Genomic DNA, 56932 nt, shown 5'->3' with positions numbered 1-56932 from the left:
TCATTACCTGACCGCTGTGACTCGAGTCGACAATCAGTTAGTCGAAATCATCGACGTCGAGAAGGTGCTGGCGGAAGTCGCGCCGACCCCCGAGGCGATTTCGGTCGGTGTGGTCGATGTCGAGACCCAGAGCAAGGCGTTGTCGCTGCGGGTATTGACGGTCGATGACTCGTCGGTGGCGCGCAAGCAGGTCACGCGTTGCCTGCAGACGGTCGGTGTCGAAGTGGTGGCGCTGAACGACGGCAAGCAGGCGCTGGATTACCTGCGCAAGCTGGTCGATGAGGGCAAGAAGCCGGAAGAAGAGTTCCTGATGATGATTTCCGACATCGAGATGCCGGAGATGGACGGGTACACCCTGACGGCGGAGATCCGCAGCGACCCGCGCATGCAAAAGCTTCATATCATCCTGCATACTTCGTTGTCGGGGGTATTCAATCAGGCGATGGTCAAGAAAGTCGGTGCCGATGACTTCCTGGCCAAATTCCGTCCTGATGACCTGGCATCCCGGGTAGTCGACCGGATCAAAGCAGCAGATATCAGCTAGGGGCCTTCTGCCCCTGGCGGTCAACACGATTTAAGAGGCGGCATCATTGTCTACGGGTAATTTGGATTTCGAACAGTTCCGGGTCTTCCTGGAAAAAGCCTGTGGCATTTTGCTCGGTGAAAACAAGCAGTACCTGGTCTCGAGCCGTCTCAACAAACTGATGGAGCAGCAAGGCATCAAGTCCCTGGGTGAGCTGGTACAGCGCATCCAGACCCAGCCGCGCAGCGGTTTGCGCGAGCAGGTGGTCGATGCCATGACGACCAACGAAACCCTGTGGTTTCGTGACACCTATCCGTTTGAAGTCTTGAAGAACAAGGTGCTGCCCGAGGCGATCAAAGCCAGTCCCAACCAGCGTCTGCGGATCTGGTCGGCGGCGTGCTCGTCGGGTCAGGAACCGTATTCGCTGTCGATGTCGATCGATGAGTTCGAGCGCAGCAACCTCGGTCAGTTGAAGATGGGTGTGCAGATCGTTGCCACCGACCTGTCCGGCAGCATGCTGAACAACTGCAAGACCGGCGAGTACGACAGTCTGGCGATCGGTCGCGGTTTGTCCGCCGATCGTCTGCAGCGCTACTTCGACCCGAAAGGGCCGGGACGCTGGGCGGTCAAGGCGCCGATCAAGAATCGCGTGGAGTTCCGCTCGTTCAACCTGCTCGACAGCTATGCGAGTCTTGGCAAGTTCGACATCGTGTTTTGCCGCAACGTGCTGATCTACTTCTCCGCCGAGGTGAAGAAAGACATCCTGTTGCGCATTCACAGCACGCTGAAGCCGGGCGGGTATCTGTTCCTCGGCGCTTCCGAAGCGCTGAACGGTTTGCCGGATCATTACCAGATGGTCCAGTGCAGCCCGGGGATCATTTACCAGGCGAAGTGATTGCATCGGCAATACAAAAAACGGGAGTCCTCAGGGGCTCCCGTTTTTTTGTGCCTGAATTATCTCCCTCACACACCACAAATCCCCTGTGGGAGCGGGCTTGCTCGCGAAGGCAGTGTGTCAGAAAAACAGATATCGACTGACTCGACGCTTTCGCGAGCAAGCCCGCTCCCACAGTGGGTCTGTGGTGTGGGTGGAGGGGAGGGCAAGCGGCAGAAAAGCGGCAGCCAGCGGAAGCCGTTTGCCGCTTTTCTGGCATTGCCGCTTTGCCAATGCCCCGCAAGGCCACGGTTTTCGGGGGTTTCTCGCATTGGCACGCGGCTTGCTAAAGCTCAGGTACGAAAAACCGGTCACCCGAAGGTTCCCGACATGAGCATCAGCTTCGATAAAGCGCTCGGCATTCACGAAAAGGCATTGGGCTTCCGCGCCCAGCGCGCCGAAGTGTTGGCCAACAACATCGCCAACGCCGATACCCCGAACTACAAGGCTCGGGATCTGGACTTCTCCAAAGTGCTCGAAGCACAGAGCCAGAAGAACGCCAACGGCACCATCGCCCTGAACATGACCAACAGCCGTCACATCGAGGCTGAAGGCGTGGGCAATGGCGACGAGTCGCTGATGTATCGCACGCCGATGCAGCCTTCGATCGACCAGAACACCGTGGACGCTCAGCTCGAGCAGTCGAATTACGCGGAAAACGCGGTCGGCTTCCAGGCCAGCTTCACTCTGCTCAACAGCAAATTCAAAGGGCTGGTGTCAGCCCTGCGCGGAGAGTAATCCATGTCCCTGTCTAGCGTTTTCAACATTGCCGGCAGCGGCATGAGCGCACAAACCACGCGTCTGAACACCGTGGCTTCGAACATAGCCAACGCCGAAACTGTCTCGTCGAGCATCGACCAGACTTACCGCGCCCGTCACCCGGTGTTCGCCACCATGTTCCAGGGCGGCCAGAACAGCGGCAGCAACTCGCTGTTCCAGAGCCAGGACGCTGCAGGGCAGGGCGTACAGGTGCTTGGCGTGGTCGAAGACCAGAGCAACCTCGAAGCGCGCTACGAGCCGAACCATCCGGCCGCTGACGCCAAGGGTTACGTCTACTACCCGAACGTCAACGTGGTGGAAGAAATGGCTGACATGATTTCCGCGAGCCGGTCGTTCCAGACCAACGCCGAAATGATGAACACCGCCAAAACCATGATGCAGAAGGTGCTGACCCTCGGTCAGTAATAAGGGGCGACTGCCATGAGTGTTTCCGATACCACCAGCAGCTTGAGCATGAATGACATCCTGGCGAACTCGTCGAAGAAGACCAGTTCGACCGCCGATGGCATTGCTTCTGCGACTAACAGTTCCACCGGCGGCCAGGCGCTGGGCAAGGATGCGTTCCTGCAATTGCTGGTCACCCAGCTGAAAAACCAGAACCCGCTCGACCCGCAGGACAACAGCGCGTTCGTTGCGCAGTTGGCGCAGTTCAGCAGCCTGGAAGGCATCACCACGCTTAACAGCACCGTCAGCTCGCTGGCCGGCAACTACAACTCCTCGCAGGCCCTGCAGGCGTCGTCGCTGGTGGGCCGCAACGTGATCGTGCAGACCAACACCGTTCAATTGGACGACCCGAGCAAAGGCATGACCGGTTCGGTCACCGTTCCGTCGTCGATTGCCGGCGGCACCGTCAGCATTACCGACAGCAGCGGCACGGTCGTTCGCACCATCGATCTGGGCAGTCGCGCCGCAGGCAGCGCGAGCTTCACCTGGGACGGCAAGGACAAGGACGGCAACCTGGTGAATACCGGTACCTACACCGTCAAGGCCAACGCCTCGATCAATGGCACCTCGACCGATATGGCGACCTATCTGCCAGCCACGGTCAACAGTGTGACCATCAGCCAGACCGGTGGCGAGCTGATGCTCAACCTGTCCGGCAAGGGCACCGTTGCCCTGTCCAAAGTACAAACCATTGGTATATAGAGCCGACTAACCGGCACAAAGGAGTGGAATATGTCTTTCAATATCGGCCTTAGCGGTCTCTATGCAGCCAACAAACAACTGGACGTGACCGGCAACAACATCGCCAACGTCGCGACCGCCGGTTTCAAATCGTCCCGTGCAGAATTCGAAGACGTCTACTCGGCCACTCGCCTGGGTAGCGGCAGCAAGGTCATCGGCAACGGTGTGCGCCTGGCCAACGTGTCCCAGCAGTTCACCCAGGGTGATATCAACAACACTGGCAACGTGTTGGACATGGGCATCAACGGTTCCGGCTTCTTCACCATGAGCAACAACGGCGCGATCACTTACACCCGTGCCGGTACGTTCAAGGTCGACAATGCCGGCTATATCACCAACACCGACTACACCTCGCGTCTGCAAGGTTACGGTGTGGACGCCAACGGCAAGATCATCAACGGCGTGTTGACCGACCTGAAGATCGACACCTCGAACCTGGCGCCGAAATCGACTTCGTTGGTGACTTCGAGCATCAACCTGAACTCCTCGGCAACAAAAATCGTCGATACGGGCGCCAACGCTGTCGTGTTCGATCCGACCAAGCTTGCGACGTACACCAAGTCGTTCAGTACCCCGATCTATGACACTCAGGGCAACTCGCACGTCATGGATCAGTACTTTGTGAAGACTGATGACAATACCTGGAAGGTTTACACCCTGGTGGATGGGCGCAATCCGGACGCTACCGGTAGCGATCCAAGCGATCCTGCCACTCCTCCGGTTGCTTCGACACTGACCTTCGACAGCTCTGGCAATCTCACTCAGGTCAGCACGCCTAACCCGGCGGACCCGGCCAATCCGATTATCAGCAGCGACTTGAAGCTGACCGGCTGGGTACCGGGCACCGTGACCAACGGCAAATTCACGCCTAACGGCGCGTCTGCCAACACCAATGGCGTGACCATTTCCATGGCCAAGACCACTCAGTTTAACGCTGATACCGCGCGTTCGATCCCGACTCAGGACGGTTACGCCACTGGCCAGATCACCAACCTGACCATCGACGGTACCGGTACCCTGTTCGCCAACTTCAGCAACAACCAGAGCAAGGCCATCGGCCAGGTTGCGCTGGCCAGCTTCACCAACGAACAAGGCCTGCAGGCTGTCGGCGGTACTAGCTGGAAAGAGACGTTCGCCTCGGGTATCCCGGGTTACGATGCGCCGGAAACCGGTACACTCGGTTCGATCGCGTCCAACTCGCTGGAAGAGTCGAACGTTAACCTGACCAACGAACTGGTGGACCTGATCAAGGGCCAGAGCAACTATCAGGCGAACGCCAAGACCATTTCGACTCAGAGCACCATCATGCAGACCATCATTCAGATGACCTGATTGCGGTTTCTGGTTGTGCAAGAGCCCCTCTTTTTGAGGGGCTTTTTTGTGGGCGGCTATTGGGTGGCAGCTGTTTTGATTGGGTGAATATCCGTTGCTTCGGGTGCTGCGGCTGGCGGTTTCGCCCTTGCGGCGAGTCACTTTTTCAGACGCCAAAAAGTAACCAAAAGGCTGGGCCCCAGCGTTCGGCCCTCGCTTAGGCTCGGGTTCCTTCGCTGCGGGATTCATCCGGGGGCATCGCCTCCGGTTTGCTTCGCTGCACCTCCTCTCGATGTGTTCGACTTCGTCGAACGGTCGCTGCGCTCCCATCCCCGGATAAATCCCTCCACTCAGCCTGCCGAAGGGGCCGGTACGGCAAGATCAAGAGCTGCAGCCGAGCTTGCGCTCATCCTGTTGAGTGGTGAAAAGCGGATGCGGTGGACTGTTGATTTGCGTGGGGGCCAGCCTGCCAGATGTACTCATCCTCTGTAGGAGCTGCCGAAGGCTGCGATCTTTTGGTCTTTGGCAGCAGCACTGAAGATCAAAAGATCGTAGCCTCGTTGCTCTCGACAGCTCCTACAGGTAAATGGCGGGCAAAAGAAAACCCCCGACAAACCAGAAGTCTGTCGGGGGTTTCTTTTGCCTGGAGAGATCAGGCGCCTCGCAACGCCTGACTCAGCTCAGCTTATTGGCAAGCTTCGCAATCCGGCTCGTCGATCGCGCAAGCCTTTGGCACTGGAGCCGGACCTGCCGGAGCGGCCAGAACCGAATCGTCGCCGTGGTTGCCGCCGCTGGAAACAGCGTTCAGCTTGCCGGTGTTGATGGTCGACTTCTCGGTGCTGGTCGCGGCCAGGGCACGGAGGTAGTAGGTGGTTTTCAGACCACGGTACCAGGCCATGCGGTAGGTCACGTCGAGCTTCTTGCCCGATGCGCCGGCGATGTACAGGTTCAGCGACTGAGCCTGGTCGATCCACTTCTGACGACGGCTGGCGGCGTCAACGATCCACTTGGTGTCCACTTCGAACGCGGTCGCGTAGAGCTCTTTGAGTTCTTGCGGGATGCGCTCGATCTGCTGAACCGAACCGTCGTAGTACTTCAGGTCGTTGATCATGACCGAGTCCCACAGACCGCGCGCCTTGAGGTCGCGAACCAGGTACGGGTTGATCACGGTGAATTCGCCCGACAGGTTCGATTTCACATACAGGTTCTGGTAGGTCGGTTCGATCGACTGCGATACGCCGGTGATGTTGGCGATGGTTGCGGTCGGTGCGATGGCCATGATGTTGGAGTTACGAATGCCTTTCTGAACACGGGCGCGAACCGGTGCCCAGTCCAGGGTTTCGTTCAGGTCAACGTCGATGTACTTCTGGCCACGTTGCTCGATCAGGATCTGTTGCGAATCCAGTGGCAGGATGCCTTTGGACCACAGCGAACCGTTGAAGGTCTCGTAGGCACCACGCTCGTCTGCCAGGTCGCAGGACGCCTGGATCGCGTAGTAGCTGACCGCTTCCATCGACTTGTCGGCGAACTCGACGGCAGCGTCGGAACCGTAAGGGATGTGCTGCAGATACAGCGCGTCCTGGAAACCCATGATGCCCAGACCGACCGGACGGTGGCGGAAGTTGGAGTTCTTCGCTTGCGGCACCGAGTAGTAGTTGATGTCGATCACGTTGTCGAGCATGCGTACGGCAGTGTTCACGGTGCGTTGCAGCTTGGCGGTGTCCAGCTTGCCGTCGACGATGTGGTTCGGCAGGTTGATCGAGCCCAGGTTGCAAACGGCGATCTCGTCCTTGTTGGTGTTCAAGGTGATCTCGGTGCACAGGTTCGAGCTGTGAACCACGCCGACGTGCTGCTGCGGGCTACGCAGGTTGCACGGGTCTTTGAACGTCAGCCATGGGTGGCCGGTTTCGAACAGCATGGAGAGCATCTTGCGCCACAGGTCTTTGGCCTGGATGGTCTTGAACAGCTTGACCTTGCCCGGGTACTCGGTCAGGGCTTCGTAGTACTCGTAGCGCTCTTCGAAGGCTTTACCGGTCAGGTCATGCAGGTCCGGAACTTCGGATGGCGAGAACAGGGTCCACTTGCCGTCGTCGAAGACACGCTTCATGAACAGGTCAGGGATCCAGTTGGCGGTGTTCATGTCGTGGGTACGACGACGATCATCACCGGTGTTCTTGCGCAGCTCGATGAACTCTTCGATGTCCATGTGCCAGGTTTCCAGGTAGGCACACACAGCGCCTTTGCGCTTGCCACCCTGGTTGACGGCTACAGCGGTGTCGTTCACCACTTTCAGGAACGGCACCACGCCTTGCGACTTGCCGTTGGTGCCCTTGATGTACGAGCCCAGTGCGCGAACCGGGGTCCAGTCGTTGCCCAGGCCGCCAGCGAATTTCGACAGCATGGCGTTGTCGTGGATCGCGTGGTAGATGCCCGACAGGTCGTCCGGAACGGTGGTCAGGTAGCAGCTCGACAGCTGTGGACGCAGGGTGCCGGCGTTGAACAGGGTCGGAGTCGACGCCATGTAGTCGAAGGACGACAACAGGTTGTAGAACTCGATCGCACGGTCTTCTTTCTGCTTCTCTTCGATTGCCAGGCCCATGGCCACGCGCATGAAGAAGATCTGCGGCAGTTCGAAACGCACGCCATCCTTGTGGATGAAGTAACGGTCGTACAGGGTCTGCAGGCCCAGGTAGGTGAATTGCTGATCACGCTCGTGGTTGATCGCCTTGCCCAGTTTTTCCAGGTCGAAGGTGGCCAGCACAGGGTTCAGCAGTTCGAACTCGATACCTTTGGCAACGTAGGCCGGCAGCGCCTTGGCGTACAGCTCGGCCATTTCGTGGTGAGTGGCGCTTTCGGCCACACCGAGGAAGCCCAGGCCTTCGGCACGCAGGGTGTCCATCAGCAGGCGCGCGGTCACGAACGAGTAGTTCGGCTCACGTTCAACCAGGGTACGCGCGGTCATCACCAGTGCGGTGTTGACGTCGTTCAGGGCCACGCCGTCGTACAGGTTCTTCAGGGTTTCGCGCTGGATCAGGTCGCCATCGACTTCAGCCAGGCCTTCGCAGGCTTCGGTGACGATGGTGTTCAGGCGGCCCATGTCCAGCGGCGCGAGGCTGCCGTCGGCGCGGGTAATACGGATCGACGGGTGCGCGTCGACCGCAGCTTCGACCGGAGCGTGAGCAGCGCGTTCTTTCGAACGGCCGTCACGGTAGATCACGTAGTCGCGAGCGACTTTCTGCTCGCCGGCACGCATCAGGGCCAGTTCGACCTGGTCCTGGATTTCTTCGATGTGGATGGTGCCGCCCGACGGCATGCGACGCTTGAAGGTCGCGGTGACTTGTTCGGTCAGACGGGCAACGGTGTCGTGGATTCGCGACGAAGCGGCAGCGGTGCCGCCCTCAACTGCGAGAAACGCTTTGGTGATAGCGACGGTGATCTTGTCATCGGTGTAAGGAACGACAGTGCCATTACGCTTGATCACGCGCAGTTGACCAGGCGCGGTGGCAGCCAGATCCGAATTCGAATCGGCGGCCTGCGGCAAGGTGCCCTGCGGGTTCTCGCGAGTTGTGTCGGTTTGCATGGGGGGTGATCTCCACATTCTCTATGTTTGTTTGGGCACCATCATGGTGCTCACCGTTCTGGTCCGAAGCACTACAACCGACGGGCGTCGGGCATAACAACTTCGGACCAGTAGGAAAAAGGCTAATGACGCCGCATCCTTGCCGAAGTTTTTGGCTGCGAGCCAGGGCTCGAGCCGGATTCCTTCCAGGGTGACAGTCATGACTGCAACACCCGTACCGTTCCGGTCGTTTCCAACCTAAAAAACGGTGCCATCCGCAAGTGCGGTTTGGGCTTTGAAAAACTTGCTTGGTTCAACCGGAAACCGGCAATAAAGCGCTTGAGTTTCAGGTCCGAAATGTGGTTGGGCGTTTGAGCGGAAAACCCTATATGTAGGGTCTCTCCTTGCGCCGTGCTACAAGATAATGCGTTTCGAGGGGGCTTGCAACGTACTAGCTGTGGATAAGCCTGTGCGTAAATTGTGTAAGAAACCAGGAATTCCCGTGTAGGCCGCGAACCTGCTGAGCTAGACCGTTTGTCACTGTTTTTCACTCGGGAAAAACGCTTCAGCGGATTTTTAAGGGCGCGAACCCTATCACAAAAAACCGGGTTGTCCGAACGCATTTGGCGACTTGTGTTCTGGTTGTACGCCGTTTATACAATCGGGCAGTGTTTACCCATTCTTATCCTCCCGAAAGATGACAAAAAGACGGGAGAAATGTGAGAGCGGGCTTGCTCGCGAAAGCGGTGGGTCAGGCAATATCCATGTTGACCGTGCCGCCGTCTTCGCGAGCAAGCCCGCTCCCACAGGGGAATTGAGTCAGGCCGAGCATTCTTCCTTTATTAATAAAAACAGCAAGCAGAGGTCACTGGTGGAGCAAGAAGCCTGGCAGGTATTGATAGTCGAGGACGACCAGCGTCTGGCCGAACTCACCCGCGAATACCTGCAAGCCAATGGATTGCAGGTGGAGATTGAAGGCAACGGCGCGCTGGCGGCGGCGCGGATCATCAAGGAGCAGCCGGACCTGGTGATCCTCGACCTGATGCTGCCCGGTGAAGACGGTCTGAGCATCTGCCGCAAGGTGCGCGACCGTTATGACGGGCCGATCCTGATGCTCACCGCGCGGACCGACGATGCCGACCAGATCCAGGGCCTCGACCTCGGCGCCGACGATTACGTGTGCAAACCGGTGCGTCCACGGCTGTTGCTGGCGCGGATTCAGGCCTTGCTGCGCCGCAGTGACACAGCCGAACCCGTCGCGGAAAAAAGCCGTCGCCTGCAATTCGGCCCGCTGGTGGTGGACAACGCCTTGCGCGAAGCCTGGCTCAGTGACAGCGGCATCGAACTGACCAGCGCCGAATTCGACCTGCTCTGGCTGCTGGTGTCGAATGCCGGGCGAATCCTCTCTCGCGAAGAGATCTTTACTGCGCTGCGGGGCATCGGTTACGACGGCCAGGACCGCTCGATCGATGTGCGTATCTCGCGCATTCGCCCGAAAATCGGCGACGACCCCGACCACCCGCGCCTGATCAAGACTATCCGCAGCAAAGGCTATCTGTTCGTCCCTGAAGCCTGCGTAGACCTGGCGCTGTGAACTCGATTTTTCTGCGCATCTACGGCGGCATGTGCGCGGCGCTGATTCTGGTGGCGGTGCTCGGCGTGCTGGCGTTGCATCTGCTCAATCAGGTGCGCAGCGAGCAGTACCGCGAGCGCCTCGCCCACGGTACGTTCTCGCTGATGGCCGACAACCTGCAACCGATGAACGAAACCGAGCGCCATCGGGCGCTGTTGGTGTGGGAGCGGCTGCTGGGGATTCCGCTGGCGCTGAAGAAGTTTTCCGAGACTGATCTGGACTTGTCACAGCGCACCCGGGTGCAACGCGGTCAAGCGTTGGTGGAGCAGACCGGCCCGCATGCGGCGCGGGTCTATCGACTGGTCAGCGACAAGGAACAGTTGCTGCTCACCGGCGACGTGCAACAGATCAGCGAACAACTGGCCCGTGCGACCATTTATCTGCTGGCCGATGAGCTGGTGCGTTTTCCGGTGGGCGAACAACCCAAGCGGCTGGCGCAGTTAAAGGAAGAGAAGGGCTTCGGTTTTGATCTGCGACTGGTCACGGTCAACGAGGCCGACATGGACGAAGACCAGAGCCGCCGCGTGTCCGAGGGCGACACGGTGATGGCGCTGGGCAAGGGTGGTGACTCGATCCGGGTGTTTGCCGGTATGGTCGGCACGCCGTGGGTGCTGGAAATCGGCCCGCTGTATCAGATGAATCCGTATCCGCCGCAATGGCTGGTGCTGATCGCTGCACTCGGCCTGAGTCTGATCGGCCTGATCGTTTACCTGTTGGTGCGCCAGCTCGAACGGCGTTTGCGCGGCCTCGAAGCCGCGGCCACGCGCATCGCCAAGGGCAGCCTGGAAACCCGCGTGCCGGCCCGGGGCGCTGACTCGGTAGGACGGCTGGCGGCAGCGTTCAACGGCATGGCCGAGCACTTGCAGCAGTTGCTGGCAATCCAGCGCGAGTTGGTGCGCGCGGTGTCCCATGAGTTGCGTACTCCGGTGGCGCGCCTGCGTTTCGGCCTGGAGATGATCGGCTCGGCCACCACCCCGCAGGCGCTGGAAAAGTACCGCGAGGGCATGGATCACGACATCGAGGATCTCGATAAGCTGGTCGACGAAATGCTCACTTACGCGCGGCTGGAGCAAGGCTCGCCGGCACTGACCTTTCAACGCATCGACCTCGATGCGCTGGTCAATCAGGTGATCGAAGAACTGGCGCCGTTGCGTGCCGAGGTCACGGTGCAGCGCGGGTTGTGCCTGTCAGCGGCGGACAACGATGGCGCCTGGGTCGAAGCCGAGCCGCGCTTCCTGCACCGCGCGTTGCAGAATCTGGTGAGCAACGCGATGCGCCATGCGCGCTCGAAAGTCACGGTGAGTTATCAGGTCGGGCAGTTGCGCTGCCGGGTCGATGTCGAGGATGACGGGCCGGGCGTGCCGGAGGTGGCGTGGGAGCGCATCTTCACGCCGTTTCTGCGTCTGGATGACAGCCGTACGCGGGCGTCGGGCGGGCATGGGCTGGGGCTGTCGATTGTGCGGCGGATCATCCATTGGCATGACGGCCGGGCGCTGATCAACAAGAGCAAGAGTCTGGGCGGGGCCTGCTTCAGTCTGAGTTGGCCGCGGAATCAGGAACGCCGCTGAGTTTTGTGGTGGCAGGGATGATGCCTTCGCGAGCAAGCCCGCTCCCACAGGGGAATGCATTTCAAGGGTGGGAGCGGGCTTGCTCGCGAAGGCGGCGGAACAGGCTGAAAAATCCTCAGGCAGGAATGCTGACCAGACTCAACAACTGCCCCTCCTGCACCCCAAACTGCGCCTCCAGCTCGGTGCCATTACGCCATTCAGCAGACAGGTCAGTCAGCAAACGCAACCGAACCTGCCCTTGCTCTGTCCACTCCAGCACCTCGGCGTGCTCGAAATAAAAGCGCTTCTGCACAATCGGGTACAACGCCTTGAACAGGCTTTCTTTCACCGAAAACGTCAGCGTCACCAGCAACGCTAGTTGTTCCCTCGAACCGGCGGCCATGCGCTGCAGTTCCGCAGGCGTCAGGATCTCCCCGGCCAGGCGTTCGGCGCGGTCGGTGTCGAGCAGGTTTTCCAGGTCCATGCCCAAGCCACGCCAATGCTGCTTGTTGGCGACAATCGCCGCCGCACGCCCGGTGCTGTGGGTGATCGAGCCGCAGATGTGCGCCGGCCATACCGGTGCACGGTCTTCGCCAATCGCCGGAATCACGCTTGAGCCTTCCAGTTGCTGCAACGCCGCCCGGGCGCAAATCCGCCCGGCAAGAAACTCTGCCTGGCGCTTGGCAACCGAACGCTGAATGCTCGGCGGCGGCTCGATGGCACTGCGCTGGAAGTCGTCGCCGAGCAATTGTTTCGGGTCGAAACGGGTGCTCAACAGGACGGTCTCGCGCAGCACGCTGGGCAACGGCCAGTGAGCGTCGAGCGCGGTGCAGCAGGTGGGGAGGATCGGGCTGGAATTCATGGCGGGCATTTTGCCGGTTGAAGCCGCGACTGGGTAGAGACTGCACACTTTTGTGGCGAGGGAGCTTGCTCCCGCTGGGGGCAAAGCCCCCCAAAACTGTGGACGAGGTCTGTCAGGTAAACCGCATCGGCAGGTTTTTGCGACGGCTTTGCCGCCGAGCGGGAGCAAGCTCCCTCGCCACAGGGGCAATGTCAGCCAAAGATTTTCTGGAAGAACGCTTTCATGTCCGCCCAGGATTTTTCATCGGCCGCTTTGTTGTAGCCGATATCCGGGCCACCGTGTTCACCGTGGCTCAAACGATCGGCATCGGGATTGGTGAAACCATGCTTGGCGCCGTCGAGGCTGACGAATGTGTAGTCGGCGCCGGCCTTGTCCATCTCGGATTTGAATGCGGTGACGTTGGCCGGGGTGACCATGCTGTCCAGCGCACCATGCTCGACCAGAATCTTCGCCTTCACACTGCCGGGCGTTGCCGGGGTGGTGGTCGCCAGTGCACCGTGGAAACTCACCACGCCCGCCAGCGGCTCGCCCTGACGCGCCGCGTTGAGCACCACGCCGCCGCCGAAGCAGTAACCGATGGCGGCGATTTTATTCACGTCGGTCTGTGGCTGCTTTTTCAGCAGGTTCAGCCCGGCCTCGAAGCGCTTGCTGGAGGCGGCGGCATCCTGGGTCGCGGCCTGCATGAATGCCATTGCATCCTTGGGGTGCTCGGTGTTCTTGCCTTCGCCGTACATATCGATCGCCAGTGCGCTGTAGCCCAGCTCGGCGAGGTCGCGGGCGCGGCGTTTGGCGTAGTCGTTCAGCCCCCACCATTCATGCACCACGACGATCCCCGGGCGCTTGCCCTTGATCGCATCGTCATAGGCGTAGTAGCCGATCAGTTTGGTGCCGTCGGCACTCTGGTAGGGAATCTCCTGGGTCTTGATCGCGGCGTTGGCCAGACTGCTGGCCGCGAGCAAGGCGAGGGCGAGGAACAGGCGCATGGTCGGTCTCCTTATCGAAAGTGGTCAGGACAGCCTAGTCGATTTGATTCAGTGCAGGTTCAACGAGCGTTCAGGGCAGGTACAGGGGCGGCTTGCTAACCTTGCATCCAGTCGAACAGCAATGAGAAAGTCGTCGCCCGTGCCGTCGCCTTCGCGAGCAGACTCGCTCTCACAGGTATGCTGTTGAAGTTGGAGCTTTTGATTTACCCGGGAGAGCGTTATGAAACTGTTGGTCGTCGAAGATGAAGCGCTGTTGCGCCATCACCTGCAAACCCGCCTGACGGAGAGCGGTCATGTGGTCGAGTCCGTGGCCAATGCCGAAGAGGCGCTGTACCAGACCGGGCAGTTCAACTTCGATCTGGCGGTCATCGACCTCGGTCTGCCGGGCATGGGCGGTCTGGATTTGATCCGACAGTTGCGCTCGACCGGCAAGACGTTTCCGGTGCTGATCCTCACTGCGCGCGGCAACTGGCAGGACAAGGTCGAAGGCCTGGCCGCCGGTGCCGACGATTACGTGGTCAAGCCGTTCCAGTTCGAAGAACTCGATGCACGACTCAACGCCTTGCTGCGTCGCTCCAGCGGGTTCACCCAGTCGACCATCGTCGCCGGACCGCTGTTGCTGGACCTCAATCGCAAGCAGGCATCGCTGGATGAAGAGCCACTGGCGCTGACTGCCTACGAATACCGCATCCTCGAATACCTGATGCGCCACCACCAGCAAGTGGTGCCCAAGGATCGCCTGATGGAGCAGCTCTATCCGGACGACGACGAGCGCGATCCGAACGTGATCGAAGTGCTGGTCGGCCGCTTGCGCCGCAAGCTCGAAGGCACGCGCGGGTTCAAGCCGATCGATACCGTGCGCGGTCTCGGCTATCTGTTCAATGAGCCTTGCACTTGATTCGTTCTCTTCGCGTTCGCTTGATGCTCGCCGCCACCACGTTGGCGGTGTTGTTCATGCTCGGCTTGCTCCCCGCCATGCAGGGCGCGTTCAGCCTGGCGTTGCAGGACTCGATCGAGCAGCGGCTGGCTTCGGACGCCACCACGCTGATCTCTGCCGCCCGCATCGAGAACGGCCGCCTGATGATGCCGGCGCAATTGCCCGATGAGCGTTTCAACCTCACCGACAACCGCTTGCTCGGCTACATCTACGATCGCGAAGGCAAACTGGTCTGGCGCTCGAAAGGCACGCAGGAAGAGCAGATCAACTACAAGCCGCGTTACGACGGCATGGGTAACGAGTTCGCGCGGATCCGCGAGAGCGACGGTCAGGAGTTCTTCGTCTACGACGTCGAAGTCAAACTGCTTGGCGGTAAAAGTGCCGCATTCAGTATCGTTGCCCTGCAACCGGTGCGTGAATACGAAAACACCCTCGAAGGCCTGCGCGAAAATCTCTATCTGGGCTTCGGTGCCGCATTGCTGGTGTTGCTGGCGCTGTTGTGGATCGGCCTGACCTGGGGCCTCAAGGCGCTGCGCCAGCTCAGCCAGGAACTCGATGAAATCGAAAGCGGCACCCGCGAAAGCCTCACCGAACAGCACCCGCGCGAACTGCTGCGCCTGACCGGCTCGCTCAACCGTTTGCTGCTCAGCGAACGCCAGCAGCGCAGCCGCTACCGCGACTCTCTCGATGATCTGGCGCACAGCCTGAAAACCCCTCTGGCGGTGTTGCAAGGGGTCAGCGAAGACATGGCGAAACGTCCCGAAGATCGTGATCAAGCCTGGGTGCTGCAAACCCAGATCGAGCGCATGAGTCAGCAGATCAGCTACCAACTGCAACGCGCCAGCCTGCGCAAAAGCGGGCTGGTACGCCACCAGGTGCGGCTGCAGCCGGTGCTCAAAAGCCTGTGCGACACACTGGACAAGGTCTACCGCGACAAACGTGTGCGGGTGGCCTTCGATCTGCCGGAGCACTGCTATGTGCCGATCGAGCAGGGCGCTTTGCTGGAGATGATGGGCAACCTGCTGGAGAATGCCTATCGCCTGTGTCTGGGCGAAGTGCGCATCAGCGTTCGCGAGAGTCTGGCCGGGACCGAGTTGTGCATCGAAGACGACGGCCCGGGCGTACCGCCGAATCAACGGGCGCGGATTCTCGAGCGTGGCGAGCGTCTGGATCGACAGCACCCCGGGCAGGGCATCGGGCTGGCGGTGGTCAAGGACATTATCGAGAGCTACAACGCCAAACTGATGCTCGGGGATTCGCCGATGGGCGGGGCGGCGTTCAGGATTCAGTTTCCTGCGGTTTAGTCGGCACCTTTCGGGCCTCTTCGCGAGCAAGCTCGCTCCCACATTGAATCGGCGGCGCTCGCCATTCCCCTGTGGGAGCGAGCTTGCTCGCGAAGGGGCCTGCCGCCTCGGCGTAAAACTCTGCGGAGGCTTACTGCTCCTGCGCCCGATAAGCCCCCGGTGTCAGCCCCGTCCATTTCTTGAACGCCCGGTGAAACGCCGAGGGCTCGGAAAACCCCAACTGCTCGGCAATCTGTTGCAACGACAGATCCGCCCGTCCCAGATGATAAATGGCGATGTCGCGGCGCAACTGATCCTTCAATTCCTGAAAACTGGTGCCTTCCTCACGCAAATGCCGACGCAGGGTTTGCGGGCTGATGTGCAGGTGCGCGGCCACCGCTTCCAGATCCGGCCAGTGCGCGCTGTCGCGACTGAGCAAGCGGCGCAGGCGGCTGCTGAGACTGTCGCCGTCGTCCGGGCGTGACAGCAGGTCGGCGGGGGAGCGTTCAAGGAAGTGCTTGAGGGTGCGTTCGTCCTGCAACAACGGCATGTGCAGGTAGCGGCTGTGAAACAGCAGGCTGCTTCGGCCTTCGGCAAACACCAGCGGGCAGGGGAACAGCAGGTCGTACTCGGCACCATGCGCCGGTTTCGGATAACTGAAAGTGGCCTGCTCCAGACGAATCCGCTGGCCGATCAGCCAACTGCCGAGGCGATGCCAGATCACCAGCAGGCTCTCGCTGAGAAAGTGATCCGGGTCCCATAGCTGCGAATCATCGAGGCTCAGGCGCACCCATTCGTCTTCGCGGCTCAGGTCCAGGCGCGGGGCCCCCGGGAATAGGCTATAAAACAATAAACCGCGTTGCAGTGCCTTCTCCAGGTTGCGGCAGTGGATCAGGGCGTGGCACATCATCGCGAAGCTGCCGGGTTTGCTCGGTACGTTGCCGAAGCCCAGGTACTCATCATCCAGCGCCAGCCACAGGCTCTGGATCAGTTGGGTGAATTGCTCCGGTGCAATTCGCGCCCGCGGCTCATCCAGCAACTCGGGACTGATGCCCAGTCGCTGCAGCAGTAGCGAATAGTCGAAGCCCGAACGGCGTGCGCCACCGAGGGCGGCACGGGCGAAATGGCTGGCGATGGTGCGTTCGCGCATAAGCGGCAGATCCTTCCTCTGGCGCCGGATGGTAGCCGGGGCATGCGCATGGCAACAAGGCGGATTTCCGCCAAATTGTAGGACGAGAGCCGACGAGTTGGCGGAAATCCGCCACACTTACGTCACCGGGCAGTGACAAAAATTACCCTGCACTCCCTGATATCAAAAGGCTTGTAGCGAATTGCACCAATGTGGCACGGCGTTTGCGATAAGAGCGACAGAAGTGTGCGTCTATCCCGCCGGAGAAGCGCCGCTCGACACAACAAATCCCTCCAGTGCAGGAGGGTTCGCAATTCAGGTTTTGCGCTCAACAGATGGATGTTGCCCGCAGGACGCTTGAGGAAACTTGCAATGACGACTCGTCAGCCACTGTACAAATCCCTGTATTTCCAGGTGATCGTCGCAATCATCATCGGTATTGCACTCGGTCACTACTACCCGCAGTTCGGTGTCGCGGTAAAGCCGCTGGGTGACGGGTTCATCAAACTGATCAAGATGATCATTGCCCCGATCATCTTCTGCACCGTGGTCAGCGGCATCGCCGGCATGCAAAGCATGAAATCGGTCGGCAAGACCGGTGGTTACGCACTCCTGTACTTCGAAATCGTTTCGACCATCGCGCTGCTGGTCGGCCTGATCGTGGTCAACATCGTGCAGCCGGGCAACGGCATGCACATCGACGTCAGCACGCTGGACGCTTCGAAAGTGGCCACCTACGTGGCTCAAGGTGCTGATCAGAGCGTTGTCGGCTTCCTGCTCAACGTGATCCCGACCACCATCGTCGGCGCGTTCGCCACCGGTGACATCCTGCAAGTGCTGATGTTCTCGGTGATCTTCGGTTTCGCCCTGCATCGCCTGGGTGACTACGGCCGTCCGATCCTCGACTTCATCGATCGCTTCGCCCACGTGATGTTCAACATCATCAACATGATCATGAAGCTCGCGCCAATCGGTGCCTTCGGTGCGATGGCATTCACCATCGGTGCCTACGGTGTCGGCTCGCTGGTGCAGCTGGGTCAACTGATGGCCTGCTTCTACATCACTTGCGTGCTGTTCATCCTGATCGTGCTGGGTGCCATCGCCCGCATGCACGGCTTCAGCGTGCTGAAGATGATTCGCTACATCCGTGAGGAGCTGCTGATCGTACTCGGTACCTCGTCTTCGGAATCGGTACTGCCACGCATGCTGATCAAGATGGAGCGTCTGGGGGCGAAGAAATCGGTAGTGGGTCTGGTGATCCCGACCGGTTACTCGTTCAACCTCGACGGTACCGCGATCTACCTGACCATGGCCGCGGTGTTCATTGCTCAGGCCACCGACACGCACATGGACATCACGCACCAGATCACCCTGCTGGTGGTGTTGCTGCTGTCCTCCAAAGGCGCGGCCGGTGTGACCGGTTCGGGCTTCATCGTGCTGGCAGCCACCCTGTCGGCGGTCGGTCACCTGCCGGTGGCCGGTCTGGCGCTGATTCTGGGTATCGACCGTTTCATGTCCGAAGCCCGCGCCCTGACCAACCTGGTCGGCAACGCCGTGGCAACCATCGTCGTCGCCAAGTGGGTCAAAGAGCTGGACACCGACGTACTGCAATCCGAGCTGGCCTCGGGCGGTCGCGGTATCGTTGATACTCGTCCGGAAGATGACCTGGGTGTGGCTGAAGGCGTGGCTCCGAGCAACGTCAAGTAACTGCAATTTGGTACTACCTTGTGGCGAGGGAGCTTGCTCCCGCCGGACTGCGCAGCAGGCCCCTCTTTGAAGAGCGGGGCCGCTTCGCGCCCCAGCGGGAGCAAGCTCCCTCGCCACACAGGCACTGAAGAACCTGCCTCGGCAGGTTTTTTATTGCCGGCGATTTGAGCATTACGGTCACTGCCGCTGATGCATCCGGTGATTGCCGTGCTCGGCAGCGCTGCCTAGGCTGGGTGTATCGCCCAAGGAGATCGCCCATGTCTGCGCCGCTGGCCTCACTGAAAATTCTGGATTTCTCGACCCTGCTGCCGGGGCCGTTCGCCTCGCTGTTGCTGGCGGACATGGGCGCCGAGGTGCTGCGCATTGAGTCACCGACGCGCATGGATCTCCTGCGGGTGCTGCCGCCGCACGATCAGGGCATGTCGGCCAGCCACGCTTACCTGAACCGCAACAAGCGCAGTCTGGCGCTGGACCTCAAGCAGCCTGAAGCGCTAGAGGTGGTCCGGCAGTTGCTGACTGAATACGACATCGTCCTCGAGCAGTTTCGTCCCGGTGTGATGGAGCGTCTGGGCTTGGGTTACGAGGCGCTGAAGGCGATCAACCCGAAGCTGATTTACGTGTCGATCACCGGCTATGGCCAGACCGGCCCGTACAAGGACCGCGCCGGGCATGACATCAACTATCTGGCGCTGGCCGGGCTTGCCAGCTACACCGGCCGCGCCGACAGCGGGCCGTTGCCACTGGGCATGCAGGTGGCGGATGTGGCTGGCGGGTCGCTGCATGGCGTGATCGGCCTGCTGGCGGCGGTTATCGCCCGGCAGCAGACAGGGCAGGGCACGCACCTGGACGTGAGCATGACCGATTGCGCCTTCAGCCTGAACGCCATGGCCGGTGCCGGGTATCTGGCCTGTGGCGAGGAACCGCATTGGGAAGAGCAGATGCTCAATGGCGGCAGCTTCTATGACTACTATCGCTCGCGCGACGGGCGCTGGCTGTCAGTGGGCAGTCTGGAACCTGCGTTCATGCAGCAAATGTGTCAGACGTTGGGCCGGCCGGAGCTGGCGGCGCAGGGCTTGTCGCCGAAACCCGAGCAGCAGCGGTTATTGAAGGACGCGCTGAAAGTTGAATTCGAGAAACACGACTTTGCCGAGCTGTGCGAGTTGTTTGCCGGAGTTGATGCCTGTGTCGAGCCGGTATTGAACCTGAGCGAGGCGGTGCAGCATCCGCAGTTGCAGGCGCGTGAATTGGTGACCCAGGTGCCGCGGGGGGACGGTACGACGCAGGCGCAGATTGCCTGTCCGCTGAAGTTCTCCGAGGCGCTGCCGGCGCCGCGACATGTTGGTGCGGGGGTGGGGCAGCATACGGAGCAGGTGTTGGGGGAGTTGGGGTTTGATGCTGAGCGGATTGCCGAGTTGCGGCGTGCCAAGGTGATTCTTTAGCGTCTGTGCCGCCCTCTTCGCGAGCAAGCCCGCTCCCACATTTTGAAATGCGTTCCCCCTGTGGGAGCGAGCCTGCTCGCGAAGGGGCCAGTCGGGGCAATACAAAAACCGACTATTCCACCCGCATCTCACCACTGAACACCAAGGTGTTGCGACAGCGCCGGCACAAATACCGTCGCCCCTGCCGTACCAGACTATGGCGCTGCGCCGAAAACGGAAAATCACTGTCGGCGCACGGGCATTTGTAGATATAGCGGGTCACGCTGCGGCGTTTGATTGCGTAAGTGTGGCAGCGATCAGGCGGCAGTTCGTAAACCCCGCGCATGATCAGTTGCCACTCCTCGCCATGCGGCTGGATGCGGTCGCCGAACAGCTGATGGGCGATCAGGTGCGCGACTTCGTGGGCCACGGTCTGCTTGAGGAAGTGTTCGGTGTTTTCCCGGTACAGCTGCGGGTTGAAGCGCAGCAGGTTCTCGTGCAGATGCGCGACACCGGCTTTTTGCCCGCGCAGCTTGAGGCTGACGACGGGGCGTTGGAAATGACGTTTGAAAAAGGCTTCAGCGAGTTGGTAACAGTCTTCGACGCGGGTATTGAGTTGCTCGGGCATGCTTGATGGATCTCCAGAGGCGTCGAGTATGCCGCAACGTCCCGGACTTGCGAATCGCTGACCTGCCGAATGGTCATCCGCCAAACGAGAAGGCCGCCTTGCGGCGGCCTGTATTGGCAGATCTTGTTGTTCTCGGGGGTGAAGCATCTCAGTTGGTATACACCGGCCCCACGCCGAGGCCCCAGACAATCACGGTGAACGCCATGATGGCCACCAGTACCACCAGACCCACCGCCAGCACCGAGCTGGAAAACAGGAAGCCTTCGTCCGACGGAATGTTCATGAACGTCGGCAACCCTACATACAGCAGATAAACCGTGTAGCAGATGGCCGCCGTGCCGACGATCATCCCCAGCCACATATGCGGATACAGCGCCGCCAGCCCGCCGACGAACAACGGTGTCGCGGTGTAGGTGGCGAAGGCCACGCAACGGGCCAGGCTCGGATTGGCGTCATAGGTGCGGGCCATCCAGTGCACGAACGCGCCCATCACCGCGACGCCGCCAAGCATCGCCAGGTACGACATCACCGTCATCCAGATTGCGCTTTCGACGGTGAGCATCACCGGCGCGCGGCTGCCGATCACCCAGCCGACCTGAGTAGTGCCGATAAACGCCGAAACGGCCGGAATCGCCGCCAGAATCAGCGTGTGCGTCAGGTACATGTGGCTGATGCTTTCCTCTTGGTCGCCACGGATTTCCTTCCATTCCTGATCGGGGTGGGTAAAAAGTCCCACTACGTGATGGATCATGCCAGTCACTCCTCTTGTTATTGCCATCGCCCCCCAGCGGAGCGCCTACGGGCCAAGGTGGCCGAGCAAATACAGGTCTTCAGATGTGTGCGACCTTATGTCGCAGTATAGAAAGGACTTAACCGCACAGGTGATAGGGGCTTAGAGCAAATCGCGCTGTAAACAGGGGGCCTAATCGCGGCAGGGTCTTGCACGTTTAAGGCCGGATCACCTCTGTGGCGAGGGAGCTTGCTCCCGCTCGGCTGCGTAGCAGTCGCCAATCCTTGCGGTTCGGTGCGTCAGGAAAATAGCGGCTGCAGGTTTTGGGGGCGCTTCGCACCCCAGCGGGAGCAAGCTCCCTCGCCACAGGGGATCGGTTGAAAGCGACAGACCCACGGCCCTTCGCCCCCAGCGGGTTTTTTGCGTAAAATGCCCGCCTTTCGTCACACCTCACGGATTTCGCGTCATGGGCACTCTTACGGTCAACCAGAACAAACTGCAAAAGCGCCTGCGCCGCCTGGCCGGCGAAGCGGTCGCCGATTTCAACATGATCGAAGACGGCGACAAGGTCATGGTCTGCCTGTCCGGGGGCAAGGACAGCTACACCATGCTCGACGTGCTGATGCACCTGCAGAAGGTTGCACCGATCAAGTTCGAGATCGTCGCGGTGAACATGGATCAGAAGCAGCCGGGCTTTCCCGAGCATGTGCTGCCGGCCTATCTGAAAGAGCTGGGCGTCGAGTACCACATCGTCGAGAAGGACACCTACTCGGTGGTCAAGGAGCTGGTGCCGGAAGGCAAGACCACCTGCTCGCTGTGCTCGCGCCTGCGTCGTGGCACGCTGTACACCTTCGCCGACGAAATCGGCGCGACCAAAATGGCCCTCGGTCACCATCGCGATGACATCGTCGAGACGTTCTTCCTCAACATGTTCTTCAACGGCACCCTCAAGGCGATGCCGCCGAAGCTGCGTGCCGACGACGGCCGTAACGTGGTGATCCGTCCGCTGGCCTACTGCAACGAGAAAGACATCCAGGCTTACTCGGACTTCAAGGAATTCCCGATCATCCCGTGCAACCTCTGCGGTTCGCAGGAAAACCTGCAGCGTCAGGTGGTCAAGGAAATGCTTCAGGACTGGGAGCGCAAGACTCCGGGCCGAACTGAAAGCATCTTCCGCAGTCTGCAGAACGTGGTGCCGTCGCAACTGGCCGACCGCAACCTGTTCGACTTCACCAGCCTGAAGATCGACGAAACGGCGGCTTCGCGCTTCGTCAACGTCGTCAACCTGTAAACCCATTCCAGGTGGGAGCGAGCCCTGTGGTGAGGGGATTTATCCCCGATGGGGCGCGAAGCGCCCCCAGAAAAGCTGGGGCTGCTGCGCAGCCCATCGGGGCGGTGCGACGTTTCGCTAAATCCCCTCACCACAGGGCCCGCTCCCACATGGGTTTCTTCGTTTCATTCAATAGGAGAGGGCATGCGCGATTACAAGTGGCTGCACGAATACTGTCTGAACCGCTTCGGTTCGGCGGCTGAACTGGAAGCCCATCTGCCCGTTCCCAAGACTCCCGCGCAATTGCGCAAGATCAGCGACGATCGTTACCTCTCGACCATGGCCCTGCGGGTATTCCGTGCCGGGCTCAAGCACAGCCTGGTGGACGCCAAGTGGCCGGCTTTCGAAGAAGTGTTTTTCAAGTTCGATCCGGAAAAAGTCGTGCTGATGAGCGCCGAGCACCTCGAACGCCTGATGCAGGACGCGCGAATCATCCGCCACCTGGGCAAGCTCAAGAGCGTGCCGCGCAATGCGCAGTTCATTCTCGATGTGGAGAAGGAGAAGGGCAGTTTCGGCGCACTGATCGCCGACTGGCCGGTGACCGATATCGTCGGTCTGTGGACCTACCTGAAAAAGCACGGCCATCAGTTGGGCGGGCTGTCGGCGCCACGCTTCTTGCGCATGGTTGGCAAGGACACCTTTGTGCCGAGCTATGACGTGGTCGCGGCACTGAATGCGCAGAAGATCGTCGACAAGGTGCCGACCAGTCTGCGCGATCTGGCGATTGTGCAGAACGCGTTCAACCAGTGGCATGAACAGAGTGGCGGGCGGCCGATGAGCCAGATTTCGATGATGCTGGCTTACACCGTCAATCATTAATAACGCGTCGCCCCATTCGCGAGCAAGCCCGCTCCCACAGGATCCTTGTTGAAACACAATATTGTGATCGACACAAAAACTGTGGGAGCGGGCTTGCTCGCGAAGGCGTCAGCTCAGGCGACGGAAATCTCGCCCTCGCCAGCCAGCTTGCGATTCAACTGATACCGCCACCGCACATACAGCAGCGCCGAGCAGAACAGCGCCAGGCTCGCGGCCATCTCCAGCACCCCGAACAGCTGCCGGTTCGGGTCATACGCTGCCAATGCGCCCTTGATGAAATACAGATTCACCACAAAACACATCCACGAGTGCGCACGCGCGTTGCCCATCAGCATCCCCGGCGCGAGGATCAGCCACGGGATCAGCTCGACCAGCAGAATCACCCATGGTCGGGCGCCATGCAGGTCGGCGAATACCAGGTAGTAAGCGGCGAGCAGCCCGGCGAGGCCGAAGAAGCACAGCAGGCTGAGGGCCCGCATCGCCTTGACGCGGGGTTCGAGCCACTCCACCGAGGGCAGGATTTTCGCCTTCTTCGCCACCCTCAGCCCTCCAGTTTTTGCGCGGTTTTCGCCAGGCGTGCGCCGAGTGCACGACACAGCGCCATCTCGTGCTGATCCAGACCTTTCTTGCCATCGGCCCCAGCGTGATGACTGGCGCCATATGGCGTGCCGCCGCCCTGGGTTTCCAGCAGCGCCGACTCGCTGTACGGCAGGCCGGTGATCAGCATGCCGTGGTGCAACAGCGGCAGCATCATCGACAGCAGGGTGGTTTCCTGGCCGCCGTGCAGGCTGGCGGTGGAGGTGAACACGCCGGCCGGTTTACCGACCAGTGCACCGGTCAGCCACAAGTTGCTGGTGCCGTCGAGGAAGTACTTGAGCGGTGCGGCCATGTTGCCGAAACGCGTCGGACTGCCGAGTGCGAGGCCAGCGCAGTTCTTCAGATCGTCGAGGGTGGCGTAGAGCGCACCTTCTTCCGGGATCTGTGGGGCGACCGCCTCACATTCGGTGGAAATCGCCGGCACGGTACGCAGGCGCGCTTCGAGGCCGGCCTGCTCGACACCGCGGGCGATCTGCCGGGCCATCTCGTTGGTCGAACCGTTGCGGCTGTAATACAGAACCAGAATGTATGGCGCGCTCACGGCAACAGCTCCAGGATCTGCTCCGGAGGACGGCCGATCACGGCCTTGTCGCCGACTTCGAGAATCGGCCGCTCCATCAGTTTCGGGTGTTCGGCGATGGCGGCGATGAGTTGCGCTTCGCTGAGGCTCGTGTCCGCCAGCTGAAGCATTTTGTATTCATCTTCTCCCGTGCGCAGCAGTTGCCGTGCGCTGATGCCGAGCTTGCCGAGCAAGGCCTTGATCTGCGCGGCGTCCAGCGGCGTTTCCAGGTAACGCACCACGTTCGGGGTCAGGCCACGGGCCTCGAGAAGTTCCAGTGCGCCGCGGGATTTCGAGCAGCGCGGATTGTGATAAAGCGTCAGATCGGTCATGGCGGGTCGCTTCTGGCGTAAAGTGGCGGCTATTCTAACTGTGCAGCGCGCAATCCAGAACCTTCAGAGGCGATGGGTCGCAGGCGCATCCAATTTTTGACCAGGGAACACGACATGACACGGCGATTGGCAGCGGCATTGACGATAATCGGGGCGTTGATGCTGGGGGGCTGCGGCAACGATTACGGCATTGACCAGAATGGTCAGAAGGTGGCGTCCGAGCGTCTGGATAAACAATGGGTAGTTATCAATTACTGGGCCGAATGGTGTGGCCCGTGCCGCACGGAAATTCCTGAACTCAATCATTTGGCTGACGAACTCAAGAGCAAGAATATTGGGGTGTTCGGGGTCAACTTCGACAACGTGCAGGGTGAAGACCTGAAGAGCGCCAGCGAGAAGCTGGGCATCAAGTTCACCGTACTGGCGCAGGATCCGGCGGACCTGTTCGACCTGCCGCGCAGTGAGGCCTTGCCGGTGACCTACATCATCGACAACAAGGGCAAGGTGCGTGAGCAGTTGATGGGCGAGCAGACGGCGGCGGGGGTGATGGCCAAGCTGCAGGCGTTGCAGGCGACAAAGTGAGCTGCCTCTAAAGAGCAACCCTCACCCCAGCCCTCTCCCAGAAGGAGAGGGAGCTGACCGAGGTGTCTGGCGCTTCCATCGACCTGGAAGATCGTGTCGATTATGGATTCAGCGAAGATCCTTCAAGTCGGCGCACACTTTCAGAACCCCCCAATCAGTTCCCTCTCCCTTTGGGAGAGGGTTAGGGTGAGGGTTTGGCGTTCTTGAGGGTTAACCCTCTTCCAGCCACCAGCGCAGCGGCTTGCCTTCCGCCGGCCAGAAGCGCATCTGCTCGATCGGCGAGATGTCCCAGCGTTCGACGCCTTGCAGCGCCTGCAGGAAGCGTTGTTCCTGCTCCATCAGCGCCGGGGCGCAGAGTTTGCGGGTCTTGCCGATCGGGCCGAAGCTCAGCTTGTCACCCTCGAGGGTGTACGGTGCGAACCAGTGGTTGCAGCCGCCGTTGCCATACGCGCGGCCATCGTCACCGAGGGTCACGGTCAGGTGGCTGTAATCCATCAATGGCCGCTCGCCGATCCACTCCAGAATGTAGCTGCGGTTCTGTTGCAACTGCACTGGCTCTGCGGCGCAGCCCACCAGACCGGCACCGACCAACAGGGGCAGGGCAAGGCGTTTCATCACGCAGGCTCCTGGCATTTCGGGCACAGGTGTTTGTCGCCGACGGCTTTCCAGCCCAGCTCGGCGATGCGCGCCGTGGCGGCCGGTTTCTCGGCAGTCTTGCCCAGCTTGGCATCCACCGCGAACTCGAAGCTCAGCTCTTTGGCGCAGCTGTCGCAGTTGACCTGCCAGGTGTGGATCGCCAGTTCGCCGAATACCGGGCCCGTGGTCATCGCGGTCCATTGGCCCGGCGGATTGATCAGGTGGCGCACGGAGTCGACGGTCAGGCGCATGGACAAGGCCTTGCTGCCTTTGAGGGTGACCAACAGAACGTCACCGTTACGGATCGAGCCACCGTTGCCGGTGACCTGATAGCGGCCCGGTACGAGGGCGCGGCATTCGGTGAGGGTGTGTTGCGGGTTCATCAGGGTGTAGCGGAAATCGTGTTCGACCATGGGTCCTCCAAATCTGCGCGACATGCTAGCACGGGCTGGATTGCAGGATGGCGTACGTGTGTGACCTTCGATCCGGTTCAAATTGCTCGGCGCTCATGGCAAACTGCCGCCCTTCAATCTGAGGGAACGGAACATGGCGCTGATCGAATGTTATGAATGCAAGCGGAGCATCAGCTCTGAAGTCAAGGCGTGCATTCATTGTGGTGCTCCGATGGCGCAGCAACACGGGCACAATCCGCAGCAGCCGACGGTCGCCGCTGCCGCGACGACGATTTCATTTGGCAGTCTGCCGCGCAACAAGTCGGTGCCTGAAGCCTTCGTCCCGCCGCCAGCCCCGGAGCCCGCGCCGAAAGTGACACCGGCAGCAGTCGGTCGCCGTCGTCGGCAGCCCGAGCCGATCCCTCAACTTCAGCCCAACGCCGACGGTTCGCGTCCGGTGGAAGGCTGGTTGAAGATCATGGTGTTTCTGTTGCCGATGGTCTTTGTCTGGTTCCTGCTGCGTAACGGTCATTCGATGAAGCAGCGTTTTTTCGGTTTTGGCTGGCTGGCCCTGCTGATCCTGGCCTCGTCGCTGTCGCCGAAATAAGCCGGTAATCCTCAGCCTTCGACCTGGTTTTGCGGCGCGCCTGCAGCCCAGGTCGCGATGTTGTGCAGGGTGGTCGCGGCAATCGCGCCCAGCGCCTCGTGGGTCAGAAACGCCTGATGCGCGGTGATGATCACATTCGGGAAGGTCAGCAGCCGCGCCAGCACATCATCCTGCAACGGCAAGTCGCTGCGATCCTCGAAAAACAGCTGCGCCTCTTCCTCATACACATCCAGGCCCAGATAGCCCAACTGGCCGTCCTTCAAGGCGTCGATCAGCGCGGGTGTGTCCACCAGACCGCCGCGTCCGGTGTTGATCAGCATCGCCCCCGGTTGCAGATGTGCCAGTGACTCACGGTTGATCAAGTGTTTGCTCTGCGCGTTGAGCGGGCAGTGCAGGCTGATGATCCGCGACTGCGCGAGCAATTCCGGCAGGCTCAGATAACGTGCGCCCAAGGCCACAACCTCGGGGTTTGGATACGGGTCGTACGCCAGCAATTCACAACCGAAGCCGTGCATGATTTTCGCGAAGGTCGCGCCGATCTGCCCGGTGCCGACGATGCCGACGGTCTTGCCCACCAGATCGAAACCGGTCAGGCCGTGCAGCGTGAAATCGCCTTCGCGGGTGCGGTTGTAGGCACGGTGCAGGCGCCGGTTGAGCGCCAGAATCAACGCCACCGCATGTTCGGCCACCGCATGCGGCGAGTAGGCTGGAACCCGCACCACGGACAGCCCGAGGCGTTTCGCCGCGACCAGATCGACATGGTTGTAGCCCGCCGAGCGCAGCGCGATCAGCCGCGTGCCGCCGGCCGCCAGCCGCTCCAGCACCGGCGCGCTGAGATCGTCATTGATGAAGGCGCAGACCACCTCGTGCTGTTCGGCCAGGGCGGCGGTGTCAAGACTGAGCCGGGCCGGCTGAAAGTGCAGTTCTATTCCGGCCGGGCAATCGACGGCGAGGAAACTGCCGCGGTCATAGGTCTGGCTGCTGAAGACGATCGTGCGCATCAATTCCTCCTGGAACGGGGTGGCGAGTCAGCGTTGACGGCCACCACTTTAACGGCGATTGCCGCTGCCGGCATTGCCGTGGATCAGGCGCTGATCCTGGCTTGGGTGGCGAGGCGATTGATCGCCCGCTCCAGTTCTTCCAACGCCACCACGGCTTTGGGATCGCCCTGTTTGAGCAGGGTTTCACTGCGCTGACAGGCCGCGCGCAATTGCGGCACGCCACAATATCGGGTCGCGCCGTGCAGGCGATGCACGCGCTCAATCAATGCGTTCTGATCACGGGCTTCGCTGGCGGCACGAATCGCTTCGCGGTCGGCTTCCAGCGAGGCGAGCAGCATTGCCAGCATGTCGGCGGCAAGGTCCGCCTTGCCGGCGGCCAGGCGCAGGCCTTCCTCATGGTCGAGCACCGGCAGCTCATTACTGCCTGCTGCGCTGTCGCTGGCGCGCTCCGGGCCTTGATTACGCAAGGCCAGACCGGTCCATTTCAGCACCACTTGCGCCAGTTGCCGCTCGCTGATCGGTTTGGTCAGGTAGTCATCCATGCCGCTTTGCAGCAGGGCGCGTTTTTCGTTGGCCATGGCGTGGGCGGTGAGGGCGACGATCGGCAACGGCGTGCAATGCCGTTCGCTTTCCCACTGGCGGATGGTCTCGGTGGTCTGGCGTCCGTCCATGCCCGGCATCTGCACGTCCATCAGCACCAGATCGAAGGATTCGCTCTGCACCGCTTTGACCGCCGCATAGCCGCTTTCCACGGCCAGAACCTTGGCGCCCATGTCTTCGAGCAGGGTCTGCACCAGCAACAGGTTGGCCGGGTTGTCGTCGACGCACAGGACTTTCGGTGCACGGCTCGACAGCGGTTCGCCCGGCTCGTTGCGCGGCTGGCGCGGGTTGGCCAGATCGGCCAGCGCCCGGCGCAGTTTGCGCGTGCAGGCCGGTTTGGCCTGCAACTGGCTATGCGGGTTCGGTACCGAGAGATGGAACAGCGTCTGTTCGGTGGTCGGGCACAGCACCAGCACCTTGCAACCAAGATGCTCCAGATCCCAGATGTGCTGGTTCAGGCGCTCCGGGAGCATGTCGTTGCTGGTGATGCCGAGCACCGCAAGATCGATGGCCTGATCGGTCTGGTGTGCGCCGGTGACGCCGTTGGTCAGGCTCTCCAGCGTATTGAACGGCGTGACGTCGAGGCCACAGTCTTCCAGTTGATGCTGCAAGGCCTGGCGCGCCAGTTCGTGATTTTCCAGTACGGCCACACGGCGTCCGAGCAGCGGCGGGGCCGGCAGGTCTTCGCTGTCGTCGCGGGCTTTGGGCAGGCTCAGGCTGATCCAGAATTCCGAACCTTCGCCTGGGGTGCTGTCGACGCCGATTTCGCCGCCCATCTGTTCGATCAGGCGCTTGGAAATCACCAGACCCAGCCCGGTACCGCCAGGCTGACGCGACAACGAGTTGTCGGCCTGACTGAACGCCTGGAACAACGCGCGCACATCCTGACTCGACAGACCGATGCCGGTGTCCTGAATGCTGATGCGCAGCTGCACGCTGTCTTCGTGTTCTTCTTCGAGCATGGCGCGGGCGACGATGGTGCCTTCGCGGGTGAACTTGATCGCATTGCTGACCAGGTTGGTGAGGATCTGCTTCAGGCGCAGCGGGTCACCGACCAGCGACAGCGGTGTGTCGCGATAGACCAGACTCACCAGCTCCAATTGCTTGGCGTGGGCTGCCGGCGCCAGGATGGTCAGGGTGTCCTGCAACAGGTCGCGCAGGTTGAATGGAATATGGTCGAGCACCAGTTTGCCGGCCTCGATCTTCGAGAAATCGAGGATCTCGTTGATGATCCCGAGCAGGCTGTCGGCGGACTTTTCGATGGTGCCCAGATAGTCGAGCTGGCGCGGGGTCAGCTCGCTTTTCTGCAACAGATGCGTGAAACCGAGAATGCCGTTGAGCGGCGTGCGGATCTCGTGGCTCATGTTGGCAAGGAACTCGGATTTGATCCGGCTCGCCTCCAGCGCCTCTTTGCGTGCCAGATCCAGTTCGATGTTCTGGATCTCGATGGTTTCCAGATTCTGCCGCACGTCTTCGGTGGCCTGATCGACGCTGTGCTGCAGTTCTTCGCGAGCGTTCTGCAGCGTGCCGGCCATGCGGTTGATGCCCGAGGCGAGCTCGTCCAGTTCCTGACTGCCGAGCGGTGGCAGGCGGGTTTCCAGATGACCGTCCTTGAGCTGGGCGACCGCGTGTTTGATCTGGCTCAGCGGGCGGTTGATGGTGCGGCCCATGCGCAACGCGAGCAGGGCCGCGCCGGCAAGGCCAGCGGCAATCAACAGCAGGCTGGCAAACAGGCTGCGATAACCGCGCAGCAGCATGCCGTTGTGCGACAGCTCCAGTTCGACCCAGCCGAGCAGGCGATCGGACTCTTGCGGAATCACGTCGCCGGCAAGATTGCGATGCTTGCCGAACACCGGCATCAGGTAACGGGTGGCGTCATTGCCGCTGCGCCGTTGCAGTTGCGCACTGTCGCCGCTGGGCGCCTGATTGAGCATGGTCGGACCGGCGTGCGCCAGCGGTGTGCGGTCGGGGGCGAGGAAGGTGACGGCGCGTACGTCGGGTTGTTCGAGAGACTGGGTGGCGATGCGTTCCAGCAGATCGGTGTTGCCGTGGCCCATGGCGGGCGCCACCAGCGGCGCCAGTTGCTCGGCGATCATTTCACCGCGCTGCATCAGTTGGGTCTGCAGGTCGGACTGTTGCATCCAGGTGAAATAACCACCGAGAACCAATGCCATCAGGCTGGTCGGCAACAGGGTCAGCAACAATACGCGACCTTTGATTCCCAGTTTCTTGAGCACACCCATCTCCTGCATCCCGCTGAACTGTTGACTCTTACGTGCATCCGGCACGCGACATTGGCGCAGTGTAGCGATTTGCAGGCAGGCAATCTCCGGAAAAATGATGTCGTCATCGGTCGACGGCGCATGGCGCGTTTGTCCGCCAGGTCAACCTTGGGTTGCCCGATGGCGGGCAATCTTGAATAATCGGCCAACTGAGAATTATTTGCAGATACTCATGACGCTTGCCTCCAACGATTTCCCACGCATTCTTGCCATCGAGGACGACCCGGTTCTGGGCGCCTATGTTCACGAACATCTGGGGCGCAGCGGCTTTAAGGTGACCTGGTGCCAGAACGGTCAGGAAGGGCTGAACATCGCGCGTCGCCAGCCGTTCGATGTGGTGCTGATGGACATACTGTTGCCGGGGCTCGATGGCCTGAATGTGCTGACCCAATTGCGTCAGAGCCATTCGACGCCGGTGCTGCTGATGTCTGCCCTGGGTGCCGAGGCCGATCGCATCAGTGGCTTTCGCCTGGGGGCCGATGATTATCTGCCAAAGCCGTTCAGCATGGCCGAGCTGCACGTGCGCATCGAGGCGATTCTGCGGCGGGTGGCCCTTGATCGGCGCCCGGCGGCAGTTACTCCGTCGGTGGCCAGTGGCACGCTGCGCTTTGACGATGAACAGTGCGAGGTTTTCTATAACGCGCAAGCCGCCGGCCTGACCCGCAGCGAATACCGCCTGCTGGAAACCCTCAATCGCAACGACGAAGAAGTGCTGAGCAAGGCCTTCCTTTATCAGCACGTTCTGCAACGCGGTTACGCGGCCCACGACCGCAGCCTCGACATGCACATCAGCCAGATCCGCCGCAAACTCAAGGCCATCGGTTACCTCGAGCGTGAAGTGCGCACGGTGTGGGGCAAGGGCTACGTGCTGAGTGCGCCTGATGAAAATCTCTGACCTGCCGGGCCGGCATTCGCTGTTCTGGAAACTGGCGTGCCTGCTGGTGGCGTTCTGTCTGCTGATGATCTGGCTGAGCTGGTCCTGGGGCCGCTACATGGAGGAGCGCAACCAGTTTCTCTCCGACGAGGCGCGCGGCACGCTGAGCCGTTATGCCGCTGAAGTCGAACGGGCGTGGCAGCGCGGTGAGCGAGACGGGATCGATAACTGGTTGCAGAGCATGGAGCTGCGCGAGGCGGGTTGGGTCGGAGTGATAGACCGCAATCTGCAGTCGTTGAGCAGCGATCCGCTGAGTGAACAAGAAATCCAGCACCTGACCTTTTTGCGCGGGCTCGACTGGCCGATCCACAAGCAAGGCCGGCCGTGGCTGCGGGTGCCGTTTCCCCAGGATCCATCTGCCGGCAGTCTGGTGATCGAGTTGCCCGAGCGTTTTCTGCCGGGTAAATACCGGGTGTTCTGGAGGGTGATCACCAACGGGGTGATTCCGGGGCTGTTCACCTTGCTGCTGTGCGTCGGCCTGTATCGCTTGCTGGTGGTGCCGCTGAACAACCTGCGCGAACAGGCCAATGCCTGGCGCGCCGATCAATTGAATGTGCGCCTGTCGAGCGGCATTACCGAGCGCCCGGACGAACTCGGCGAGTTGGCGCGGGCCTTCGACTCGATGTCCGAGCGCCTGCAGTCCACCGTTGCCTTGCAACAGCAGCTGCTGCGCGATCTGTCCCATGAGCTGCGTACGCCGCTGAGTCGATTGCGGGTGGCCAGTGAAAGCGAACAGGATCTGCGGCAACTGCGCGAGCGCATCGGCCGTGAAGTCGATGGCATGCAACGGCTGGTCGAGGACACCCTGCAACTGGCCTGGCTCGACACCGAGCGTGCACCGCTGCCGGACGAGGCGATCCAGATTCAGGCGCTGTGGGAAATGCTCACCGACAACGCCTGTTATGAAAGCGGCTGGCCGAGCCTGCAATTGCAGTGCGCGGTGCCGTCGTCGTGCTGGGTGCGCGGTAATCTCAATAGTTTGGCGCAGGCGCTGGAGAACATTCTGCGCAACGCCATTCGTCATTCGCCTGAGGGCGGCATCGTGTGCCTCGATGGACGGCGTGACGGCGATTACTGGCATCTGTGGCTGGAAGATCAAGGCGGCGGTGTGGCTGAAGCGGATCTGGAACGGATCTTCTCGCCGTTCACCCGCCTCGACGGCTCGCGCCCGGGGGATGGCGGGTTTGGGCTGGGGTTGAGCATTGCGAGGAATGCGGTGCAAAGGCAGGGTGGGATGTTGTGGGCGGAGAATGGTGGGGCAGGGTTGCGCTTGAATTTTCGGCTGATTGCCGATGGAGGCGGCGTGACGGCTGACGCCTTCGCGAGCAAGCCCGCTCCCACAGTGGATGTGTGTCGTCCGCAAACTGTATAACCAACACCGTCACCCTCCTGTGGGAGCGGGCTTGCTCGCGAAGGGGCCCTTCGATTCACCGCTGAACTCAAAAGTCGCACCACCGGTGCGACATTCATCTGCTTATTCCCAGAAACCATAAGCACCATACTTTGCGTGATATGGCCTGCGAACGTTTGCCGGTATGATAGGCGCCCCCGCACGTCTGGATTGCGAATACGCCATGACCCTGCAGTACCCAACCATCGCCGATTGCGTCGGCAACACTCCGCTGGTGCGTTTGCAGCGCCTGCCCGGTGCCACCAGCAACACCCTGTTGCTCAAGCTCGAAGGGAACAACCCGGCGGGTTCGGTCAAGGACCGTCCGGCGCTGTCGATGATCACCCGTGCCGAACTGCGCGGGCAGATTCACGCCGGCGACACGCTGATCGAAGCGACCTCGGGCAACACCGGGATTGCGCTGGCCATGGCCGCCGCGATCAAGGGTTACAAGATGATCCTGATCATGCCGGACAACTCCAGCGCCGAGCGCAAGGCGGCGATGACCGCTTACGGTGCCGAGCTGATTCTGGTCAGTCAGGAAGAGGGCATGGAAGGCGCTCGTGATCTCGCCCAGCGGATGGAAGCCGAAGGCCGTGGCAAGGTGCTCGATCAGTTCGCCAACGGCGATAATCCCGAGGCGCACTACACCACCACTGGCCCGGAAATCTGGCGTCAGACCCAGGGCACCATCACCCATTTCGTCAGTTCGATGGGCACCACCGGCACCATCATGGGCGTGTCGCGCTACTTGAAAGAGCAGAGCGACAGCGTGCAGATCATTGGCCTGCAACCGATGGAAGGCTCGGCCATTCCGGGCATCCGCCGCTGGCCGCAGGAATACCTGCCGAAGATCTATCAGGCCGACCGCGTCGACCGCATTGTCGACATGGCGCAAAGCGAAGCCGAGGACGTCACCCGGCGTCTGGCCCGCGAGGAAGGCATCTTTTGTGGCGTGTCCTCGGGCGGTGCGGTGGCAGCGATGCTGCGCCTGTCCAAGGAAGTTGAAAACGCGGTGATCGTCGCGATCATCTGCGACCGTGGCGACCGTTATCTGTCGACCGGCATTTTCGACGCGCCCAACTGATGGCCAAGCACGAGAGAGGCCTGCGCTTCCAGCCCACCGGCGGCAGCAAGGCCGCGCAAATCCCGACCGGCAAAAAACAGCGCTTGAATATCGAGCGCCTGGCCAATGACGGTCGCGGCATCGCGTTTTTCGAAGGCCGCACCTGGTTCGTCCTCGGCGCCCTCGCCGGTGAAGAAGTCGAGGCGCGGGTGCTCGGCACCCACGGCAAAGTGGTCGAAGCGCGCACCGAACGGGTGTTCAAGGCCAGTGAGTTGCGTCGCCCGGCAGCGTGTCAGCATGCCGGTCGCTGCGGCGGTTGCAGTGTTCAACACTTGCCCCACGCCGAACAGCTTGCCCTGAAACAGCGCATGCTCGCCGAGCAGCTGTCGAAGGTCGCCGGGGTCGAGCCTGAAGAATGGGCGGCGCCGTTGACCGGCCCGGAGTTCGGCTATCGCCGCCGCGCGCGGATCGCCGTACGTTGGGACATGAAGGCGAAGAAGCTCGAAGTGGGTTTCCGCGCCGCCGGCAGCCAGGACATCGTCGCCATCAACGAATGCCCGGTGCTGGTACAGCCCTTGCAACCGATCATGACCCGTTTGCCGGAGATGCTCCGTCGTTTGAGCAAACCGCAGGCGTTGGGGCATGTCGAGTTGTTCAGCGGTTCATCGCTGGCGGTGTTGCTGCGACACATGGCGCCACTGTCCGAAGCCGACCTGACGATCCTCAAGGATTTCTGCCAGTTCCATGCAGCGCAACTGTGGTTGCATGGCGAAGGCGAGCCACAACCGGTGGATGCCACGCAGTCGCTGGGCTATCGCCTGGAGCAGTGGGATCTGGATCTGGCCTGGCGGCCGGGGGATTTCATCCAGGTCAACGCCGGGGTCAATGAGGCGATGGTCGCGCAGGCGCTGGACTGGCTGAAGCCGACCGGTGACGAGCGCGTGCTCGACCTGTTCTGCGGTCTGGGCAACTTCGCCTTGCCACTGGCCAAAAGCGTGCGTGAAGTGGTGGCGGTGGAGGGCGTGCAGACCATGGTCGACCGTGCCGCTGCGAACGCCGCTAGTAACAATTTGCATAACACAAAGTTTTTTCAAGCCGATTTATCCCAGCCTTTGACCGATGCTCAGTGGATCGGAAACGGCTTTTCTGCGGTACTCTTGGACCCACCGCGTGACGGTGCTTTCGAGGTGGTGCGCAAGCTCGCGACCCTGGGTGCCAAACGGTTGGTGTATGTGTCGTGCAACCCTGCAACTCTGGCGCGCGATACGGTCGAATTGATCAAGCAGGGCTACCGGTTAAAACGTGCCGGGATTCTCGATATGTTTCCTCAGACGGCGCATGTCGAGGCCATGGCGTTATTTGAAGCGAGCCAGGATGGCTCGTCTGAATCCGTCTGACCTGTCCGGGCGGCGCTCGCTTTAGCCCCGCGAGCGCATCCGGGCATTGGGGGTCAGCGATTTGACGCATTGAATCTGCGTCGTAGGGAAGGTAAAGCAGCATGGTACAGGTGAGAGCACACCAGCCGATCAACACTGACGGCAGTATCAATCTCGAGGCTTGGCTCGATCACGCGGTCAGTGTCGACATGGCGCTGGATCGCGAAGCCTTGAAGGAAGCCTGCGAGTTCGCTCGCGAGGCCGAACAGCAGTCCAACGCCGCGAAGAATCTGTGGGCCGAGGGCAGCGGCAGTTTCAGTACGGGACTTGAGATCGCCGAGATCCTCGCCGACCTCAAGCTCGACCAGGACTCGCTGGTCGCGGCGGTGCTGTATCGCGGCGTCCGCGAAGGCCAGATCGAACTCGCGGCGGTCAGCCAGCGCTTCGGTCCCGTGGTGGCCAAACTGATCGACGGTGTGCAGCGCATGGCGGCAATCAGTGCCAGCCTCAGCCCGCGCCAGTCGATGGTGATGGGCACTCAGGGCCAGGTGGAAAACCTGCGCAAGATGCTGGTGGCAATGGTCGACGACGTTCGCGTCGCGCTGATCAAACTGGCCGAACGTACCTGCGCCATTCGTGCGGTGAAAACCGCCGACGACGAAAAGCGTAACCGCGTCGCCCGGGAAGTTTTCGACATCTATGCGCCGCTCGCGCATCGGCTCGGCATCGGTCATATCAAGTGGGAGCTGGAGGACCTGTCCTTCCGTTACCTGGAACCCGATCAATACAAACAGATCGCCAAGCTGCTCCACGAGCGGCGGCTGGACCGTGAGCGGTTCATCAGCGATGTGATGACCCAGCTCAAGGACGAATTGCAGGCCACCGGCGTCGACGCCGACATCAGCGGCCGGGCCAAACACATCTATTCGATCTGGCGCAAAATGCAGCGCAAGGGTCTGGAATTCAGCCAGATCTACGACGTGCGCGCCGTGCGCGTGCTGGTGCCGGAAATGCGCGACTGCTACACCGCGCTCGGCATCGTCCACACCCTGTGGCGGCATATCCCGAAAGAGTTCGACGACTACATCGCCAACCCGAAAGAGAACGGCTACCGCTCGCTGCACACGGCGGTAATCGGTCCGGAAGGCAAGGTTCTCGAAGTGCAGATCCGTACGCACTCGATGCACGAAGAGGCCGAGCTCGGCGTCTGCGCACACTGGCGCTACAAGGGCACTGACGTCAAGTCCGGTTCCAACCACTACGAAGAGAAAATCTCCTGGCTGCGGCAGGTGCTCGAGTGGCACGAAGAGCTGGGCGATATCGGTGGCCTGGCCGAACAGCTGCGGGTCGATATCGAACCGGATCGGGTGTACATCTTCACCCCCGACGGCCACGCCATCGATTTGCCGAAAGGCGCGACGCCGCTGGACTTCGCCTACCGCGTGCACACCGAAATCGGTCACAACTGCCGTGGCGCGAAGATCAACGGCCGTATCGTGCCGCTCAACTACAGCCTGCAGACCGGTGAGCAGGTCGAGATCATCACCAGCAAGCACGGTACGCCGAGCCGCGACTGGCTGAACCCGAACCTGGGCTACGTCACCACCTCGCGGGCGCGGGCGAAGATCGTTCACTGGTTCAAGTTGCAGGCGCGTGACCAGAACGTTGCGGCCGGTAAAACCCTGATCGAGCGCGAACTCAATCGCCTCGGTCTGCCGGCGGTGGATTTCGACAAGCTGGCCGAAAAGGCCAACATGAAAACCGCCGAAGACATGTTCGCCGCCCTCGGTGCCGGCGACCTGCGTCTGGCGCAACTGGTCAACCTGGCGCAGCAACTGGTCGAGCCGGAACGCGGCAACGAACAGCTGGAGCTAATCCCGCGCAAGGCCACCGGCTACAAGCCGGGCAAGCGCGGCGATATCCAGATCCAGGGCGTCGGCAACCTGATGACGCAAATGGCTGGCTGCTGCCAGCCGCTGCCGGGCGACGCGATCGTCGGCTACATCACCCAGGGCCGCGGCGTGAGCATTCACCGCCAGGACTGTGCCTCGGTGCTGCAACTGGCCGGGCGCGAGCCGGAGCGGATCATCCAGGTCAGTTGGGGCCCGGTGCCGGTGCTCACCTATCCGGTGGACATCGTCATCCGCGCCTACGACCGTTCCGGTCTGCTGCGGGACGTCTCGCAGGTGCTGCTCAACGAGCGGATCAACGTGCTGGCGGTCAACACCCGCTCGAACAAGGAAGACAACACCGCGCTGATGTCGCTGACCATCGAGATTCCCGGGCTGGATGCGCTGGGGCGCTTGCTGGGGCGGATTTCGCAGTTGCCGAACATCATCGAGACGCGGCGTAACCGTACTCCGTGAAGATGGCTTCGTTCGAATGTGGGAGCGGGCTTGCTCGCGAAGAGGGCGTGTCAGTCGATATTTACGCTGAATGACACACCGCATTCGCGAGCAAGCCCGCTCCCACATTGGTTTTGTGTAGAGGCATGACAGATGTATTCACTTGAAGACCTGCTCCACCTGATGAATCGCCTGCGCGACCCGCAGTACGGTTGCCCGTGGGACATCAAGCAAACCTACGCGACCATCGTCCCGCATACCCTCGAAGAAGCCTATGAAGTGGCTGACGCCATTGAACGCGGCGACTTCGATCACTTGCAGGGCGAGCTGGGTGATCTTCTGTTCCAGGTGGTCTATTACAGCCAGTTGGCCAAGGAAGAAGGGCGCTTCGAATTTGCCGGAGTGATCGACAGCATCACTCGCAAGCTGATCCGCCGTCATCCGCACGTGTTTCCCACCGGCGATCTGTACGCGCCGCTGGATGTGCCACGGCTGAATGAAGAACAGGTCAAGCAGCGCTGGGAGGAGATCAAGGCCGAAGAACGCGCGGAGAAATCCGCCGTGCCCGAGCAGCTGTCACTGCTCGATGACGTGCCTGCCGCGTTGCCGGCACTGTCGCGTTCGGCCAAGTTGCAAAAGCGTGCCGGGCAGGTCGGCTTCGACTGGCCGGATGCACTGCCGGTGCTGGACAAGGTGCGCGAAGAGCTCGACGAAGTGCTCGAAGCCATGTCCGAAAACGATCCCAAAGCGGTGGCTGACGAGATCGGCGACCTGCTGTTTTCCGTGGTCAATCTGGCCCGGCATCTCAAGGTCGATCCGGAAACCGCGCTGCGCGGTGCCAACGCCAAGTTCGAACGACGTTTCCGATTTATCGAACAGGCATTGCGCGACACCCGTCGTCCCATGGAAGATTGCACCCTCGAAGAGTTGGACGCCCTGTGGGGTGAAGCCAAACGCCAGGAAAAGAATGTGCCCAGCTGCGGCTGAGCCGTTGCCCAAGTGAGTAAGCATTAATGAGCCTTTCCCTTCGCGACCAGTTGCTCAAAGCAGGCCTGGTCAACCAAAAGCAGGCCAAGCAGGTCAGCAAAGACAAGCAGAAGCAACAGCGCCTGGCCCACAAGGGGCAGGCCGAGCTGGATGATTCGCAGCAGCGCGCCGCTCAGGAAGCCATGGCCGAGAAGGTCAAGCGCGACCAGGAGCTGAACCGTCAGCAGCAGGAGAAGGCCGAGGCCAAGGCCCGTGCCGCGCAGGTCAAGCAGTTGATCGAAGTGACGCGTCTGCCGAAGCTCAACACCGAGGACTACTACAACTTCGTTGACGACAAGAAGGTCAAGCGCATCTGCGTCAACACGCTGATGCGCAACAAGCTCAGCAACGGTTCGCTGGCGATCGTGCACCATGCCGGTGGCTACGAAGTGATCCCCCGTGAAGCGGCCCTGAAGATCCAGGAACGTGATCCGCAGCGCATTGTGCAGCTCAACGTGCAGACCGAAGAGGTCGCAGCCGAGGATGATCCGTACGCGGCCTACCAGATCCCTGATGATCTGATGTGGTAAATCGATAAAGCTGTAACAAAACAAACTGTGGCGAGGGAGCTTGCTCCCGCTGGACTGCGTAGCAGGCCCCTGCTCTTGAGTTGAAGAACAGGGCCGCTTCGCGCCCCAGCGGGAGCAAGCTCCCTCGCCACAGGTTCAATATTCGCCTAAGCGGATTTCAGATCCCGTTGCTGTTCTTGCAGTTCGAGTTCGGCCTTGTAGTTGTGGGCGTCAATCTCGTTGTGGAACATGCCGACCAGCAAGTCTTGTTGATGCACATCCCAGATCCGTACACCGGCGGCTACGCCTTCATGGGACATGTGTGAATCGTCGCGTTCAGTTACTTTTACAGTCATCTGCTAGCTCCAAATCTCAAGTTATCTGCAGCAAGGCGTGTGCAGGGCTCTTTTATATGATTTGTTAGCTTGCTAAGTAAACGCTTGATTTGTGCAAGGTGTTGTTGCGGTTTTTGCAACAGTGCTGCAGCCCGCGTAATCCGCGACATTCGGTCGCAGGGCGGGAAGTTGCATGACAGAAGTTTCATTTTCAGGCGCACTGACATCCTCTGTGGGAGCGGGCTTGCTCGCGAAGGCGGTATGTCAGACAGACTGATGTCGACTGACACGACGCTTTCGCGAGCAAGCCCGCTCCCACAGGGTTTTGCGCTGTGGCTGCTGGTTTCAAACCGGCCAAAAAAAACGCCCCGAACCAGTCGGGGCGTTTTCATGTGGAGCTCAGCAGCGGGGAATTACTTGCCTTCCCAGCGCTTCAGCACCAGCGTGGCGTTGGTGCCGCCGAAGCCGAAGCTGTTGCTCATCACGGTGTTGATGGTGGCGTTCTCGCGGGTCTTGGTCAGCACCGGCAGATCGGCCACTTCAGGGTCCAGCTCGTCGATGTTGGCGGAACCGGCGATGAAGTTGCCTTCCATCATCAGCATGCAGTAGATCGCTTCGTGAACGCCGGCGGCGCCCAGGGAGTGACCGGACAGGCTCTTGGTCGAGCTGATCGCTGGCGCCTTGTCGCCGAACACTTCACGCACACCTTTCATTTCCGCGACGTCGCCGACCGGAGTCGAGGTGCCGTGGGTGTTCAGGTAGTCGATCGGGGTGTCGACGGTGGACATTGCCATCTGCATGCAGCGGATCGCGCCTTCACCACTTGGGGCAACCATGTCGTAGCCGTCGGACGTTGCGCCGTAGCCAACGATTTCGGCGTAGATCTTGGCGCCACGGGCCAGCGCGTGTTCCAGCTCTTCAACCACAACCATGCCGCCACCGCCAGCGATGACGAAACCGTCACGGTCGGCGTCGTAGGCGCGGGAAGCTTGTTCCGGGGTGTCGTTGCGCTTGCTGGACAGGGCGCCCATCGCGTCGAACAGGAACGACTGGCTCCAGTGCTCTTCTTCACCGCCACCGGCGAAGACGATGTCCTGCTTGCCCATCTGGATCTGTTCCATGGCGGTACCGATGCAGTGAGCACTGGTGGCGCAGGCAGAGGCGATGGAGTAGTTCAGGCCCTTGATCTTGAACGGTGTGGCCAGGCACGCGGAAACGGTGCTGCTCATGGTCCGCGTTACACGGTATGGGCCGACGCGCTTCACGCCTTTCTCGCGCAGGATGTCCAGCGCTTCCATCTGGTTCAGGGTCGACGCGCCGCCGGAGCCGGCGATCAGGCCGGTACGCGGGTTGGACACTTGCTCTTCGGTCAGGCCGGAGTCAGCAATGGCGTCTTTCATGGCCAGGTAGGCGTAAGCCGCTGCGTGGCCGACGAAACGATAGATCTTGCGATCGATCAGTTCTTCAAGGTTGAGGTCGATGGAGCCGGAAACCTGGCTACGCAGACCCATTTCAGCATATTCCGGGTTGAACCGGATGCCAGGGCGGCTTGCACGCAGGTTAGCGGAGACGGTCTCTTTGTCATTGCCCAGGCACGAAACAATGCCCAGACCAGTGATAACGACGCGGCGCATGCGAATAACCCTTAGAAGTTGTCAGTGGAGGTGAAAACGCCGACGCGAAGGCCTTCGGCGGTGTAGATTTCGCGACCGTCGACAGTCACCGAACCATCGGCGATGGCCAGGTTCAGCTTGCCCTTGAGGACGCGTTTGATATGGATGTTGTAGGTGACTTTCTTGGCGGTCGGCAGGACCTGGCCGAAGAATTTCACTTCGCCCGAACCCAGCGCACGACCACGGCCCGGCAGGCCTTGCCAGCCGAGGAAGAAGCCGACCAGTTGCCACATGGCGTCCAGACCCAGGCAGCCCGGCATCACCGGATCGCCCTCGAAGTGGCACGCGAAGAACCACAGGTCAGGGTTGATATCCAGCTCGGCGACCAATTCACCTTTGCCGTACTTGCCGCCTTCTTCGCTGATCAGGGTGATGCGATCCACCATCAGCATGTTCGGGGCGGGCAGTTGCGCGTTACCTGGGCCGAACAGCTCACCGCGACTGCAGCGCAGCAGGTCTTCCCGAGTAAAGGCGTTTTGTTTGGTCATGCGAGCTCCTCAATAATCCCATGCGGCAGGTGGGGCAAATCTTCCCGGCCGATCGACGCGTTCATGCCTCGTACCGGCAGCCTACTCATAGACTATTGCGTTGTGGTGAAAGTCACAGCACCAAGGACATGAATGTACACTTGTGCACTGAAATTTTTATTCAAGCCTCTTTTGAGGCTCGTTCGGGTGCCTAAGACTGCCGCACTTTCGCTTTTCACGCCAGTCGCAGATGGTCGAAAAACCGTCACTACTGCACCCAGCGCTGCAGAATCTGTTGTAGGTCATTGCGTTTGAACGGCTTCGCCAGGTAATCGTTCATGCCCGCCGAAAGGCAGGTTTCGCGGTCGCCCTGCAACGCATTGGCGGTCAGCGCGATGATCGGCACCTCGCGGCGTCCGGGCAGTTGGCGGATCTGCCGGGTCGCCTCGTAGCCGTCGATGATCGGCAGCCGGCAATCCATCAGAATCACTTCGAAATCATTGCCTTCAGCACTGCGCACCGCTTGCGCGCCATCGGTGGCGACGCTGACGGTAAAGCCCAGGCTGCGCAGCATCGCTTCGATGACGGTCTGGTTGACCGGATTGTCCTCCACCAGCAACACATTGCGCCCCTCGCCATGCCCGTTACCATTGGCCGCGCGCGGCGCCGCCAGTGTGGGCAGCGTCTGCTTATATAGCGCCAGCGGGATTTCCAGGGTGAACACCGAACCCAGGCCTTCTTCGCTCTGCGCCCGCAACGTGCCGCCCATGCGTTCGGCCAGGGTGCGGGCGATCGGCAAACCGAGACCGGTGCCGCCATAGCGCCGGGAAATCGAACTGTCGGCCTGCTGGAAGGCGTTGAACATCAATTCCAGACTCTCAGACGAAATGCCGATGCCGCTGTCGCGCACCGAACAGGTGAACCACAGCAACTCGTGATCCAGCGACTGCCACTGTGCCTCGATGCTGACCCGGCCACGCTCGGTGAACTTCAAGGCGTTGCCCACCAGATTGACCAGAATCTGCCGGATCCGCGTCGGGTCGCCCTGCACCTGCAAGTCGCGCATGTCCTCGGGAATCTGCAGGTTCAGGGCGAGGCCACGTTGCACCGCGCTGTGCTGGAACGACTGGGCGCAAGCACCGATCAGGTCGGCGAGGTTGAACGGAATGTGCTCAAGCTCCAGCTCCGAGCGTTCGATCCGCGAGAAGTCGAGAATGTCGTTGATGACTTTCAGCAGGTGTTCGGTGGACTCGGAAGCGAGCGCCGCGTACTCGATCTGCTCCTCGGTCATGTCGGTGGTTTCCAGCAACTGCAACATGCCCAGCACGCCGTTCATCGGTGTGCGCAGTTCATGGCTCATCATCGCCAGAAAATCGGATTTGGCGTTGTTGGCCTTTTCCGCTTCTTCACGGGTCTGGATCAGTTGCGCCATCGCCTGATGCTGTTCGCGGCTGGCCTGCTCCAGTGCCTGGGCGAGGTTGTTGATGTGCTGCGACAGGGCGCCCAACTCGGTGTCATCGACGATCGGCAGCGGGGTCTTGTAATCGCCTTGCTGAATCGCCTTGACCGCGTTGCCGATATCGCGGATCGGCGCCGACAGACTGCCGGCCAGACGCCGCGCCAGAACAAAGGTGAAGAGCAGGGCGAACAACGCCAGAATCCCGGCCTTGAGCAGAATTTCCTGTTGGCGCTGACTGAAGGCATCGTTGGACAGACCGACGATCACCCGGCCCAGGTAATCCTCGCTGGTCACGTTGTTGCTGGCTTTGGCGTCGTGGAAAAAATCGCTGTTGAGGGCGATCCGTTGCAGGCGCACCGGGGCCTGGAACACCTCGACCTGATGCGGTCGGTTGTGCGCGTCGGCGGCTTGTTCAACGTAGGCCAGAATCCGGTTGGCGCTGTCCTGCACTTCCAGAAAGCGTACGTTCGGTGTTGCGAGAGTTGCCTTGAGCAGGCTTTCCAGCACTTCGTTGTTGCCGGAAATCACCCCGTACTCGGTGGCGGGCGCCAGTTGATTGGCGATCAGTTGCCCGGTGTGATTGAGCTCCTGACGCAAATCCTGAATCCGCACGAAGGTAAAGAAACTGATCAGCAGCAGCGTGAGCAGCAGGGCCGGGCCGAGGCTGATCAATTGCGTGCGGGTGTTGATGTCCCAGCGGCGACGCAGATTCATGGGTGGCTTTCTCCTTCAGCCAACTGGCGGGCAACAGACGCTTCATCGATTGGCTCGATACCGAGGGAACGAGCGACCTGCACATTACTTGAGACTTTGAAACGATCGGGGTAGAGCGAGCGCGGCCACGTCGCCGGGGGGCGATCGAGCAACCGGTCAAGGATCGCCAGCCAGTCGGGCTGATCGCTGTAAGTGCTGGCGAGGCTGCCGGCACGCACGAACGCCGCGTTCGGCCCGATCAGCGCCACTTGCCGGGAGTAGCTGCTGAGCAGCAGGTTTTTCGCGGTTTTCGGGTTGTACAGATCGGGATCGTCGAGGCCCAGCAACACGTCACTGTTTCTCAACACGCTTTGCAACGGGCGACTGTCCTGGGTGTTGTCCCAACGCTGGCTGACGATTTGCAGATTCAGCGGCGCCGCAGCCTGATGCAGTTCCTTGAGCAGGAATTCGCTGTGCTGGTCGAACAGCACGCCGACCCGCCGCACCTGCGGCAGAATCCGCCGAATCAGTTGCAATTGCCGCCCCAGCGGTGGATCGCTCCAGAGCAGACTCAAGTGCGGCGGTTGTGCGCTACCCAGGCGTTGCCGCGCTTGCAGACGACTGATGCGCAACACCAGCGTCGCCGGCCCCTGAGACTCTTTCAGACGCCAGTCGAGGCTGGGCGGGTCGAGCAGAATCATCCGCAGATTGGCCGGCAACTTGCCCGGTGCCGGCAGGCTGGCCAGTGGCTGGAAACGTACGTTGTCGGTGGGGCGCAGCTCGCTCAACGCCTGGACGAAGGCCTGCACACCGGGACTTTCTTCGGCGCCGGTCAACAGAATGTCGGCGGCCTGCACCGCCATGCCGTGCAGCCACGCGGTCAAAAACAGACACGCACCGGCCAGCCAGTGACCCAGGGTTGGTGTCTTGTTTGCCGTGCCGAAGCGCACCCTAGAACTCCAGCTCGGCGCTGAAGTACAGCACCCGGCGTTCGTCGTAATTGTTGTCGACGAAAGTGGTCGGTTCGTTGTCGAGCCGTTGTTGCAGCACGCCGGCCAGTTGCAGTTGCGCCTTGCCCAGCGGGAGGCGTTTGGCGATGCGCGTGTCGACCCGTTCGAAGCGGTAGCCATTGAGCGCGTTGTCGCCGTAATAGAAGAGGGCGCTGTTCCAGCCGTGGCCCCAATCGCGCAGCCAGCCGGCAGAACCGCTGTTGCGCGAGGTGAATTGCTGATCCAGCGGATTGCTCGCTTCGGCGTCGACGAAGGCGTAGGTGAAGCGCAGGCGGTCGATCATGCTCAGGCGCCAGTCGAGCTGGGTTTCGGTGCCGCGAAAGCGTGAGCTGTTGGCGTTGCTGGCGATGTATTGGTTGTTGCGCAGTGGCTCGCTGATCATCCCGGTGATTTCGTCGTAGAACAGCTTCACGTCCACGGCCAGCCCCAGCTCGGCGAAATAGCCGTTGTAGCCCAGTTCGCGCGAGCGCATGTGTTCCTGATCGAGATCGCCCGGGCCACGGGTCTTGACGAAGTAGCGCGCCGAGGACTGACCGTAGGCCGAGGGCCGCAGGTTGCTCACCTGATAGCTCCAGTTGACGTTGTTCTCGAACATGTCTGGCGAACGGATCGCCTCCGAGTACACCGCGCGCAGACCATGGCGCGGGTTGATCAGATAGTTGACCGCAAATCTGGGCGTCAGCGAACTGCCGATCAGTTGGGTGTTTTCGAACATGGCGCCGCCCTGCAACAGCCAGTGTTCACTAGCGCGCCATTCCAGTTGGCCGAACGCGCGCCAGGTGGTGTCGTCCAGTGTGCCGTTGAAGTAGGTTTCGGAATCGGCCCGGTCGTAACGATAGTTCATGCCGCTGACCAGTCGCAGGCTGTCGGACAGGCTGAGGGTGTCCTGCAATTCCAGATCGTAGCGCGACTCGCGGGCGCTTTGATCGATGTCGCCACACAGGGTCTGGCTGGCACCGTTGCGCCATTGGTCGAGCACCTGATTGGCCAGGGCCATTTCCTGTGGCGTTCCGGTTTCCGGGCCGGGGCCAGTGAAACGGGTGATGTTGCGCGCCAGGCGTTCGGTGTAGTTCGGGTTGAGTTGCCACAGCTGCGTCAGCTGCGGGCTGAACGACACTTCGGCATCACAGGCGCGCCACACCTGCTGGCGATCCCAGTGCTGGGCCGAACCTTGTATATAAAGGCTGTGTTCGGGATTGATGTCGAGATTCCAGCGCACCGAGCCGGCGTAATCCTTGGCGACCACGTCGGAATTGTTCCCGGCAGCGGTAATCCCCGAGAACACCGGGCGGTAGGTGTAGGGCCGCTGATTGCTGCCGTCCTTCGCGTTGACCTGCCAGTCAAGGCTCTGGTTGTCGCTCAGGGTCTGGCTGACGGCGAGGCTGAAGCGGTTCAAGCGGCGGCTGTCACGGTAATCGGCGCCGGTACGGTCGCTGTCGAAGCCATCGTCTTCCTGGCCGGACAGCGACAAACGCAGGTCGCCGCCATTCCACCCCGTGCCCTGGCTGGCATAGAAGTCGTTGATGCCGCGCTGGCCTCGGGTGACCTTCAGGCGCGTGCCGTGGCTGTCCGCCGGGTTGCGGGTGATGATGTTGACCACCGCCATCAGCGCATTGGCGCCGTAGCTGACGGTGTTCGGCCCACGGAAAACCTCGATGCGTTCGATGTCTTCCATGGCCACCGGAATGTCGCTCCAGTCCACCGTGGCCAGGCCTGCGCGGTACACCGAGCGGCCATCGATCAGCACCTGCATGCGTCGCGCTTCGCTGGCGTTGGTCCCGTGATAGTTGACCGCCGCCTGATTGCCGCTGATGTTGCCGACCATCATCCCCGGCACCAGCCGCAGCAACTCGCTGATGTCCCGCGCGCCACTGGCACTGATCAGCTCACTGTCGATGACGGTCATGCTCCCCGGCACTTCCGCCGGCGTCTGTTTCAGGCGCGTGGCCGTCAGCACCTGCGGCAGCGTTTCGCTGTCGACAAACAGGTCGTCCGCCTGCAACACCGGGCTGAACAGCAGCGCCAGCAGCAGCGACGAACGCGAGGGGGCAGAGGCAAAAGACACAACACAGCCTTGATCACAAAGAATTGGCGCGCATGTTAACCGAGGACAGTGACTTTTCCAGTCACGATGCGGGCATTTTCCTCGGTTTTATTGGTCTTCTTCCTACAAGTGCCGGTAATTGACGCAGGGGCTGGCCGCGCTTCGGTCGCCCCGTATAATGCCGGCATCGCCACTGGTATGGATTAACGGATTGCATATGACTGAACAGCGCCCGATTGCGGTCCTGGGAGGCGGAAGTTTTGGTACCGCCGTGGCTAATCTCTTGGCCGAAAACGGCCATCAAGTCCGGCAGTGGATGCGTGACCCCGAGCAGGCCGAGGCCATCCGGGTCAACCGCGAGAATCCGCGTTACCTCAAGGGCATCAAGATTCTTCCGGGGGTGACGGCCGTCACTGATCTGCAGGAAACCCTCGACGCCTGCGAGCTGTGCTTCGTCGCACTGCCCTCGAGCGCATTGCGCACGGTGCTGGCCGCCCACGCCGAGCGCCTGAGCGGCAAGATGCTGGTCAGCCTGACCAAGGGCATCGAAGCCCACACCTTCAAACTGATGAGCCAGATCCTCGAAGAAATCGCCCCGCAGGCGCGCATTGGCGTGCTGTCCGGGCCGAACCTGGCGCGGGAGATCGCCGAGCATGCGCTGACCGCCACCGTGGTCGCCAGCGAGGACGAAGATTTGTGCAAACAGGTGCAGGCGGCGCTGCACGGTCGCACCTTCCGCGTTTACGCCAGTGCTGACCGATTCGGCGTCGAGCTGGGCGGCGCACTGAAAAACGTCTACGCAATCATCGCCGGCATGGCGGTGGCGCTGGAGATGGGCGAGAACACCAAGAGCATGCTGATCACCCGCGCACTGGCCGAGATGACCCGGTTCGCGGTGAACCAGGGCGCCAACCCGATGACCTTCCTCGGTCTGGCCGGGGTAGGGGATTTGATCGTGACCTGCTCGTCGCCGAAGAGCCGCAACTACCAGGTCGGGTTTGCCCTCGGTCAGGGCTTGAGCCTCGATGAGGCGGTGTCGCGCCTGGGCGAAGTGGCCGAAGGCGTGAACACCCTGAAGGTGCTCAAGGCCAAGTCCCAAGAGGTGGGCGTGTATATGCCGCTGGTCGCCGGTCTGCATGCGATCCTGTTTGAGGGACGCACGCTGGAGCAGGTGATCGGTCTACTGATGCGGGCCGAGCCGAAAACCGACGTCGACTTTATTTCCACCAGCGGTTTCAACTGATTCAACAGGAAGCGAGCCATGAACGATCCGAAAACCGAAGCCAAGTACGAATCCATCCTCCTGCGGGTGCTGTGGATGATCGTCTATGTGCTGGTCTGGCAAGTGGCGCAGTTCATCCTCGGGGCCGTGGTGCTGGTGCAGCTGATCTATCGTTTGATTTATGGCGCGCCGAGCGCCGGCCTGATGAATTTCGGCGACAGCCTGAGTCAGTTTTTGGCGCAGATCGGCCGTTTCGGCAGCTTTCACAGCGACCAGAAACCCTGGCCGTTCGCCGACTGGCCAACCCCGCGTACTCCTGAAGGCGAAGCACCGCACGCCGTGCCGCCAGCGCCGCACCCGGCCCGTGATGAGGAACCCAAGCTATGAAACTCTGGGTGTTGCGTCACGGTGAAGCGGTGCCTTATGGCTCGTGCCCTGACTCCGAACGGGAACTGACCGAGCACGGTCGTCAAGAAGCCTTGAAGAGTGCGGCCCGGCTGATTGGTCAGCCGCTCACGGCGATCTACGCCAGTCCTTACCTGCGTGCGCAACAGACCGCACAGATTGTCCGCGAAGCCCTGGGTTTCGAGCCGGAGATTCGCACGGTCGGCTGGCTGACGCCGGAGAACGATCCGGACAAGGTGGCCGATCAACTGGTGTCGGTGAGTGATGTGCTGCTGGTCAGTCACAACCCGTTGGTGGGCAATCTGCTGAGCTATCTGCAGCATGGCGCCGGGTATCCGCCGGAGAAGGTCGGCACTGCTGGTCTGGCTGAGCTGGAAAGCCCTGAACTGCTGATCGGCTCGATGACCCTCAACAGCCTCAAGCACCCCTGACGCTGATTCCTTGTGGGAGCGGGCTTGCTCGCGAATGCGCTGTGTCAGTCACTGTAAATGTCACTGATAGACCGCATTCGCGAGCAAGCCCGCTCCCACAGGGCCCTCATTTTCTGCTGAAATTATTTGTTGGAATTTTCCAACCAAGCACTTGCTTGGTTGACTACGCTTGCTCCAGACCAAAAAAACAGGAGCGAGTCGCATGTCTGCCGCATTCCGTTTGCCGCTGGACGTGTTTTACGAGCGTGAGGCCCGGCACCCGCGCCAGCGTTTTCTGGTGCAGCCCATCGGTGGCGGGCAGGTCGAGACCCTGACCTGGGCCGACGTCGGTCATCAGGCCCGTTGCGCCGCGCACTGGCTGCGCGCGCGGGAATTGCCGCAAGGCAGCCACATTGCGCTGATCTCGAAAAACTGCGCGCACTGGATCATCGCCGATCTGGCGATCTGGATGGCCGGGCACGTCTCGGTGCCGCTGTATCCCAACCTCACGGCAGACTCGGTGAATCAGGTCCTGACGCATTCGGAAAGTGTGCTGGCGTTCATCGGCAAACTTGATGACTGGCCGGGCATGTCGGCCGGTGTACCGGCTGATTTGCCAACCATCAGTCTGCCGCTGCATCCGCCCGGCGAGTTCGCTTTCAGTTGGGATGACCTGCAAAAAAGCTCGCCGATCCAGGATGATCCGTGTCCTGCGGCGGAGCAACTGGCAACCATCATCTACACCTCCGGCACCACCGGGTTGCCCAAAGGTGTGATGCACAGTTTTGCCAATCTGGGGTTCGCCACGACTCGCGGCACCCAACTGTTCGGGCTTAACGAGCAAGACCGGCTGCTGTCGTACCTGCCGCTGTGCCATGTCGCCGAACGAATGTTCGTTGAGCTGGCCTCGATCTACACCGGGCAAACGGTGTTCTTTGCCGAAAGTCTCGACACCTTTATCACCGACCTCAAGCGTGCACGACCTACCGCGATGTTCGGCGTGCCGCGCATCTGGACCAAATTCCAGATGGGCGTGTACGGCAAGATCCCCGCCAAGCGCCTGGATTTCCTGCTCGGCCTGCCATTCATTGGCAAGAGGGTCGGGCACAAGGTGCTGGCCGGCCTGGGCCTTGATGCCTTGCGCGTTGCCCTGTCCGGCGCGGCACCGGTGCCGCAGACCCTGCTCGACTGGTATCAGAAACTCGGCCTCGATGTGCTGGAGGTCTACGGCATGACCGAGAGTTGTGGCTACTCGCACATCTGCCTTCCGGGCCAGTACAAACAGGGTTGGATCGGCAAGCCGTGCCCGGAGGTCGAGGTGCGGATCGACGAGTCCGGTGAAGTGCAGGTGCGCAGTCAGGCAAACATGCTCGGCTATTTCAAGGAGCCGCAGAAAACTGCCGAGACCCTGACCGAGGACGGCTTCCTGCGTACCGGCGACAAGGGCGAGCAGGATGCCGAGGGGCGCTTGCGCCTGACCGGCCGGCTCAAGGAAATCTTCAAGACCAGCAAAGGCAAATATGTGGCCCCGGCGCCGATTGAAAACCGGCTGGCGGTGCATTCGCGGATCGAACAGGTCTGCGTGGTTGGCGATGGTCTGAGTGCGCCGCTGGGCTTGTGTGTACTGTCGGTGGTCAATCAGGAGGAAGCGCGGGGCAGTCTGCATTCGAGTCTGGAAAAGCTGCTGGAAGAGGTCAACGCCGGGCTCGACAAGCACGAGCGTCTGCGGCGGCTGGTGGTGGTCAAAGACAGCTGGGCGGTGGAGAACGGCTTTCTTACACCGACGTTGAAGATCAAGCGCAATGTCATCGAAGACACCTATGGTGCACGGTTCGAAGAATGGAGCGCGCGCAGCGAGGCGGTGCTGTGGCAGGATTGACCGACGATCAAAACAACAAAGGAAGCCTGCGATGACCTTGTGGCGCACCACTCCGAACATCGAGCAGTTGAACGCAATCCAGAAAAACACCATCGGCGAAGTGCTGGATATCCGTTTCGAGTCCTTCGACGAAGAATCGCTGACGGCGAGCATGGTCATCGACCACCGCACCCACCAACCCTACGGTCTGCTGCATGGCGGTGCCTCGGTGGTGCTGGCGGAAACCGTCGGTTCGATGGCCAGCTACCTGTGCATCGATGCCAGCAAGTTCTACTGCGTGGGGCTGGAGATCAACGCCAACCATTTGCGCGGTTTGCGCAGCGGGCGGGTGAGCGCAGTGGCCAAACCGATTCACATCGGCCGCACCACACATGTCTGGGACATCCGCCTGACCAGCGATGAAGGCAAGGCCAGTTGTGTGTCGCGTTTGACCATGGCGGTGGTGCCATTGGGTGAGCAACCGCCGGCACGCTGAGGTCAGATGCGCCATCGCCATGACCGGACTGTCATCATTCCTGGCAGTTACGGTCATTGCTGCGGGGCGCGGTCTTGCGGACAATCAGCGGCATGTTTTCCGCTCATGGATTTACCGGCATGTCGCAACCGATCTTTTTCGCCCACGCCAACGGGTTTCCCTCGGGCACCTATGGCAAGTTGTTCGCGGCGCTGGCGCCCGAGTATCGGGTCGCGCATCTGGAACAGCATGCCCATGACCCGCGTTTCCCGGCGGACGACAACTGGTACAACCTGGTCGACGAACTGATCCACCATTTACAGCAGCAAGATCAACCGGTGTGGGGCGTCGGCCATTCGTTTGGTGGCGTGTTGCACCTGCACGCGGCGTTGCGCTGCCCTGAGTTGTATCGCGGTGTGGTCATGCTCGACTCGCCGGTACTGACCCGCACCGATCAGTGGGTGATCCGCGCTGCCAAGCGTTTCGGCTTCATCGACAGACTGACCCCGGCCGGACGTACGTTGGGCCGGCGCGAAGAATTCGCCGACCTCGACAGTGCGCGCAGCTATTTTGCCGGCAAGACGCTGTTTCGCGGTTTCGACCCGGAATGTTTCGATGCCTACCTGCAACACGGGCTGCATGCGGTCGGCGACAAGCTGCGTCTGCGCTTCGACCCCGCCACCGAAATCAGTATCTATCGCGGCGTGCCGCACACCAGTCCGGGCCGCACGCGCCAATTGCAGGTGCCGCTGGCCGTGGTGCGTGGCCACAAGAGCCGCGTGGTCATGCGTCATCACACCCGATTCGTCGGGCGCCTGCCGCAGGGTGAAGCGCTGAGCATGCCCGGCGGGCACATGTTCCCGCTCGAGCGTCCGCAAGACACGGCGCGCCTGCTCAAAGAGCTGTTTACGCGCTGGGAGCGCCGCCAACAGAAGGATTGCGCATGAACCCGACCTTCGAAGAAGTGCGCCTGAGCCTGCCGCATATCGAACTGGCGGCGCACTTGTTCGGTCCCGAGGACGGTCTGCCGGTGATTGCCCTGCATGGCTGGCTCGACAACGCCAACAGCTTCGCGCGCCTGGCCCCCAAGCTCAAAGGCCTGCGCATCATCGCGCTGGACATGGCCGGGCACGGGCATTCCGGGCATCGACCGAATGGCGCCGGTTATGCGCTGTGGGATTACGCGCACGACGTGTTGCAGGTCGCCGAGCAACTGGGCTGGAAACGCTTCGGCCTGCTTGGGCATTCGATGGGCGCGATCGTTTCGCTGGTGCTGGCCGGTTCGTTGCCGGAGCGCATCACTCACCTGGCGTTGATCGACGGGGTGATTCCTCCTACGGACAAAGGCGAAAATGCCGCCGAACGCATGGGCATGGCCCTGCAAGCGCAGCTGGATCTGCGCGAGAAGCGCAAGCCGGTCTACAACACCCTCGATCGTGCCATCGAAGCGCGGATGAAGGGGCTGGTGGCGGTCAGCCGCGAAGCCGCCGAACTGTTGGCACAGCGCGGCCTGATGCCGGTGCCCGGCGGTTATACCTGGCGCACCGACAATCGCCTGACCCTGCCATCACCGCTGCGCCTGACTCAGGAGCAGGCAATGGCCTTCGTCCAGCGCATCACCTGCCCGGCGCAACTGGTGGTCGCCGCCGACGGCATGCTGGCCAAACATCCGGAGTTGCTGGAGCGTCTACCCTTTAGCCAGGAACAGCTGGCGGGCGGGCACCATTTGCACCTGAACGATGAGTCCGGTGCCGACCTTGTCGCAGACTGTTTCAATCGCTTCTTCGCCATTCCTTGACTTGCACCGGGCAACTGTCGAGGCTGGGCGGGTTGAAATGGGAGACAACCACGATGGATTTCTATACCGCTGCGAACCCGACCCGCCAAGCCATGCCGATCCGATGAGCCTGACTATGCGGTCACTCAGTCTGTTGGCGCTGTGCTGCTTCAGTTCCGTTTCGTTCGCCGCCGACGTGCCCGGCAGCCAGGATCTGCAGATCGTGCCGCGTCTGGCCGATGCGCAGATCGTCGACTATCGCCCTCCCGTGGAGCTTGAACGGATCTATCCGCTGGGCTCGATCCGCAAGATCAGCGGCCAGTTGCGTTTTGACGGCCAGGTCACGGCGCGTGGCCAGACCACCTCGGTCACCTATGAGTTACCCCCGGAGCATTCCGCCACCGAAGCCTTCACCGCCGCTCGCGAAGCCCTGCAAAAGCAGGACGCCGAGTTGTTGTTCTGGTGTCAGGCCCGCGACTGCGGCGAAAGCAGCCTGTGGGCCAATGAAGTGTTCGGCAATTCCAAGCTGTACGGCGCCGATGAGCAACAGGCCTATCTGCTGTTGCGTCTGGCCGCGCCGAAGGACAACACCCTGGTGGCGCTCTACAGCATCACCCGCGGCAATCGCAAAGCCTACCTGCATGTCGAACAGTTTGAAGCGGGCGCACCGTTGGGCGAGTTGCTGCCGACGTCGGCCACGTTGCTGCGACAGCTCAAAAGCACCGGCGAACTGGACTTTCCCAAACTGGTTGGCGATCCGGATGACACCTGGCTACGGCTGATTTCCCGTGGCTTGAACCTCGACACCACCCAGCGCGTGACGATTGCCGGACCCAAGGCCGAGGTCTGGCGGCAGGCGCTGATCGGCCAGGGTGTGCGCGCGGCGCGGATGGAGGCGGGGAGCGCCGACGGCTCTGGCCTGCGCATCGATCTGTTGCGATAAGCTGCACCGGGCGTGCGCGCGTGGCGTGTTCGCCTACTCTTTGACGAACTGAATTCTTCGAGACTTTACATGCTCAATAACGATCGGCTGTTGGTGCAAATCCTCCTGCTGGTGCTGTTCGGTGCCAGCCTGTGGGTGATGGCGCCGTTCTGGTCGGCGCTGTTCTGGGGTGCGGTGCTGGCCTTTGCCAGTTGGCCGCTGATGCGCCTGTTGACCCGTTGGCTCAATGGCCGCGAATCGCTGGCCGCAGCCATTCTGACTCTGGGCTGGATGTTGCTGGTGGCGGCGCCGCTGGTGTGGCTGGGGTTCAACCTGGCCGATCACGTACGCGACGCCACGGTCTTCATCAAGGACGTGCAGGTCGACGGTCTGCCTGAGGCGCCGGTCTGGCTCGGGACTATCCCGTTGGTGGGCGAACGTCTGGTGGGCCTCTGGAACAGCATTGATGAGCAGGGCGCGGCGCTGATGGTATCGATCAAGCCCTACCTGGGGCAGGTGGGTAACTGGTTGCTGGCGCGCAGTGCACAGATCGGTGGCGGCATCCTTGAGCTGACCCTGAGCATTGTCTTCGTGTTCTTTTTCTATCGCGACGGGCCGCGATTGGCGGCGTTCGTTCACAGCCTGCTGCAGCGGCTGATCGGTGAGCGGGCGGGGTATTACATCGAGTTGGTGGCCGGTACGGTGCAGCGGGTGGTCAACGGGGTGATCGGTACGGCGGCGGCGCAGGCGATTCTGGCGTTGATCGGGTTTCTGATTGCCGGGGTTCCGGGGGCTCTGGTGCTGGGGATCGTGACCTTTCTGTTGAGTCTGATTCCGATGGGGCCACCCTTGGTGTGGATTCCGGCCACAGCCTGGCTGGCGTGGAAGGGTGAGTATGGGATGGCGGTGTTTCTCGGGATCTGGGGGACGTTCATCATCAGTGGCGTGGATAACGTGTTGAAGCCTTATCTGATCAGCCGCGGTGGGAATCTGCCGTTGGTGATTGTGTTGCTTGGGGTGTTTGGCGGGTTGATTGCTTTTGGGTTTATCGGGTTGTTTATTGGGCCTACGTTGTTGGCGGTGGCTTATAGTTTGTTGACGGATTGGAGTAAGAGTCAGGCTCGGGTTTAGGCGCCTTGGCTTTTTTGGGGTTGTGGGCATATCCGTTGGTTTGGGTGTGGCGGCTGGCGGTTTCGCCCTTACGGCCATCCCTTTCAAGGTCTTTTCGTTTTGGCGGCCTTGATTACCCTGTCCGTTGAAACATGAGCATGCACCGCTGTGCCTTGGACCCACGTTTTGGGCTTGGGCACCTTGGGGCCTCGGGGGCTTTTCGCAACTTGTTTTGGCTGGATGTTTCTGGCTAGTTCCAACAAGCGCTGAGCCAGTTTTTCCGCAGGGATAACGGGAAGGTACTCCGAGGGCAGCGCAATCTGCATTCCCTCATAACCACTCCTGACCTGGACCGCCAAGTGGTAGGTCGAGGCTTCCCAGCCTTCAGGCTGGGTGTCGCGATGGGCTTGTTCGACACTTCGTTTGAGTACGGCCAGGACGTTGTATGCCAATACCGCAGTAGCGAACCCGAGCAAGGCAGCCTTTGGGCTGCCAAGGGTTTCGATTTCACTTTCCAGGATCGCTTCCAGTCGCTGGAACATGCCCTCAATACTCCAGCGGCGGCGATAGAGTTCTGCGATCTGCTGTGCACTGATGCTCTCAGGTAGATTGCTCCAGAACATCAAGCTGCTGTCACCCGAGTCTGTTGGCGAATGAAGCGTCAGTTCCACGCGCCGCCATTGGTAACCGCCTCTGACGTGGATGATCTGCTCGCGCACAGTGCCTGTTTCCACAGCTACGGGCTCTTGCCACTCACCCTCTTGAATCAGGCGTGGGTGCTTGGCTTGCTGACGAATGACAAAGGATGTCTGGACCTGCTCACAAGCTTCCATAACCGGGAGCGTGCAGTAGAGTCGATCAGCCAGCCACACCTGGCCCGGCTCGGCATCAGCCAATAGAGGCAGCACACAAATACGCTCGCTTGCGTAGGCATCCTCACATGCCTGAAGGTCGATGACCTGATCGAGATCGGGGTCGTAGACAACCACCGAAAAGCCAGGACGAGCGGCACCCCGCTCGTGGCGTAGAGCGCCCAGACGTTTCTCAGTGGATGCCAAGTGGTTGCCGTCCACCACCCGAACCTGCCAGCCCGGCAGCATCGTGGTGCAACCCAGCTCTTTGATGGTTGGGGTCAGGCGTTGTGCACAGCCTGTGACCAGCGCGCGCAACAGAGCAGGTTCGGTACGACTGATCTTGTCGTAGAGGGCTGCCAAGCTGACAGGAAGATCTTCCAGTTGCCGAGCGGCGGCGTGCAGGGATGGCTTCAAACCCAATGAAACAAGGGACATCAGCTTGATGATGGTCGAGAACAGTAGTTCACGAGAATACTGCCGTTGCCGATGTTCTTCGAAGACCTGATCGACCCACTCAGGAGCAATAGCCTGCTCCAGCGCCAACTTGGCCATGACGCTGGCAGGTGCTTTTTTTTCGAATCGAGCTAGAACATCGGTCCACATCTTCGGGGGATCCCTGACTGAAATTTCAGGGGATTTTACCTAAGACCTTGAAAGGGATGGCCCTTACGGCGAGTCACTTTTTA

Annotated in this window: 52 protein-coding genes (1 of these 52 running past the window's edge); 32 read left to right on the top strand and 20 right to left on the bottom strand. The window is 61.0% G+C overall.

The genetic code is table 11. From position 1 onward, the window contains the following. The 6 genes from V9L13_RS13295 to flgE form a co-directional block, all read left to right on the top strand. Positions 1 to 544, top strand: partial view of a chemotaxis protein CheV gene (locus tag V9L13_RS13295; RefSeq protein ID WP_003227223.1) — the 3' portion only. It extends 389 nt beyond the left edge of the window; 544 of the gene's 933 nt are visible here — the last part of the coding sequence; its start codon lies beyond the left edge, outside the window; its stop codon occupies positions 542 to 544. Positions 545 to 590: 46 nt separating this feature from the next. Continuing rightward, a complete protein-coding gene (gene cheR, locus V9L13_RS13290) occupies positions 591 to 1418 on the top strand; it encodes a protein-glutamate O-methyltransferase CheR (RefSeq protein WP_003227220.1) in 828 nt (275 codons plus the stop codon). 369 nt (positions 1419 to 1787) lie between these two features. Then, positions 1788 to 2195, top strand: coding sequence for a flagellar basal body rod protein FlgB (flgB, locus tag V9L13_RS13285; protein WP_003227219.1), 408 nt, complete (start codon positions 1788 to 1790; stop codon positions 2193 to 2195). A 3-nt stretch (positions 2196 to 2198) separates the two neighbouring features. Further along, a complete protein-coding gene (gene flgC / locus V9L13_RS13280) occupies positions 2199 to 2642 on the top strand; it encodes a flagellar basal body rod protein FlgC (RefSeq protein WP_003227217.1) in 444 nt (147 codons plus the stop codon). 15 nt (positions 2643 to 2657) lie between these two features. Then, on the top strand, positions 2658 to 3383 hold the full coding sequence (flgD, locus tag V9L13_RS13275; RefSeq protein ID WP_103521696.1) for a flagellar hook assembly protein FlgD: 726 nt from the start codon (positions 2658 to 2660) through the stop codon (positions 3381 to 3383). 30 nt (positions 3384 to 3413) lie between these two features. Then, positions 3414 to 4754, top strand: a complete 1341-nt coding sequence (gene flgE / locus V9L13_RS13270) for a flagellar hook protein FlgE (protein WP_338802730.1) — start codon at positions 3414 to 3416, stop codon at positions 4752 to 4754. 664 nt (positions 4755 to 5418) lie between these two features. Here the strand turns inward: flgE and V9L13_RS13265 are convergent. Continuing rightward, complete coding sequence (locus V9L13_RS13265; protein WP_003227212.1) at positions 5419 to 8313, bottom strand: ribonucleoside-diphosphate reductase subunit alpha; 2895 nt, start codon at positions 8311 to 8313, stop codon at positions 5419 to 5421. Positions 8314 to 9163: 850 nt separating this feature from the next. Between V9L13_RS13265 and V9L13_RS13260 the strand changes: the two genes are divergently transcribed. Beyond that, positions 9164 to 9886, top strand: coding sequence for a response regulator (locus V9L13_RS13260; protein ID WP_103485449.1), 723 nt, complete (start codon positions 9164 to 9166; stop codon positions 9884 to 9886). Then, entirely contained in the window at positions 9883 to 11493 is a 1611-nt protein-coding gene (locus V9L13_RS13255; protein WP_338802729.1) for an ATP-binding protein, read from the top strand. Before V9L13_RS13260 ends, V9L13_RS13255 begins: the two co-directional genes overlap by 4 nt. A gap of 115 nt (positions 11494 to 11608) precedes the next feature. Here the strand turns inward: V9L13_RS13255 and V9L13_RS13250 are convergent, their stop codons facing one another. Further along, positions 11609 to 12334, bottom strand: coding sequence for a 4'-phosphopantetheinyl transferase (locus tag V9L13_RS13250; protein ID WP_338802728.1), 726 nt, complete (start codon positions 12332 to 12334; stop codon positions 11609 to 11611). Positions 12335 to 12525: 191 nt separating this feature from the next. Then, positions 12526 to 13317, bottom strand: coding sequence for a dienelactone hydrolase family protein (locus V9L13_RS13245; protein WP_338802727.1), 792 nt, complete (start codon positions 13315 to 13317; stop codon positions 12526 to 12528). A gap of 220 nt (positions 13318 to 13537) precedes the next feature. Here V9L13_RS13245 and V9L13_RS13240 point away from each other — a divergent pair, with 220 nt between their 5' ends. Both V9L13_RS13240 and V9L13_RS13235 read left to right on the top strand, forming a co-directional pair. Beyond that, positions 13538 to 14215, top strand: a complete 678-nt coding sequence (locus V9L13_RS13240; RefSeq protein ID WP_103485452.1) for a response regulator transcription factor — start codon at positions 13538 to 13540, stop codon at positions 14213 to 14215. Then, positions 14212 to 15558, top strand: a complete 1347-nt coding sequence (locus V9L13_RS13235) for an ATP-binding protein (RefSeq protein ID WP_045122590.1) — start codon at positions 14212 to 14214, stop codon at positions 15556 to 15558. The genes V9L13_RS13240 and V9L13_RS13235 overlap by 4 nt, the downstream gene beginning before the upstream one ends. 130 nt (positions 15559 to 15688) lie before the next feature. On the opposite strand, the gene V9L13_RS13230 is transcribed toward V9L13_RS13235, so the two are convergent. Then, on the bottom strand, positions 15689 to 16687 hold the full coding sequence (locus V9L13_RS13230; protein ID WP_338802726.1) for an AraC family transcriptional regulator: 999 nt from the start codon (positions 16685 to 16687) through the stop codon (positions 15689 to 15691). 351 nt (positions 16688 to 17038) lie between these two features. Between V9L13_RS13230 and V9L13_RS13225 the strand changes: the two genes are divergently transcribed. Both V9L13_RS13225 and V9L13_RS13220 read left to right on the top strand, forming a co-directional pair. Then, a complete protein-coding gene (locus tag V9L13_RS13225) occupies positions 17039 to 18373 on the top strand; it encodes a dicarboxylate/amino acid:cation symporter (RefSeq protein ID WP_003227196.1) in 1335 nt (444 codons plus the stop codon). A gap of 257 nt (positions 18374 to 18630) precedes the next feature. Next, positions 18631 to 19812 (top strand): CaiB/BaiF CoA-transferase family protein, encoded by a 1182-nt coding sequence (locus V9L13_RS13220; protein WP_338802725.1) that lies wholly within the window; start codon positions 18631 to 18633, stop codon positions 19810 to 19812. Positions 19813 to 19924: 112 nt separating this feature from the next. Here the strand turns inward: V9L13_RS13220 and V9L13_RS13215 are convergent, their stop codons facing one another. Beyond that, the gene (locus V9L13_RS13215; RefSeq protein WP_003227192.1) at positions 19925 to 20419 is read right to left on the bottom strand and encodes a SprT family zinc-dependent metalloprotease; all 495 of its coding nucleotides are present in this window, start codon (positions 20417 to 20419) and stop codon (positions 19925 to 19927) included. 148 nt (positions 20420 to 20567) lie between these two features. Continuing rightward, the gene (locus tag V9L13_RS13210; RefSeq protein ID WP_003227189.1) at positions 20568 to 21170 is read right to left on the bottom strand and encodes a Yip1 family protein; all 603 of its coding nucleotides are present in this window, start codon (positions 21168 to 21170) and stop codon (positions 20568 to 20570) included. A 445-nt stretch (positions 21171 to 21615) separates the two neighbouring features. Here V9L13_RS13210 and ttcA point away from each other — a divergent pair, with 445 nt between their 5' ends. Beyond that, entirely contained in the window at positions 21616 to 22440 is an 825-nt protein-coding gene (gene ttcA / locus V9L13_RS13205; RefSeq protein WP_003227187.1) for a tRNA 2-thiocytidine(32) synthetase TtcA, read from the top strand. A 183-nt stretch (positions 22441 to 22623) separates the two neighbouring features. Continuing rightward, positions 22624 to 23298, top strand: coding sequence for a DNA-3-methyladenine glycosylase I (locus V9L13_RS13200; protein ID WP_003227185.1), 675 nt, complete (start codon positions 22624 to 22626; stop codon positions 23296 to 23298). Positions 23299 to 23411: 113 nt separating this feature from the next. On the opposite strand, the gene V9L13_RS13195 is transcribed toward V9L13_RS13200, so the two are convergent. From V9L13_RS13195 to arsC, 3 genes are read right to left on the bottom strand one after another with little or no spacing between them, the layout of a single operon-like run. Then, positions 23412 to 23837 carry a DUF2069 domain-containing protein gene (locus tag V9L13_RS13195; RefSeq protein WP_338802724.1) on the bottom strand — a complete coding sequence of 142 codons (426 nt, stop codon included), beginning with the start codon at positions 23835 to 23837 and terminating at the stop codon, positions 23412 to 23414. Between the two features lie 2 nt (positions 23838 to 23839). Then, positions 23840 to 24436, bottom strand: a complete 597-nt coding sequence (gene wrbA, locus V9L13_RS13190) for an NAD(P)H:quinone oxidoreductase (protein WP_003227181.1) — start codon at positions 24434 to 24436, stop codon at positions 23840 to 23842. Further along, positions 24433 to 24786: an arsenate reductase (glutaredoxin) gene (arsC, locus tag V9L13_RS13185; protein WP_201136851.1), complete on the bottom strand. Its 354-nt coding sequence runs from the start codon at positions 24784 to 24786 to the stop codon at positions 24433 to 24435. Before arsC ends, wrbA begins: the two co-directional genes overlap by 4 nt. A 114-nt stretch (positions 24787 to 24900) precedes the next feature. Here arsC and V9L13_RS13180 point away from each other — a divergent pair, with 114 nt between their 5' ends. Then, complete coding sequence (locus V9L13_RS13180; protein WP_338802723.1) at positions 24901 to 25368, top strand: TlpA disulfide reductase family protein; 468 nt, start codon at positions 24901 to 24903, stop codon at positions 25366 to 25368. A gap of 210 nt (positions 25369 to 25578) precedes the next feature. Here V9L13_RS13180 and V9L13_RS13175 read toward each other — a convergent pair whose 3' ends face one another. After that, entirely contained in the window at positions 25579 to 25983 is a 405-nt protein-coding gene (locus tag V9L13_RS13175) for an META domain-containing protein (RefSeq protein WP_003227175.1), read from the bottom strand. Beyond that, positions 25983 to 26417 carry a hypothetical protein gene (locus tag V9L13_RS13170; RefSeq protein WP_338802722.1) on the bottom strand — a complete coding sequence of 145 codons (435 nt, stop codon included), beginning with the start codon at positions 26415 to 26417 and terminating at the stop codon, positions 25983 to 25985. Before V9L13_RS13170 ends, V9L13_RS13175 begins: the two co-directional genes overlap by 1 nt. A gap of 133 nt (positions 26418 to 26550) precedes the next feature. Between V9L13_RS13170 and V9L13_RS13165 the strand changes: the two genes are divergently transcribed. Next, entirely contained in the window at positions 26551 to 27003 is a 453-nt protein-coding gene (locus V9L13_RS13165) for a hypothetical protein (protein ID WP_338802721.1), read from the top strand. A gap of 11 nt (positions 27004 to 27014) precedes the next feature. On the opposite strand, the gene V9L13_RS13160 is transcribed toward V9L13_RS13165, so the two are convergent. Then, positions 27015 to 28004 (bottom strand): 2-hydroxyacid dehydrogenase, encoded by a 990-nt coding sequence (locus V9L13_RS13160; protein WP_338802720.1) that lies wholly within the window; start codon positions 28002 to 28004, stop codon positions 27015 to 27017. A gap of 83 nt (positions 28005 to 28087) precedes the next feature. After that, positions 28088 to 30841, bottom strand: coding sequence for a response regulator (locus tag V9L13_RS13155; protein WP_338802719.1), 2754 nt, complete (start codon positions 30839 to 30841; stop codon positions 28088 to 28090). 217 nt (positions 30842 to 31058) lie between these two features. Between V9L13_RS13155 and V9L13_RS13150 the strand changes: the two genes are divergently transcribed. The 7 genes from V9L13_RS13150 to V9L13_RS13120 all read left to right on the top strand — a co-directional run bounded on the left by V9L13_RS13150 (position 31059) and on the right by V9L13_RS13120 (position 39553). Continuing rightward, a complete protein-coding gene (locus V9L13_RS13150; protein WP_103521841.1) occupies positions 31059 to 31781 on the top strand; it encodes a response regulator transcription factor in 723 nt (240 codons plus the stop codon). Continuing rightward, entirely contained in the window at positions 31768 to 33192 is a 1425-nt protein-coding gene (locus V9L13_RS13145) for a sensor histidine kinase (RefSeq protein ID WP_338802718.1), read from the top strand. The genes V9L13_RS13150 and V9L13_RS13145 overlap by 14 nt, the downstream gene beginning before the upstream one ends. Before the next feature lie 202 nt (positions 33193 to 33394). Beyond that, positions 33395 to 34297, top strand: coding sequence for a cysteine synthase CysM (cysM, locus tag V9L13_RS13140; RefSeq protein ID WP_027612303.1), 903 nt, complete (start codon positions 33395 to 33397; stop codon positions 34295 to 34297). Continuing rightward, complete coding sequence (gene rlmD / locus V9L13_RS13135) at positions 34297 to 35673, top strand: 23S rRNA (uracil(1939)-C(5))-methyltransferase RlmD (RefSeq protein WP_338802717.1); 1377 nt, start codon at positions 34297 to 34299, stop codon at positions 35671 to 35673. The genes cysM and rlmD overlap by 1 nt, the downstream gene beginning before the upstream one ends. A 101-nt stretch (positions 35674 to 35774) precedes the next feature. After that, positions 35775 to 38018 (top strand): GTP diphosphokinase, encoded by a 2244-nt coding sequence (gene relA / locus V9L13_RS13130; RefSeq protein ID WP_338802716.1) that lies wholly within the window; start codon positions 35775 to 35777, stop codon positions 38016 to 38018. Between the two features lie 132 nt (positions 38019 to 38150). Then, positions 38151 to 38984, top strand: a complete 834-nt coding sequence (mazG, locus tag V9L13_RS13125; RefSeq protein ID WP_338802715.1) for a nucleoside triphosphate pyrophosphohydrolase — start codon at positions 38151 to 38153, stop codon at positions 38982 to 38984. A gap of 26 nt (positions 38985 to 39010) precedes the next feature. Then, positions 39011 to 39553, top strand: a complete 543-nt coding sequence (locus tag V9L13_RS13120; protein ID WP_003227155.1) for a DUF2058 domain-containing protein — start codon at positions 39011 to 39013, stop codon at positions 39551 to 39553. Positions 39554 to 39699: 146 nt separating this feature from the next. On the opposite strand, the gene V9L13_RS13115 is transcribed toward V9L13_RS13120, so the two are convergent. The 6 genes from V9L13_RS13115 to V9L13_RS13090 form a co-directional block, all read right to left on the bottom strand. Then, entirely contained in the window at positions 39700 to 39888 is a 189-nt protein-coding gene (locus V9L13_RS13115; protein ID WP_003227153.1) for a hypothetical protein, read from the bottom strand. Positions 39889 to 40280: 392 nt separating this feature from the next. Beyond that, positions 40281 to 41501: a beta-ketoacyl-ACP synthase I gene (gene fabB / locus V9L13_RS13110; protein WP_003227152.1), complete on the bottom strand. Its 1221-nt coding sequence runs from the start codon at positions 41499 to 41501 to the stop codon at positions 40281 to 40283. 11 nt (positions 41502 to 41512) lie between these two features. Further along, the gene (gene fabA, locus V9L13_RS13105) at positions 41513 to 42028 is read right to left on the bottom strand and encodes a 3-hydroxyacyl-[acyl-carrier-protein] dehydratase FabA (RefSeq protein ID WP_003227150.1); all 516 of its coding nucleotides are present in this window, start codon (positions 42026 to 42028) and stop codon (positions 41513 to 41515) included. Positions 42029 to 42275: 247 nt separating this feature from the next. After that, a complete protein-coding gene (locus V9L13_RS13100; protein ID WP_003227145.1) occupies positions 42276 to 44180 on the bottom strand; it encodes a response regulator in 1905 nt (634 codons plus the stop codon). After that, positions 44177 to 45109, bottom strand: a complete 933-nt coding sequence (locus tag V9L13_RS13095) for an ABC transporter substrate-binding protein (RefSeq protein ID WP_338802713.1) — start codon at positions 45107 to 45109, stop codon at positions 44177 to 44179. Before V9L13_RS13095 ends, V9L13_RS13100 begins: the two co-directional genes overlap by 4 nt. A gap of 1 nt (position 45110) precedes the next feature. Beyond that, positions 45111 to 47234, bottom strand: coding sequence for a TonB-dependent receptor (locus tag V9L13_RS13090; RefSeq protein WP_338802712.1), 2124 nt, complete (start codon positions 47232 to 47234; stop codon positions 45111 to 45113). 196 nt (positions 47235 to 47430) lie between these two features. Here V9L13_RS13090 and V9L13_RS13085 point away from each other — a divergent pair, with 196 nt between their 5' ends. The 9 genes from V9L13_RS13085 (at position 47431) to V9L13_RS13045 (ending at position 55413) form a co-directional block, all read left to right on the top strand. Then, positions 47431 to 48456, top strand: a complete 1026-nt coding sequence (locus V9L13_RS13085) for an NAD(P)H-dependent glycerol-3-phosphate dehydrogenase (protein WP_103485468.1) — start codon at positions 47431 to 47433, stop codon at positions 48454 to 48456. 18 nt (positions 48457 to 48474) lie between these two features. Further along, complete coding sequence (locus V9L13_RS13080; protein ID WP_003227139.1) at positions 48475 to 48822, top strand: DUF4389 domain-containing protein; 348 nt, start codon at positions 48475 to 48477, stop codon at positions 48820 to 48822. Continuing rightward, positions 48819 to 49271: a phosphohistidine phosphatase SixA gene (gene sixA / locus V9L13_RS13075; protein WP_003227137.1), complete on the top strand. Its 453-nt coding sequence runs from the start codon at positions 48819 to 48821 to the stop codon at positions 49269 to 49271. The genes V9L13_RS13080 and sixA overlap by 4 nt, the downstream gene beginning before the upstream one ends. Positions 49272 to 49473: 202 nt before the next feature. Then, entirely contained in the window at positions 49474 to 51129 is a 1656-nt protein-coding gene (locus V9L13_RS13070; protein ID WP_338802710.1) for an AMP-binding protein, read from the top strand. Between the two features lie 31 nt (positions 51130 to 51160). Continuing rightward, complete coding sequence (locus V9L13_RS13065) at positions 51161 to 51604, top strand: hotdog fold thioesterase (protein WP_123588789.1); 444 nt, start codon at positions 51161 to 51163, stop codon at positions 51602 to 51604. Between the two features lie 119 nt (positions 51605 to 51723). Beyond that, positions 51724 to 52530 carry an alpha/beta hydrolase gene (locus tag V9L13_RS13060; RefSeq protein WP_226499633.1) on the top strand — a complete coding sequence of 269 codons (807 nt, stop codon included), beginning with the start codon at positions 51724 to 51726 and terminating at the stop codon, positions 52528 to 52530. Further along, complete coding sequence (locus tag V9L13_RS13055; RefSeq protein WP_134787091.1) at positions 52527 to 53381, top strand: alpha/beta hydrolase; 855 nt, start codon at positions 52527 to 52529, stop codon at positions 53379 to 53381. Before V9L13_RS13060 ends, V9L13_RS13055 begins: the two co-directional genes overlap by 4 nt. Before the next feature lie 115 nt (positions 53382 to 53496). Further along, positions 53497 to 54303 (top strand): DUF4892 domain-containing protein, encoded by an 807-nt coding sequence (locus V9L13_RS13050; RefSeq protein WP_338802709.1) that lies wholly within the window; start codon positions 53497 to 53499, stop codon positions 54301 to 54303. Between the two features lie 69 nt (positions 54304 to 54372). Further along, positions 54373 to 55413: an AI-2E family transporter gene (locus V9L13_RS13045; protein ID WP_103485473.1), complete on the top strand. Its 1041-nt coding sequence runs from the start codon at positions 54373 to 54375 to the stop codon at positions 55411 to 55413. An 83-nt stretch (positions 55414 to 55496) separates the two neighbouring features. On the opposite strand, the gene V9L13_RS13040 is transcribed toward V9L13_RS13045, so the two are convergent. Then, the gene (locus tag V9L13_RS13040; protein ID WP_080593282.1) at positions 55497 to 56798 is read right to left on the bottom strand and encodes an IS4 family transposase; all 1302 of its coding nucleotides are present in this window, start codon (positions 56796 to 56798) and stop codon (positions 55497 to 55499) included. Between the last annotated feature and the right edge of the window lie 134 nt (positions 56799 to 56932).

Source organism: Pseudomonas sp. RSB 5.4 (assembly GCF_037126175.1).
Taxonomy (GTDB): domain Bacteria; phylum Pseudomonadota; class Gammaproteobacteria; order Pseudomonadales; family Pseudomonadaceae; genus Aquipseudomonas; species Aquipseudomonas fluorescens_H.
This window is presented reverse-complemented; position numbering and strand designations above follow the sequence as displayed.

Bases quoted from the DNA above. Each gene is read 5' to 3' on its own strand.
- flgB (WP_003227219.1), top strand. From the start codon at position 1,788: ATGAGCATCAGCTTCGATAAAGCGCTCGGCATTCACGAAAAGGCATTG.
- flgC (WP_003227217.1), top strand. From the start codon at position 2,199: ATGTCCCTGTCTAGCGTTTTCAACATTGCCGGCAGCGGCATGAGCGCA.
- flgD (WP_103521696.1), top strand. From the start codon at position 2,658: ATGAGTGTTTCCGATACCACCAGCAGCTTGAGCATGAATGACATCCTG.
- flgE (WP_338802730.1), top strand. From the start codon at position 3,414: ATGTCTTTCAATATCGGCCTTAGCGGTCTCTATGCAGCCAACAAACAA.
- V9L13_RS13265 (WP_003227212.1), bottom strand. From the start codon at position 8,313: ATGCAAACCGACACAACTCGCGAGAACCCGCAGGGCACCTTGCCGCAG.
- V9L13_RS13250 (WP_338802728.1), bottom strand. From the start codon at position 12,334: ATGAATTCCAGCCCGATCCTCCCCACCTGCTGCACCGCGCTCGACGCT.
- V9L13_RS13245 (WP_338802727.1), bottom strand. From the start codon at position 13,317: ATGCGCCTGTTCCTCGCCCTCGCCTTGCTCGCGGCCAGCAGTCTGGCC.
- V9L13_RS13240 (WP_103485452.1), top strand. From the start codon at position 13,538: ATGAAACTGTTGGTCGTCGAAGATGAAGCGCTGTTGCGCCATCACCTG.
- V9L13_RS13230 (WP_338802726.1), bottom strand. From the start codon at position 16,687: ATGCGCGAACGCACCATCGCCAGCCATTTCGCCCGTGCCGCCCTCGGT.
- V9L13_RS13225 (WP_003227196.1), top strand. From the start codon at position 17,039: ATGACGACTCGTCAGCCACTGTACAAATCCCTGTATTTCCAGGTGATC.
- V9L13_RS13220 (WP_338802725.1), top strand. From the start codon at position 18,631: ATGTCTGCGCCGCTGGCCTCACTGAAAATTCTGGATTTCTCGACCCTG.
- V9L13_RS13215 (WP_003227192.1), bottom strand. From the start codon at position 20,419: ATGCCCGAGCAACTCAATACCCGCGTCGAAGACTGTTACCAACTCGCT.
- V9L13_RS13210 (WP_003227189.1), bottom strand. From the start codon at position 21,170: ATGATCCATCACGTAGTGGGACTTTTTACCCACCCCGATCAGGAATGG.
- ttcA (WP_003227187.1), top strand. From the start codon at position 21,616: ATGGGCACTCTTACGGTCAACCAGAACAAACTGCAAAAGCGCCTGCGC.
- V9L13_RS13200 (WP_003227185.1), top strand. From the start codon at position 22,624: ATGCGCGATTACAAGTGGCTGCACGAATACTGTCTGAACCGCTTCGGT.
- arsC (WP_201136851.1), bottom strand. From the start codon at position 24,786: ATGACCGATCTGACGCTTTATCACAATCCGCGCTGCTCGAAATCCCGC.
- V9L13_RS13180 (WP_338802723.1), top strand. From the start codon at position 24,901: ATGACACGGCGATTGGCAGCGGCATTGACGATAATCGGGGCGTTGATG.
- V9L13_RS13175 (WP_003227175.1), bottom strand. From the start codon at position 25,983: ATGAAACGCCTTGCCCTGCCCCTGTTGGTCGGTGCCGGTCTGGTGGGC.
- V9L13_RS13170 (WP_338802722.1), bottom strand. From the start codon at position 26,417: ATGGTCGAACACGATTTCCGCTACACCCTGATGAACCCGCAACACACC.
- V9L13_RS13165 (WP_338802721.1), top strand. From the start codon at position 26,551: ATGGCGCTGATCGAATGTTATGAATGCAAGCGGAGCATCAGCTCTGAA.
- V9L13_RS13160 (WP_338802720.1), bottom strand. From the start codon at position 28,004: ATGCGCACGATCGTCTTCAGCAGCCAGACCTATGACCGCGGCAGTTTC.
- V9L13_RS13150 (WP_103521841.1), top strand. From the start codon at position 31,059: ATGACGCTTGCCTCCAACGATTTCCCACGCATTCTTGCCATCGAGGAC.
- V9L13_RS13145 (WP_338802718.1), top strand. From the start codon at position 31,768: ATGAAAATCTCTGACCTGCCGGGCCGGCATTCGCTGTTCTGGAAACTG.
- cysM (WP_027612303.1), top strand. From the start codon at position 33,395: ATGACCCTGCAGTACCCAACCATCGCCGATTGCGTCGGCAACACTCCG.
- rlmD (WP_338802717.1), top strand. From the start codon at position 34,297: ATGGCCAAGCACGAGAGAGGCCTGCGCTTCCAGCCCACCGGCGGCAGC.
- relA (WP_338802716.1), top strand. From the start codon at position 35,775: ATGGTACAGGTGAGAGCACACCAGCCGATCAACACTGACGGCAGTATC.
- mazG (WP_338802715.1), top strand. From the start codon at position 38,151: ATGTATTCACTTGAAGACCTGCTCCACCTGATGAATCGCCTGCGCGAC.
- V9L13_RS13120 (WP_003227155.1), top strand. From the start codon at position 39,011: ATGAGCCTTTCCCTTCGCGACCAGTTGCTCAAAGCAGGCCTGGTCAAC.
- V9L13_RS13115 (WP_003227153.1), bottom strand. From the start codon at position 39,888: ATGACTGTAAAAGTAACTGAACGCGACGATTCACACATGTCCCATGAA.
- fabB (WP_003227152.1), bottom strand. From the start codon at position 41,501: ATGCGCCGCGTCGTTATCACTGGTCTGGGCATTGTTTCGTGCCTGGGC.
- fabA (WP_003227150.1), bottom strand. From the start codon at position 42,028: ATGACCAAACAAAACGCCTTTACTCGGGAAGACCTGCTGCGCTGCAGT.
- V9L13_RS13100 (WP_003227145.1), bottom strand. From the start codon at position 44,180: ATGAATCTGCGTCGCCGCTGGGACATCAACACCCGCACGCAATTGATC.
- V9L13_RS13085 (WP_103485468.1), top strand. From the start codon at position 47,431: ATGACTGAACAGCGCCCGATTGCGGTCCTGGGAGGCGGAAGTTTTGGT.
- V9L13_RS13080 (WP_003227139.1), top strand. From the start codon at position 48,475: ATGAACGATCCGAAAACCGAAGCCAAGTACGAATCCATCCTCCTGCGG.
- sixA (WP_003227137.1), top strand. From the start codon at position 48,819: ATGAAACTCTGGGTGTTGCGTCACGGTGAAGCGGTGCCTTATGGCTCG.
- V9L13_RS13070 (WP_338802710.1), top strand. From the start codon at position 49,474: ATGTCTGCCGCATTCCGTTTGCCGCTGGACGTGTTTTACGAGCGTGAG.
- V9L13_RS13065 (WP_123588789.1), top strand. From the start codon at position 51,161: ATGACCTTGTGGCGCACCACTCCGAACATCGAGCAGTTGAACGCAATC.
- V9L13_RS13060 (WP_226499633.1), top strand. From the start codon at position 51,724: ATGTCGCAACCGATCTTTTTCGCCCACGCCAACGGGTTTCCCTCGGGC.
- V9L13_RS13055 (WP_134787091.1), top strand. From the start codon at position 52,527: ATGAACCCGACCTTCGAAGAAGTGCGCCTGAGCCTGCCGCATATCGAA.
- V9L13_RS13050 (WP_338802709.1), top strand. From the start codon at position 53,497: ATGCGGTCACTCAGTCTGTTGGCGCTGTGCTGCTTCAGTTCCGTTTCG.
- V9L13_RS13045 (WP_103485473.1), top strand. From the start codon at position 54,373: ATGCTCAATAACGATCGGCTGTTGGTGCAAATCCTCCTGCTGGTGCTG.
- V9L13_RS13040 (WP_080593282.1), bottom strand. From the start codon at position 56,798: ATGGCCAAGTTGGCGCTGGAGCAGGCTATTGCTCCTGAGTGGGTCGAT.